The organism is Hydrogenophaga sp. T2 (genome assembly GCF_049843535.1).
Taxonomy (GTDB): Bacteria; Pseudomonadota; Gammaproteobacteria; order Burkholderiales; family Burkholderiaceae_C; genus Hydrogenophaga; species Hydrogenophaga crocea.
In genome coordinates this window covers 501,087-558,757 of the sequence record NZ_JBBHZJ010000003.1, presented here as the reverse complement: position 1 = coordinate 558,757, position 57,671 = coordinate 501,087, and the positions used below count along the sequence as shown (strand labels likewise).

Genomic DNA, 57,671 nt, shown 5'->3' with positions numbered 1-57,671 from the left:
GAAGTCGATGACCGTGCTGGACGCCTTGATCTTGGGGTCCGCGTGGAAGCCACCGTGGCCCGCGTGCGCCACGCCCACATCGATCAGCACGTGGCTGGGCGGATAGAAGCGGCAGATCTGCCAACGGTCCACGGGCACGTCGTCAGCCAGGTGGTTGCCCCGCAGGCCGGCCTGCCAGAACGGCGGGGGCATGATGCCTTCCATGTAGCGTTCGGTGATGGCGCAGTTGCCGTCCAGCCGCGTCTTGGGCGGTGTCTCGTCAATTTCCTTCTGGCCGATGCTGGTCGGGTGCAGATAGGTCTCGTGCGTCAGGTCCATGAGGTTGTCGATCATGAGCCGGTAGTCGCATTTGACGTGGTACAGACCGCCGCAGTAGGACCAGGCCGGGTCATCGGCCCAGGCCAGGTGGTGGATCTTGGCCGGGTCGGCCTCCTTGGCATCGCCGGGCCAGACCCAGATGAAGCCGTAGCGCTCCACCACGGGGTAGGTCCGCACGGCAGGAAAGCCGCCGACCCGCTGGCAGGGCATCGCGACGGTCTTGCCGTCGCAGCCCATCTCTAGGCCGTGGTAGCCACAAACCAGTTTGCCGTTGTCGACCTTGCCCAGTGAGAGCGGCGCGCCGCGGTGCGGGCAGAAATCCTCAACGGCTGCCACCGTGTTGTCGGGTCCCCGGAAGAACACGATGGACTCGCCGCAGATTTTGCGGCCGAGAGGCTTGCCATCGATCTCGTTGGGCGTCGCGCCCACATACCAAGTGTTTTTCGGAAACATAAGTCGGTCTCTCCTATTGGTTTTCCAAGGTGGGGCGGTTTCGTGGGTTCAACCCTTGAGGGACTCAAGCACGCCCACGCTTTGGTAGATGTGCTTGATTTCTGTGAAGTCGATCAGCGCGTCGGCGCCGTGAAGTCGTCCCAGGCCGCTGCGGCGGTAGCCCCCGGTTTCGGCTTCGGCGAACAGCTTGTTGTGGTCGTTGATCCAGACCGTGCCGTTGCGCAGCGCGCGCGCGATCCGCCAGGCACGCGCGCCTTGTTCGGTCCAGACACTGGCAGACAGGCCGAAATCGCTGTGGTTGGCCCGGGCCACCGCTTCGGGCTCGGTCTCGAACTTTTCCAGCACGACCAGAGGGCCGAAGACCTCGTCCTGCACAAACGAAGCGCTGGTGTCGCGATGCGCCACTAGGGTCGGCGACACAAACCCTCCCTGCAGCAGCGGGCCGCCCAAGCGCTGGCCACGCAGGATCACTTCATCGGCGTCGTCCATGGCCTGCTCGATGCGGCGCTGTACCCGCTCGGCGGTGCCCGGGTCGATCAGAGGCCCCATCTGTGACCCCGGGGCGCTGCCCGGCCCCACCTGGATGCTGGCCAGGGCTGCTGCGAGCGCTTGCTTCATGGCCTCGTAGCGCGAGGCATGTACCAACACCCGGCGAGCGGCCGTGCATTGCTGGCCGGAGATGACCGTCGCCGCCGTGGCCAATTGCGGCGCGATGCGTTCGACATCGGCGTCTTCGAACACCAGGCAGCAGGACTTGCCGCCCAGTTCGAGCGACAGTTTCTTCATCGTGGGTGCGGCGGCGGCCATGATGCGCTGCCCCGTCAGGTTGGAGCCGGTGAAGCTGATCACGTCCACTTCCGGCGAGGTGGTGAGCCACTGCGCCACCTCATGGCCCGTCTCGCTCAACAGGTTCACGACACCGGGTGGCAAGCCGGCCACCTCGCTCAGCTCCCGGATCACCGCCGCCGTGATGAGCGCGGCCTGCGGCGCCGGCTTGACCACGCAGGTACAGCCCGCGGCCAGCGCGGGGGTGATGGAGCGGATCAGCAGGATCACCGGCGCGTTCCACGGGACGATGATGCCGGCGACGCCGGCGGGCTCCTTGAGCATCGTGGAGAACACCCCCGGCTCCACCTCGAGCACATGGCCCGGAAGGTGCCGGGAGAGGCCCGCGTAGTAGCGAATCTCGGAGATGGCGCCCATCACTTCGCCGCGCGACTGGGCCACGACCTTGCCGTTCTCCCGCGTCAGCAGCTGGGCCAGTTCCTCGGCCTTGCGCGTGAGCCGATCTGCCCATTCGTTCATGACGTTCTGTCGCAGCCGCGGCGACTGGGCCCACGAGGGCTTCTCAAAGGCGGCGCGTGCGGCCGCGATGGCCGCCTCGGCGTCCGCTCGCGTCGCCGCGCTGAAGCGGCCGATGTCGCGGCCGTCGGCCGGGTCCAGGCTGGGCGCGCTGGCGCCTTGGCTGGCCGCCGTCCACCGGCCGTTGATCAAGAGTTCCGCGCTGAGGTTCATGGGCGCTCTCAGTGCGTGACCGATCCGCCATCGACGACGATCACCTGCCCGGTGACAAAGTCGCTGTCGGCGCTGGCGAGGTAGATCAAGGTGCCGGTGAGGTCGTCCGGCACCTGCTCGCGCTGGATGGAGCGCGAGGCGACGATGCCGGCGGCGATCGCGCCTTGCCAGTCGGGGTTGGCGCTGACATTGGCGCTCAGGGTAAGCCCCGGGGCGAGCGTGTTGACGCAGACGTTGTCCTTGCCCAACTCACGCGCCAGGCAGCGCGACATGGCGACCACGGCACCTTTGGATGTGACGTAGTGCAGGAAGAGCGGCGTGCCTTTGAAAACGGTGCCCGAGGCGATGTTGATGATCTTCCCGTAGCGTTGCCGCCGCATCACGTGGCTGACCGCCCGGGCGCATTCGAACGAGCCGCGCACGTTGACGGACATCACCTTGTCCCACTCGGCCGACTCGATCTGCTCGAAGGGTTTGAGGACCAGGTTGCCGAAGATTGCGGCGTTGTTGACCAGCACGTCGATGCGGCCGAAGGACTGCTGCGTGGCCTCAACCATCTTCTCGACCGACTCGCGGGACGACACGTCCGTGTGGACAAACATCGCCCGACCGCCCTGAGCCGTGATCTGGCCGACCACCCCGGAGGCGTCCAGGACGTCGGCGCAGACCACCGTGGCCCCCGCCTGCGCCAGGGCGCGCGCATAGGTCTCGCCAATGCCTTGCGCCGCGCCCGTCACGATCGCCACGCGGTTCGCCAGTCGGGGGGGGCTTGTTGTGGGGGCTTGGGTCATCGCGGATCTTTCATTGCTGGGGATCTGAAACTTCTAGTTGTCCATGACATGGACAGATGTGTCATTGTACGGCCATGATTTGGTTCGAGAACTAGGGTAAATACCGATGACCGTGCCGATGCGCATGCCGGCCCGGGCCGCGGATGGGCAGACGCGCAGCCAAGGCGCTCCACGATGAAATGGGGGTGGGGGCGAAGCTCCGTTGTGGGGGTTATGGGTTCTCGCGCCACGGGGTCCAGCCCCGCGCCGGCGCCGGGCCCCGCTAGAGCCACCGGCATCAGAACCGGTAAACGTCCAGCGCGCGCTCGCCCTGGCGTAGGCGCTGCAGCACGCGATGGACCGGGCCGAGACATTGCCAGCGCTGCTCGGCTCGGACATCACATGGGGCAACTCTCGCTACGGGCTGATCTTCGATCTGCTGGGCCTGGGCGAGTGCGCCAACCCGCTCGTGATCCTGGATGAGCTGGACAAGGCGCAGGTCATCAACAAGACCTCGGGCGGGATCTCTTCGCCTACCGGCGCATTGCCAAATGCGTTTGGTACTGTCGAGCGCGAAGGCAGATGATCTGCTCGCAGCGTGCCGGGTCAACTCAGATGGCTGGCGAGCGACGCCTGGGCGGTGATTTCCATTTCTTCCGTGTGCCCTTGAAGGCCACGTGCCGCTTGACGCGCTAGGCTGCTTCCAGCGGGTTGAAATCCCGGCCGTCGCTATTCGCACTCTCGAGAGATCGTTCCCATTCGGAGACTTCGAAATCGACACTTTGATCGAGATCGGGCAAAGGAAGCTGGTGATGGAACTGTTTGACGCCTTGCTTCTCAAGGTACCGCGGAACCTCATGGAGAGTCAGTTTTCCCAGAGACCCATCCGTCCAACTGTATGCCAGATGAACGCTTGCCTCGAGCAAAACGCCCGTTTCAAGGGACTCGCAAAGAATGCTTCCCGCTTCGAATCCACGTGCTTGATGATCGCGAACCAAGGTAACTGTCGACGATCTCTCCAGCCCTACCCATTTCGCTGAATGCGACTGATCGTGAGTCAAATTGACAACGGCTTTGCACGATCCCCGCTTGAGAAGGTCTTCAACCTTGAATTCGATCTTCACCTTTCTACTGTGAGGCATCCAGCGGGGGACTTCATCCAAAGGCATGGCCTCGCCATGTCGACTTGTGTACAGCATAAGGGTGCCTGATTGACGTGCCTTCAAGATATTGAGTCTGCGTCTCTTGAGTCGTGAATCAAGTGCAGGGTCCCTACTGCCCTTGAGCGCATCTTCGAAGTCCTCCCTCAAGGTCAAAGCAGCCTGCTTGATCCGCCGAACATCCTCGGAGAAGGCGTCTTTGTCAGTCCATCCGAACAGGGATGAAGACTGGAGGAATGCCCGGATCCATATCCTTCCCTCAGGGGAGTTTTCATAGTCGAACCGCAACTCGCTGGCCTGCAGGGCCTCAAGCGGGAACTGCGCTCGAAGGTCCTCCAGGAAATCCGATTTTCTGTCTTCCCAATCGGTTTCACTGACGGTGAGACCGTTGCCTGCCATCAATCGTTGAGCGAACAAGTAGTGTTCTGTCATATCAAGCGTCTTCAAGTTCGTCGAGAAGGAGGCGAGCCTTGATGGCAAGAAGCCACGCACGCAGAGTTGCAGTTGCGTCAGCGGATGAAGCGGCGCGATCCTTGGCTGGATGCGGATTGATCCGCAGGTACATCTTCGGTCTATCGCCGCGATGGGCGACTGTCTCGATCCACGGATTGAAGTTCGCTTCTTGACGAAAGACGTCGATCACGCTGCCTATGGTCTTGTCCTTCCTCAACCCTTCAGGAAGCGATCCGTCGGTTGAAGTGGTTGATGGAAAAGGCGCAGAGTGGTCATGCTTTGGCACTTGAGCCACGACGCGGAGATGGCCCCTTGCGAGACCACCGGAGACAAGAAGAGCAATGAGGGGGCGCGGGTTCGCAGGCGGAGATAGAGCAAGGTACACGCCGCGAGCCGCGTTCTCCCAGTACGTGATGATGGCCTGCATGCTTGCACGATTCACTGACCCCTCCAAATGTCGTGAGAGCGGCGACCACAAGTCAGCGGACGCGCCTGCAGCTTTGATGTGCATGGACTCAAGGCATTGCAAGAGATCGATGGGCGTTCGAGCGTGCGCCGTCTTGCGTGGGAACTGGCGGCAGTAGAGTGTGTACGCCCAGGAATGTAGGCGATCGGTCAGTACAGACATGCGATCGATTGGCAATCCGATCACCCGAGCAATGGCCTCGAGGTTCTCCCCTCGCTGCATGCGCGCCAGCGCATCGGCCAGCAGGTGGACCGGTGTCTGAGGCTTGGCGCGTTGCGACGCGCTCAATGCAGCCGGCGGCGCCCACTCAAAAGGATCTTGTGCCGTCTCGATCGGCAAGGCGTGCGTTGCTGCCTCCATGTGCATTCGCCATAGGGAGGGCAAGCCGATATCCCGCCGTTTCGCGGCCTGAACGAGTGAGTTCCCTTTAAGTGATCGGCCCTGCATGGTGATCGTGGCGAGCGCATTCGCCATTTCCTGACTGCTGGCGTTGACAACCGACTCAAGCGCGATATCAAGGTTCATGCGAAGCGCCTGTTCGTAGAGGTGCGAGTAGCTTCTTATCGTCGTAAGGGGGGATGCATGGCCGGCCTCGCTTGCGATGATTTCCAACGGGTTTGCGTCAACCCATGCGCTGGACATCAGGGCTTGCGAAACTTGCGTGCTAACGACTGTGTGGCGCAGGTCGTACATGCGAGAACGGCGGTACCCCGTCGCCAGTTTGACTACGCGATTGAGGAAGGCTTGTGTGGCAGCAGAGCGGTATCGACTCTTGTCATTGTTGGACTCGCCGAATAGGTAGGCCTTGCTGTTCTGTGTTTCAAGGCGGCGAAAATCGACCCACTCCCGTATGGTTTTGAGAGATCGTGAGTCACGAACGGTCAGGCGGCGCTGGGACAACTCTGTCTTGAGTCGACCCCGTGCGGCATGTCGCACGACTTCAATGCTGCAGTACGCGCCCCGTGAGTCGGCCAGGAAACTCACGTTGGCCAATACCAAGCGTGAGAGGTCCTGGTTTCGAACTGCGCATTCGCGGGCAATGGCGATCATGACGGCGGCGATGCGCCCGAGTCGCGGGTCGGAAGCCTGCTTGCAACGCTCGACGCAGCAGTCGACTTCGTGATCCCAGATCACGTTTGCCATCACCCGCGCCGGTATTCGCCCATCGGCAGAATCGACCTTCGAGACTGGATTGATACTGGGCTTTTCCGCTAGCGAAGCGTCTGAGCCACCCACGAGATCCGAGCGAACCGAGTCGATCAAGCCAGGTAGTGGTTCGATGTCGAACGCCTCCATCAGGTACTCGTGCATGCTGTGAAGCGCAGCGAGGGCTTGTGGGCGCCTGCCCTTTGTTGTCTCGCGGTAGACGCAGCGATAGACCTCCAGCAACTGATCGGCTTGCCAGTCCTCCGGAGCTTCGTCTCGCCCCGCCATTGCTTTGCCCAGCGCAAGCAATACTGCAGAAACATACTGGCGCAGCGTGCTGACGGCAGGATTGGCTTTGGTCACTGTGCCCAATTCACACATGTGGCAAATCCAGCCAGCCAGTGCCACTGTGACAGGGTTCACCCCCATCCGGGCGAGCGGCATTCGCTGAAGGCCCTCAATCCAGACCCGCTTCGTGAGCCCATCAATGCCCGAAGGGTGGTCCTCTTTGAGAATTTCCAGCATCGACCTTAGTTCGGCAAGGTCGTACCCGATTCCTTGCGTCGCATCGATTTGCTCGAGCAACTGGAAGGTGCGCTCACCAGGCTCATTGGTCGTGGTATCAAGGATCCCATCGTCGACCGCTTCAAACTCCTCGGGACGATGGACCAGCGCGTGCTTCGCCAGTAGGCGCCCCCAGGCACTTCTCTCGAGGGCGGTGAATGAGAGGGTGAGCGTGCAATGAGCAAAGAGTGGTCCCGGCAGGTGCACACTCCACCAGGCAATCTGGTCGGCTGACAACTGCTCCAGGATTGATTGAGATCTGCTGGTTTTGTACAGCCCTACCTTGGACAGCCAAGATGCCAGAGCGAGAAGCAGATCGCCGAGTGGAAGTAGACGTATGACATCGTGACGCTTGGAGTCATCCTGCGGGTCTTGGGATGGGGGTGTCGAGGACGATGTGGTTCGATTCCCGACCACCACCGATAGACGCGGCCATAGTGCCAGCGTCATCGGGTGAAGGAAGCGGCGCTCCAGGCGCTTCACTGGGCCCTCGGGCCACTCCAGCGCGGTGGCATCGCCGCAGCGATAGGGAGTGCATCTGAACTCCTGTAGTAGTGGCAACGTTTCAGGTCGCAGGCCATCAAGGCAGACCAACCGCGCGGCCAGCAGCCCGAGATCGGATCCCGTGGATGTGGCTTCGTTGCGCCGAAAAAGCACTTCATTGATAAGTCCCGAGAAGCGTGCGATGGCTTGCTCGGCATGCGGCAGGAATTCCCAAGTCACAGTGCCAGGCAGCTGCCTGAGGCGAACGGGCGCCCCGGGGGGCCAGTGCGCGCTAAACGCAGACATGCTCATCGGCAGCCCAATTCAAGTGCTTCGACTCTCAAGAAACCCTTGCTCAGACCTACAACCGGGGACCTAAATATCGAGACGGCAACCTTTTGCTGAACGATGCTTATGCGTCGAACGATGGTGCTCATCACGGAGGGATCGAATGGACTTGCTGGCTGCTGACCTTGCGTAAAGTGGCGAAGATGTGCGTCGACGTCACTCGATCGAGCCCCGTGATTCCTGAGTTCGTGCTCCATGATTTTTCTCCCGCAATCCGGGGCGAGCACGTAGCCCGGCCACTGCGGACCCGTAAAGTCACTTGAGCGAAGTACATGCACTTGTTGGTCATCGAGAACCAGTGACAAAAGGCGAACGTTCTGTCCTCCTGCTACTGAGCGGCACCACCTTGTGAAAGGCGTTCCTGTGGGGATCGTTTTTTCGATGCGCTTTGCTATCGCATCACAATGCAACTTGTAGAGGCGAACGCACATCGCCGCGAAGCCGGATAGCGCGACAGGCTGATGTCCGCGGTCGCTCCTCACGGATTTATCGTGTATTGCTACCCAGCTAGAAGTGACATCGCCGATGCTTGCGTCCAGGTCGATCGATCGCTGTTCGCGCAGTGCAAGCAGGACGGCAAGACGCCATCCGGTGAGCTTGGTAAAAGCGTTGTGAAACGCTAGCAAAGCCGTCACTGTGGTGTTTTTGGCCGGACGAGCTCGGGTGACGGCTTCAACCAGCAGTGCGTCATGTAGGCGGACGTTCTCGATTCGAGGTACCACCGCACAACCGATGCCTAGTTCCGTTGCTAGCTGATGAGCTACCGGCTCGTCAAAGCCCAGTTTTTCATGTAGCCACTGCTGCAAAACATGCCACTCCTGTGCCGAAACGGCTGCGTAGTGCAGCTTGGACCTCGGGATGATCGCGAAGTCGCCGCTCAGAAACGCAGCATGCAGCTTGTTGATTCCCTGGTTGCGAAGCATCCACCCCAAGGAGTAGCGCAAACGCGCCCACGACGGCTCCAGTTCGTCTCTGCTGGGATAGATGCGTGCGCGGCTCTCGGGAACCCGTGACTCGGGGTAAAGCTCGGCCAGGTTCTGTGCGTTGGAATGAACCTGCAGTCGGGCTTTCAGATGGCTCTGCAAGGTGATGGGTAAATGAACCCTCAAGCGGTGGCCGGCGGGAATCGATCCGACCAACGGCTTGCTCGCCTCGTTGGCGATGACGTTGAGGTCTACTACTGCAACACCTTGATCGACGTCGATGAAGGAGCGACCATCGGCAACTGGCTCTCGACGAAGTGGCAGCGCGCCTGCCACGTCGATCGATAAGCCGGTCCGCATCACCAGAAATCCCAGGGCACCTTCCAAATTGTCGACAGCAAGTTCGGCAACGATCCTCGATAGAGCCTTGTTGAACTGATCGGGACCTAACAGGCGATGGTGTGCTGCCCCGCCCATATGGCGGGAAGTCGCGTTCAAAGCCGCACTCAAGATCTGCCCACGCACGCGCTCGTCGGTGGTCTGCGGAGGTGGCGGCTCAGTGCTCCCGAACACCTTGATGACCTTGGCCCAAATGCGCCGCAGCGCAGCGACGTCTTCATGAAACTCACCGTTCTCTGAATGTCCTGGCCCCGAATTTGTGGAAAGGACTAGCCGTAACTGGCGCCGGTCCAAGTACTCGAGGCGATGAAGACTCGCGGCATATTGGGCAAGGCTTTTTGAAACAGGCTCTCCGGTGGAAATCGCCAGAGCTGACGCGCAGCCGATGTACAAGCGCTTGGCATAGTTTCCGTTGCGAACGAATCCTTCATCGGCGAGGGCACACCAAACGGGGTGCTTGCTTCGCAGTCCCTTAAGGCTGGCCAGCGACGACGTGTATTCCTGTCCCAACTTGTCTTGAATCGAGTCGGCCAATGTTTGAAGTGCCGCAATCAGTTCATCGACGGCGTGAGATCGCACGATTAGGAACTCCTGGATTTCGCGCAGCCCAGAAAGTAGTGCCTCGCAAACTTCAAGCGAACAGGGCTGAGCCTTCGGTGCACGCAAGAGCTTGGTGATCTGGCCAAGGACGTCCTGGCTCTTGCCTTTGGCGTCGCGAATCAATCCGCTGGTGGGGTTGATGAGGACGTGCGACGTGTCGTGCTCGGTGGACGTGTACCGGACCAGGTCTGGCGAATCATTCGTAGGCATCGGTACTAGGTCGGTGTGTGGCGGTCCCCGTTGAAGAACTGCTGCCGTGACCGTACTTGGCAACGCAAGGTCGCTTCGCGTCGGGTCCTGTGAATCGAGTGGTGCGCTGGTTCTCATGTCTTTCTCGCATGAGGGCCACTGCCTGGCGCGACCACGTCAGCTGCCAAGCGCTGACCTATCCACATGTCACACGCGCTGGCGTCTGCACGCGGTTGGTGGCTCCCCGGGGCGCAAGGCGGGATCACGATGTCTGCTGGTGCGGACGTGTGCTTCGCCGGGCGAGCGAGGCACAGGTGGAGGGAGTGGGGCGTGGGCTGCATCGCTGAGGGATTGATGTCACTCCTCAGGCTATCGGCGCCCACGTCGGCAACTTGAGTAAGAAAGAACTGCTATACGCAGAATACGATGAAAGTATGAGAACCTTGTGAATCAGATATCTGATTCACACGAACCCAAGGGAGTTACATGAAGTCAGCCGGTTTCGGGCTGAATTCAGTCCGCACCTGACTTGAAGCAAGGTTGCCCGCTGAGGCGATCCCGAGGGAACCGCAGCCGGCGTTGGCGTCAGAATCGCGTGATGGATGTCACCAGCATCGACGTGGGCGAGTTGCGCAGCCGCCTTCGGCTGGCCAATGACGTGGTCTTGGCGCATCGCATCGCCAAGGGCCTCAGCCTCGAACGCGAGCGTTTGACCTGGGCTCGCGAAATCATCGAGGAGCGGGTGCTTCTGGCCCTAGAGGCCGTGGACATCGAATGCATGCCGCGTGATTGGTCTTGGCAGCAGGCTGCAGAAACAATCTCCGTGCAGATCGCGCTTGCGATCGTGCAGGAGCAAAAGAATGAGCCACGGGAAGGCGACGTTTAGGTAATGCAGCGCTCGCCTTGCAAGACTGTTCCTGATGGTCTCTCTAGAAAAGAGCGCAGTGCGCTCAGCAGCAAGTCAGCCGACTTCAAGGGGCTCAAGGCATCTGGCACCTCCTGAGAGAACCATGCAGGAGCACCACGGTAGGCCTCAGGCGTCAATAGCACGAAAGCGCGCACCACAGGGCCCGCGTCCATCTGTGCCAACAAGACGGCATGCGTCATCGGCCGCCTTCTCTTGAAGACATGCCAACAGGAGGCCCCGCGCAGCGTTCTCGGCCAGATTGGCTGAAGCCGAACCCGAAGATCTTCCCCAACGATGAGTACACGGCTACGAGGGTGGATCCGGCACGCAATGCCAGCGTCGAGCAGCAACGACTTGATGTCGCACTCCAGCCGATCACCGATCTGCCTACCGGTGACCTTGCTCTGCTCATGCTGCGCTCGAACAAGTTTGGCATCTCGCCCTGCAAGCTCCAGTGCGCGCGAGACCGAGCCGAAAGCATTTGTGTAGGCCTTCTTTGAGTGCAGACCAAGGCCCTCGAGATCCAGAGCATTGAGTGTCGGGTTCTCGGCAAGCCGCTCGCGAAGCACCTGCAGCAGTTGCTCCTTGTCGCGCCGCAGTCGTCGACGTTCCCACAGCCTGCCCTGCGCGCGCTCCCACAGGTCCTGAGGCACAACTCGTTCGATCACGTTCGAAGCCCTGGTCTCCGGTCTGCGCTTGGACCTTGTCCCGGCAACGTATCGCTCTCGACCCCAGACAAAATTGCCCGCGTATGCCTCACATCGCAGCATCGTGTCGACCATGGATGCGGTGAATGGGCGCCCGTCTGGCGTCGTCCTGCCCTCAAAACGCAGTTGCCTCGCGGTTCCCTTGATGGTTCCGCCCTCACCGGTGTAGATGTCGAAGACCCGACGCACGAGATCCACCTCCGGAATCGGACCGGGCACCCAGGCGATACGCTCGCTTTGCATGGACTTGCGCTGGCCCCTGCTCAGAGGGCGCTGCACGCCGTCCTTGTCGATGGCCACCCGGGTCAAGCCCATACACGGCAAATGCCCCATCTGAAACCCCAGCTGAATGGCTCTGTCTTGTCCAGCTCGGCTCTTTACACCCAGCTCCCTTGAGTATTCAGCCGCCATCGCACGCTTGAGTGTCTTGAGCAGCGCGGTCATGGGTTCGTGATCGCTGCCGAACGCTTCTTGCACATAGACGACCCGAGCACCATGCAAGCGGCAGGTGTACTCGTAGTAGGCGGCAGCATCGATGTCCTGAAAACGCCCCCAGCGACTGACGTCGTAGACCAGGACAATGTCAAACGGGCGTGGATCGTCCATCACATCCCTGAGCAGGGATTTCATGCCGTCACGCTTGGAGATGCCAAGCCCGCTCTTGGCAGCGTCTTCGTAGGTTTTCACGACGCTGATCGCGTTCGCTTGTGCGTACGCCTGAATGGCGGCGAGCTGTGTCCCGATCGAGAGCTCTTGCTGATCTGTGGACATGCGGACGTATGCAGCAGCGCGCATGGAAACCTCCACGGGTGCGACTTGCCTCAGGTGGCGGCCGTTGCCACAAAAGCTCCCCAGCGCGACACCCGAAACGGCCTCCCACAGGAGCGCCATTTGTTGCCGTTGAAAGGCATTCTCAAGGCGCGGTTATTCAGGCAACGCAATTCACGCGTCAGCGGATAGCCAAGCTGTGGAGGCCATTGATGAAAGAGCGATGGTGTAGCGCTTGCGGTGAGCTTTTTCAAGTGAGACCGCAGAGTCCGAGTCAGGCGTTTTGCGCCAAGCAGGACTGTCAGAGGGAGAGAAAGCTACTTTGGCAGAGGACGAAGCGCAAGAGTGATCCGGACTACGCAGCCAATCAGGCAAAAGCGAGCGCTGCCTGGGCGAAGCGCAACCCGGACTACTGGCGAAGTTATCGCGCGCGTCGCGTGGAAGGCAATCTCAGTGAAAGCGATATCGCTGGCCTGTTCCGGCAAATGGCAGCGATTGCCCGTGAGGACGCGTCCTCACAACGGTCTGCTGAGGCCACCACATCACGAACTCGACACGCCTCCTTCGCGGTTGAAATTCCTCTCGGTGACTTCGCCGCCATCTCGCTGTTCGTTCGGCTGGAACTGGGCGATGGTCAGACGTCTTCATAGAGCGAGCGCAAATAGACGACTTCATAGGCCGTGTTGTGTGCAACTGCTACCGTCCAAGGCGCTTGCCACCTCTGGAGCAAGGTGGATTTGCGGTGTATGGAGCTCCCATATCGACTTTCGGAAGAGCCGCCATGCAGCACGACGATCCGCCACCTCCGCAGAAATGGACACCGGCAGCCGCCTATGTACGGATGTCCACGGAGCATCAGCAGTACTCCACTCATAACCAGCACGACAAGATCCTGGCGTATGCACATCACCGTGGTCTGCGAGTGGTGCGCACGTTTGCAGATGAGGGAAAGAGCGGACTTCGGATCGATGGACGGGATGCGCTCAAAGCCTTGATCAACACGGTCGAGTCGGGAACGGCCGATTTCAAGGTCATCCTGGTCTATGACGTGAGTCGATGGGGGCGCTTCCAGGATGCGGATGAAAGTGCCTACTACGAGTACATCTGCAAGCGCGCCGGGATTCAGGTCGTCTATTGCGCCGAACAGTTCGAAAACGACGGCTCTCCTGTCTCCACCATCGTCAAAGGCGTGAAGCGGGCGATGGCAGGCGAATACAGCCGAGAACTCTCATCAAAAGTCTTTGCGGGCCAGTGCCGATTGATCGAGCTGGGGTATCGCCAGGGCGGCACAGCAGGCTATGGGTTGCGGCGCGTGCTTCTGGATCAATCCGGCAAGGCAAAAGGTGAGCTCTCCCGGGGTGAGCACAAGAGCCTGCAAACCGATCGGGTCGTTCTCAGGCCGGGGCCGCAGACCGAGGTGGATGTGGTCAAGCGCATCTACACCTGGTTCATCGAGCATGGGCTGACCGAGCGGGAGATCGCAAATCGACTGAATAGCGCGGGTGTCGCTGCGGAAGGCGGGGGATCCTGGAGCAGAGGGCAAGTACATGGTGTCCTGACCAACGAAAAGTACATCGGCAACAACTTGTTCAATCGAACCTCGTTCAAGCTCAAGAAGCTGCATGTGGTCAACGCGCCTGAGATGTGGATCCGCAAGGAGGGAGCGTTTGAATCTCTGGTGGACAAGGAGACGTTCTATACGGCCCAGGGAATCATCCGTGGGCGCTATCGGCGCTATTCCGACGAAGAGCTGCTTGAACGGCTTCGCGCGCTGTTTCAGCAGAAGGGCTATCTCTCGGGATTCGTGATCAACGAGACCGATGGAATGCCTCCCGCGTCTGCGTACTCGTCGCGGTTTGGCAGCCTTGTACGCGCGTACAGCTTGGTCGGATTTCAACCGCTCAGGGACTACCGCTACCTTGAGATCAACAAGGTGCTGAGGCGACTGCATCCGCAAGTTGTGGAGCAAACGACTCAGATGATCGAGAGCTTGCATGGCCGTGTCGTTCGAGATTCGTGCACGGACTTGCTCGCGATCAACGGGGAGTTCACCTTGTCCATGGTGCTCTCGCGCTGCGAGAGCACGCAAAACGGCAAGCACTCATGGATGGTCCGTCTGGATACCGGGCTTGATCCAGATATCACGGTCGCAGTCCGCCTGAACTCGACCAATGAGCAACCGCTGGACTACTACTTGCTGCCACGCCTGGACTTCTCCGGGCACAAGCTTCGGTTCGCGGATCAGAACCGCTTCGAACTGGAGGGCTATCGCTTCGACAACCTCGACTATCTGTGGCAAATGGGGGCACAGATACATCTGCGCAAACTCGCATGAGCCGACCAGTCGCCGGCAAGGAAGTTCGGGTGATACCCATCGCCAGAATTGCCGTGCTCAACCCGCGCGAGCGAAATTCCGAGGTGTTCGCGGAGATCGTTCAAAGCATTCGAGACGTTGGCTTGAAGAAGCCCATCACCGTGACGTCTGCGCTGGACTCCGATGGAGTGGAGTGCTTCAAGTTGGTCTGCGGCGAAGGGCGGCTGAAAGCAGTTGCCCATCTCGGAGAGACACAGATCGCGGCAATCGTGATCGAGGTCAGCGAAGAGGATGCCTTCATCATGAGCCTGGCCGAGAACCTTGCTCGGCGCAGGTATCGCCCCATCGAGTTGCTGACGGGCATTCGGGTCCTGCATTCGAAAGGGTACGCGATAGCGGAGATCTCCAGAAAGACGGGGTTGTCTCGCGAGTACGTGAAGGATCTGGTGCTTCTGATCAGCCAGGGGGAAGACCGAATCCTCGCCGCGGTTGAATGCGGGACGCTGCCGATGCGTGCGGCGATAGATATCGTGGACGCCGGCGATGACGACGCCGCGCTGCAGACGACACTGCACGAGGCATACAACTCCGGTGTTTTGCGCGGCAGGCAGTTGCTTGAGGTGCGCAAGGTGATCAAGCAACGCGCATTGTTTGGAAAGACCTACACGAGGCGAGGCTCAAGTGGTCACCCACCGGTGACGACCCATAGCTTGGTCAGAACGTACCAACAGGAAGTTGATCGACAGCGCATCGTTGTGCGCAAAGGCACGCAAGTCCAGGAGCGCCTGCTTATTGTTACCAGCGCCATGAGAAAACTGCTGGCGGATGAGAATTTCGTGACCCTGTTGCGTGCGGAGGGGCTTGAGACGCTTCCCAAGTACCTGGCTGAGAAGATCCATGCCGCCCACGCGGGAGGTCGAAAATGAAGGCGGTGAGCCTCGGGTTTCTGCCCAAGATCGTGGAGGTCAAGCTGGACAACCTGCTCCCGCTGAAGGTATTCGCCGATACCGTTGTCCAATCGCCAAAGTTTCGCAAAGTGGTTGCCTCGATCCGGGAGGTCGGGCTGATCGAGCCTCTGGTGGTGGCAGCACTTGACCGGCAATCCGGCAAGCACCCGTTGCTCGATGGGCACCTTCGCCTTGCCGCATTGAGGGAGTTGGGGCACGAGACGGTTGCCTGTTTGATTTCGACCGACGACGAGTCCTACACCTACAACAAGCGCGTCAACCGGCTCTCCACGATCCAGGAGCACTGGATGATTCGGCGGGCCGTGGATCGAGGCGTCTCACCTGAAAGGCTGGCGCGCGCTCTGTCCGTGGACTTGAGTGCCATAGCAACCAAGCTGCACCTGCTGGAGGGGGTGTGCGCGGAGGCATTGCACGTGCTGCGCGACCGGGAGTTTTCCCCGGGGGTGACAAAGGCGCTGCGGCAAATGAAGCCAACCCGGCAAATCGAGTGTGCGGAGATGATGGTGGCAGCGAACTGCTCGACCGTGCACTACGCCAAGGCATTGTTGGCAGCAACTCAGGACGAAATGCTTGTTTCCCCCCGACGCTCGCCGCGAATGGCAACCGAGGCTCAACTTGGACAGATTGAGCGGGAGACGGCCAACTTGCGGGCCCGGTATCGAATGATCGAGCAGACCTACGCTGACGATGTCCTGAATCTTGTTGTCGCCAAGGGATATGTCAGCAAGCTGATCGGGAATCCCGCTGTCGAGGGTTATCTCCGGAAATGGCACGCCGAGCTTTTTCCGGAGCTGGTTGCCCTGGTTTCACTCTCGTCCTTGGACGACTGAACTCTTGCCTGGCCTCGCCGAGCCTGGGCCGGCATGGTGTCGAAAGCGCTAAGGAGATTGCCGCGGTGGTGTGCCCAACGGTCATGCCTGGAGAGGCATGTCGACGTGCTTTCCTGGGCTACTTTGTTGAAGAAGGATGACAACTGTCGCGGAGCGGCCTGCGTCGGGCGCACATGTTGTCATCGGAGGGTGACAGGGTTGGCCGAAAAGATGTATGATTTTCAAAGAGAAATTTGTGGTGTCACTCCGCTCAGGGCACCACCTACACGAGACACCAGTTAATCTCGATGGGTATACGCATCAAGATCTACTGGCTCATAACCCAGGTCGCAAGTTCAAATCTTGCCTCCGCAACCAAACAAACCCAGTGCCAGCTGGTCATCGAATGTTGATTCCAGCTAGCTTTGTCGCAAAACGACAAGGTATGGTTGACAGAATCGCAAGCTGACACAGCGCTAAGTGCTTGATGCCAAACAGAACGGGGTGGGCCGAAGGGCTCACCCCGTTTCTTTTTGGTGGCATATTTCTCTTGAACTTTTCAGCTGGGCAGCTCGAATCTTGCTGGGTCCGAGAGCACGTCGTGCATTGCTCGATAGCGCGGCCCATGCCTGCCGAGGCTCGCCTTCAGGCCTGAATGAAGCTGCAGGCTTTTCTGATTCACAGCCTTGCCTCTGCTGAGCAAGGCACTACGTGCTTGCATGTACACGCTTAACGCATGGGAATATGCATCTCCACTGCGGATTTCGCGTTGAACCCGGTGCTTGGCTGCAAGTGCCTTCGCTAGCACGGGAGCGGCCGCACGTAAGGCCTCTGTTGAGACGCCCAGTGCAGATGCTGCGCGCTTGAATGACGGTGCCTCATCGCATTCCAGTGCATTGGAGAGGTGTTGCCTCATCTCATCCGCGGTAGCTGAGCTACGCAAGTAGGTCCGTCCAAGTCGGTTCTTGAGTTCAACCGCGGTCGCATGTACGTCAGCCGAAACGAAGCGGCCCACAAGCATTGCAGACAAATCTGCCCCGCCGGCGATGCTGAGCTGTACAAGAGGCGCAAGTCCGACAGATGTGTGCTTCTTGAGCCAAGTACAGATGCTTCCCCTCCCTATTCCTGCAGCTCGCGCCGCCGCAATCGTGTTTCCCTCGAAGCGACAGTCCACCACAGCTTTGATTCCCTCGCGAACAGCCGGACCGGTGACAAGTTCGCACTCCTCTTCGCTGAGTGCAAGAACCTTTGAAATGCTGTGGGCGATGGCCAAGTCGACAGAGCCTGCCTTGATGAGAATGGGTGTCTCGCATCGACGCCCTACGCTACCGCAATCAGGGCACACGCCGATAGCGCGCGGCCTGCTCTGAAGAGCGATGCGCTTACCACCCACGCCACCGCAGCCAGTGGATGAATGCAGCTGAACCCCGTGGAGCGGGCAGCAGCTGACGCCTCGGAGTTCCCAAAGAAGCCGACCGTAGGGAATCTCCTGCTCCAGAAGGTCGTTCTCTAGGCAGATGGGGCAATACCGCACCTTCCCCGACTTCTTGAGGTGGATAACGTTGGAAAGTGAAAGGGGGCCACCGAATCTGGCCAACGTCGTCGTAGCCAAGGCCTGGCCGGTCGCCACTTGCAGTCTGTGAATCAATACACGCCCCAGCTCGCTATCTGTGTGGACGCACCATGTACGGGTAATCTCGGACGGTGCGCTAGCACTCATTCCATCGGAGGACGAGCGGAAGAGGTAACTCAGGAGTTGACGCGTCGTGCGGTGATGCGCCAAAGAAATGCGCTCAACTAGGCTACGCAGACTTTCGACCTGGGCGGTTCCCAAGCCGCCTACGGCCATTGGAAAGAGCAGCGTGCGAGGTGACATGCTCGTCATTGCCTCAACCCTCCATCTTGAGCGTCATCTTGGCGAATGCCGCCTCAGTCCAGGCCCCGCTACCGTAGGCTGATGTTGCCAACTTTGCTTCGCCCGCCTCAATCTCCTCGCGGATGGATTCACGCAGCGCAGCGGCCTTCGCTGCGTTCTGCAACATGTAAGGACTGAAAACACCGCCCGCCTCCAGTTGTTGTGAAAGAACGTTTGTCATCAAGTTCTTGAGCAGCCCGACGGCACCGAAGGTGACTTCTTGGAGTTCGTCACTCACTGCATCAAAGGCGGGGACCGCCTCACAAGGCCAGGCTTGCATCAGCCTCTGGATGACAAACTTGAATGCAGCTCGGTCGTCTGCCGTGTCTTTGTAGCGCTGCAGTGCGAAGATGTTGGTCCTCCGGCAGACTTGTCCGCTCTGGACAATGATGTCAAGAAGGTCGAAGCTTCCAATGAGCACGACCTTGCAGCCGACGGTGTTGGCCAGGCTCTTGAGTGTGTCCATCACCGCAGTTGACCTTGCCATGGAAAGCAAGTGCGACGCCTCGTCGATGACCAGAGCCTTGGTCTGGCGATGGCGCAATGCACTCTCGAGCACATTGCGCATGCCCTCAGTCGTTCGACGGCCATGAACGTTGAGCCAAAGGTGCCCCTCCTTGCGGACAACCGCTACTCCGCTGTCTGGGTCGTGCTCGTGCAGTTTGGTCAACGCCAGCCTATACAGCCCCTTGAAGCCCTGCTTCATGTCGCCGCTTTGCCCAGCCTCGACGGTCACAACCGGAATGATTCCCGGGTTTCCCTCGATGTCAGAACGAAACTCGTTGAGAAGCGCTACCTGGAGCGCCTCACTGGCAGCGGTCTTTCCAGCTCCAGTGACGCCGGTAAGGACAAGAATGCTTTCCCCATCAGGTGAGTGGATGTGGCGTAGGAGGTCATTCAGGAGTGTTTGAAGTGCAGGGTGACGAACGCGCGCCTGCTTGAAGCGCTCAAGCGCCTCTACGGCTTCGTGCGAGTCAGAACTCTTGGTATGCGTGGAGCTCCGTGTGGGCACTACAGGGGTTGGGGCAGCGTCAGGGCTAGGAATGATTGCAAGTGGCATATTGATGTCTCAGAAGTTCATTTCACGTCGAAGGGATTGATGTCTCAGAAGTAGGTGTCTCCATCGAGGTCTCTAATGAAGTCGTCGAGACGTTGCTTTGGAGGTAGATGGGCTTTCGGTACTGCGCTGTCCTTCTTCGTTCTGGAGTTCCCTGCAGGGCGTATCACTCGACCCTTCGCGACCGAACCATCGCTCGCCTCCGAGCGCTTGTCCGCGCTCTGCATGGGGACCGAGGCCGCGTTGCTTTCAGAGGGTGCCGAACTGGTTGAATCGGCACCGCTGAACTCGGCAGTCGGCCCTGGTGCATCTATTGCCTCGCTGGCGTTCTCATGCGCACTGCTAGTCGGTCCATCTGCAATAGAACTGTCTTCAACGTAAGCGTCTTCTGGAACCTCTTCCCACCCCAGCAGCGGGGGAGGGAGATAGTTGACGTCAGCTTCATGATTGATGGCTTCTGAGTGCGCTTCAACCATGCCCAATCGAGCGTAAAGTGCGTGCTCAATCATTAGCGCATCTCTGGTCGCCTCATCCCACAGTTCGTGGTCCCACAACTTGACCCGTTTGCTGGAAGTGGCAGGACTGAACTTGTCTTGCTGAGCCAGCCTTCTTCCCTCAGCGCGTTCCTCTCTCGCTTGAACTGCGAGTTCGGGTCGAAATCGACCTTTGAGTCCTGAGCTTTCGCGAGACCTCGCCACCAGCCACTTGTCCCGGTAGCAGGCGTAAACCACCTCAGCGTTCCAAAGCTCAACGCGAACCTCGACGTGTGCAGCGCGAACCCAGCGAGCATCCTTGAAGGCATCGTGCCAGTAGTAGACGCCCTCGACGAAGATGCCGCGTTGGGGGTCGATTTTTCGCGTTGCCACACGCGGGTGTGGAGAAGTGAGCAACTTGAAGAGTTCGTCATAGCGCACCATCCGATGCGCTCGCCGGCCGAGTTCGAACTCTGTCTGTTCATCGAGCTGTGCGGGTGAAACACCCAGTCTGGGGTGAACCCGGTGACGATGAATATCAAAGAGCAGGTAATCAATCTGGCCGTGCAGTGAAGCCAGTGTTGACCTCGCATGCTTCTCTGGGTAGTGCGACGAAGACACCGCCCTGGGGTCCTTCATATGGATGGAGTTGCCTGCGAGTTGCTGAAGCAGTTCGGTCTCTACCGTGCCGAAGAATCGCTCGACTATTCCAGAGTCGCGAGGCTTTGCGCTGCGGCGCCAACGAACGGTGATTCCAAACAGCTTGCAGAACTGAGTCAGGTCATGGCTGTGAAACTCCTTGCCGTTGTCAAGAACGAGAATGCGTGGCAAAACACCCCATCGGCGTACGTAGTCGCGAAGACACATGAAAACGGAGTGAACGCCGGCAGCGCGAAAGCTGATGAAGAAGGCGCGCGCACCGCTGTTGGAACCGTCGACCATGACGGTGAGGACCGGCCTGCTCTGAATGGGAATCCGTCTCCCGCGTACTCTGATGTTTAGCGGAGTGTGGTCGCAGTACGCAACTTCGTGCGGCAGCACACCGTGCACTGGACTGCCGTAGTTGAAAGTCAATGGAATGGGCGCGGTTGCGTAGTCACGACGCTTGCCTTCACGCTGCCGAGTGTTCGTTCGCGGACGTGCCCACTCGAAGAAGCGAGTCCTGGACATGAACTGCACGTTTGCAGCGTTGCAGTCGTTCACGTAGTGGCTGTAGGCAGAACTCAGTGTCTGTTTTATTGGGGTGTTGAAGCGCTCCTTGAGGGTTCTCTCTGCTATCTCGTACGTCTCGGCCGGCAGACGCGGAGTTGCGTTGCCTGCTGTCTTTGGTACGAGCGCAAGCAGTCGCTCATGAGGCGACTCTTTCCCTCGCAGTGCGCTTTGGATGCGTTGCCATGTCCGCTCTGACATGCCACTGTCCGACTTGCCGCGTTCGAATGCGGCAAGGCGCTTGGCTGCTTGAATGAGCTTTTTGTTGGACAGCACCATCTCAAAGGCCGCCGGAACCTCTTCGACTGTCAAGCCTAGAGGTTTGAGCAACTGGTTTTTGTGCAGATGCCGAACAACGGAGAGTTCAAGTTCGATAATTTCACCGGTGGCCCCGTTGACCAAGCTCACTTTCTCTTTCCCAACCAGCAGCACCTTGAACTTCACACCGTCGTAGTCGACCTCGGTGCCTTGCTCAATTTCAAGAATGCTGTCTGGGGAGGTGGGCCGTGCAGACCTTGCTGCCAATCGCTCAGCCAGTACGACGTATTCATCGCGATAGACAAGGAGTTCGTCGGTGTCGATGAGCCGTTCGGTGTAGAGGTCCACGTAGACAGACCCAGACAACACGCTTTGGAGTACATGCTCTGGCTTGAAGCCGTGCTCTTCCAGGAGTTCGAGGTATGGACAGCGCAGCCTCTCTGAGAGCAGAGTTTGGAGTCGGATTGCTTCGTTCTCGGGGACCGGGGGAGTTGAGGCAAGGCTGAAGTCCGCCAGGATGTCGAGGTTGGCGAGGAAGATTCGTGGGTGTTCATCGGCCGACCGAAGTCGGTACGTGATTCCCATGTTCTTGAGGTGTGGCTCTACATATCGGTCCCGCCACGCTCCCTGCTCATCCTTGAAGTAGCGGTGTGGCCTCTCTGACGCCAGGCGCTCCAAGCGCGCCTCTTCACGCCATTCCTCAACGAGGAAGCCCTCATCCGTAATGAGAAGAAGGTCTGGCAGGTGCGAGACGATGGTCTTGCCCTTACCGGCTTCCACCGGGATTGAGAGCTGAAACGGCTGGGGCCACATTTCCAGTGTGCTCTGGTCGTGTTCCCTGATGTACAGGCCCGGCAACTCGCAGGTGCGGCTCTCAGCCATCAGGCCGCGTCCCATCTTCTTGCTCTGAAAGAGGGTTCGTACAGCACCGTTGAGATGCTGCTGCTGCCGAACAGGCGCCAACGCTGTCCCGCGAGCGCTGCGAATCAACGTTCGCCCTGCTGCGGGAGTACGCCACTGAGCAAACAGCTGTTCGACTTCGTGGTCTGAGAGTGGTGGCATGACGGCGCGGAAAACTGAGGTGATGAGCTGCGTCTAGAAACCGGGAGCAGCGTTTTCCTCCATCCACACCGAGTTTGGTGCAACAAAGTGGCACCAAATATATCCATTTGGATTGATGTTAGTCTAAATCGGATTGTTTAGCGCAGAATAAAAAGACACAACGCGTTTTAGACCGCATGCCGAAGCAGCCAAGAGCGCAAGAGCTCGACCCGAATATCCAAAACCGCGAGAACGCCCGCCGCAAGACCTTCTGGGAGGACGAGGCCAGAGCCATCGTGCGTGCCGAGATGGAGCGCACTGGCAAGTCCTACAAACACCTGGAGGCGCTGCTGGCTGGTGTGGGGGTGCGAAACAGCGCCGCGGCCATCATGAATCGCGTCAACCGTGGCAACTTCACCTTCGCGTTCTTCTTGCAGCTGATGGTGGCGATGAACTGCGAGGAACTCGACCTAGTGCGAGTGGCGAGAAGGTTTCGGGAAGTCGAGCGCGATGCTTGACACCCTCGAGCCGGCCGCATGGTGTGCCGCGCCCTGCGACCGCCTACATATGCAGCGCAGCAGCGCAACGCTTGAGTTTGGCGGAGAACTCTTCTAGAACAGGTGCGCTCGAGAGCCCCGTGCTCCCGTCGCATGCGATGAGATTCTCTTGCGCCCAGGGGGGCCACCCCTCAACGTCATCATCAAGCGCCAGCCACTGGCGAGGCCTTCGCCGCTGTACGTCAGCCCAGACCTGCATGCCACGCGGAATGTTCTGGAACGACGCTTGCAGCCAGGTGTCGGCCCCATGAACTCTCCTGTGAAACGTGCCGCCAATAAAGCGTCGGCGTAAGGTTTCAGGGAGGCGCTTGAGAGTCCTCCCGTAACCCGGTCTGATGCACCAGGAGCTGCTCAGAACAATTCGCACCTCAGGGAACGGTTCAAGCGCGGTGACAAGCAACGGGACCCACTCAAAGAGCGTGTGACCAGGTGCAAGGACTGAACTCACGTGAATGCCGCGGCGTGGATGCCATACCACTGCTTCATGTTGGACGACGCCGTCGAGGTCTAAGTACAGCAGGAAGTCGGCCCTTCGCGGCACGTGGACGGAACTTGGTGTCGACGTAGGACTCATCCTTCCAATTTATCGCGATGGCTGCTCGTTTGGCCAACACTCTAGAAGACCAAATCGAAGGCCGAGTACCGGTCGGGACCGAGGTGGATGCATCGCCGGGAAAAACGCCCATGCTTGGTGGACGTCGCTGCTTCAACTAAATGCAGAGGGTGGCACGGTGCGCCAGAGCGTATGAGGTGCGAGTGTCGAATCACGGACATCGATTGCTTTAGGGCCGCGCGTGAAAACCTCGCCAAGCAATGGCGGACGATGGCGTCTCTCTGGGCTCAAGCGCAAACGATAGACGGTTTGAGAATCGAACCGAAAAACGTCCACGGAACCGGGTCCACTTCAACTCCAACTCCAAGGTGCGTTCTGCTACAGGCCTGGGACTCAGCTTTGCGAGACTTCTGGGTCGGGCTTTGAAGGCCCAAGCACCTTCGCCTCAGTCAAGACGCGCCGGTAGAGCGCAAGGAACTGGCTTACCGCTCCCCATGACTTGGTCAGTGGCTTGTTTGTCAGTAGCGCTGCCAAGCACCAAAGCAGCCGCTTGAGGTCACGCTCTACGATGTGTCGGACGTCTGCAAGCGACTCACCCATCGAGTAAGACCGTCCGTCCTCGGCATAGAGCAGTTTGTTGCGGTAGTCGGCCCGCTCCGTCACAAATCGCTTGACCCGGTTGCCCTCCGTGTCGGGTAGCCGCTCCAAGAATGCTTGATACAGGTCGTTGACCACGGTGTCATCGCTCACGTCGTTCTTGGTAATCGCCACGTCGAGTGGATTCACCTCAATGAGTGGCTTCTCCCCGTCTGCGAATATTTGCAATACGACCCGACCACTCTTGACCGCTGGTACCACACGCCAGGATGTCAAGCCCTCCAGCCCAGCTGGCGTGATTCCGTTGAATAGAAAGTCCTCGAACACCAGGGCCATCTGCCCTAGTACTGGAGTGACGGCGAGTTTCACCAAGTGATTCTTCTGCTTGGCCACGAAGTCTCGGTGCTCAGGGAAATGCTCCGAGTTCAGCTTGAGCCACTCGAAAATGGCAACTACCAACTCCTCCTCGGCCGCAATCAACCGTAGGGCGCCCATTTCGTCGTCTACACCCTCCAGGCGCAAGGCTCTCTGCAGGTGGTAGGCCGCCTTTGCAACGCGGGTCTGAACCTTCAAGGGGGCTGCCTTAAGAATTGCAACGACTACAGGCTCGCCTACAAGCCGCTCCAGGTCGCCTGTGTCGATGGCGATGAAGTCGACGCTTGAGTTGGCTGCGTTGTCAGGGGCGTTGCCGTCCATGGCGGCGTTCTAGTCTATGGCGTTGGACTCGTGGCGGTGCGTGCAGGCTGCGAGCCTCGCTCGCTACGGTTACACGACTATTGTGTTGTGCAGTTGCAAGACTATTGTGCTTTGCCATCACAAGACTATTGCGTTGTATTCGCGAGTGGCTTCAAGGCTCTGCTGCCTCATCGCCCAGGGCATACTTCATTGACAACAAAGGTCGGGTGGCATCAGCTTGTTTTGCGCTTAAGCCAGTCCTCCCAGGCCGCTGCCGCCTCAGGGTTCTTTCGTTTCCAGTCGTCGAGTTCTGGACCCTTTAGCCAAGCCGGCTCGCGGCTCCAGTGCATCGACGGACTACCGTCCATTGGTCTTCGGCCGACTTCTTGGGGTTGTGAGGGTGCCGGGCCGGGACGCCTGCTTGTCGCCTCGCCAGGCAGGGGGCGAGCCAGTAGCTCCCGCATCTCGGGGAAGAGAACGCCCAGGAGCGGGTCGAAACGTCGGCTTCGCCTGTACACCGACTCAACACCTCGCTGACCGCAGTCTTCAAGGTCTTGCCAAACCTTCTCCCGCCACTGGGTGACACGCGCACGGTGCTGGGGCTCCAAGTTCGGCTTGTACGCCTTGAGCGCCGTGAGGTAGAGGGTGTGCCAACAAAGCTTGTCCTGCGCCTTCTCGACAAGGGCTGTGTTCAGTACTTGCCAAAGCGTCTCTACGCGGTACCCCCAGGCCGCGTTATCCTGAATCGAGAGCAGACGGTCGAGGACGCTTCCCTGCCACGCGTAGAGAACTGGGTCATCTCCGTGTGCCAACCCGTACGACGCAAGCTCTTTCCCAAGCTCGGCGATGAGCTCACGGGTCGACTCCTGGAGTTGCCTGGCTTCATGGGTTTGGGCATCCTCTGCACGAAGAGCAGCGAGACTCTTCACAGCCGCCAGGTACTCGCTCCGCAGCCGCGCCAATTCCTGCTCATCAGCCTGAAGTTCTAGCTCCAGCTGCGCTGCTCTGGTCGCCGCCTTTTCGTCGAGCCAAGGATGGGCAAGCCACCGCTTCGCGGCCAGTTCATGCACCACCAAAGCTGTGAACTCGGCTCGGGACAGCGTTCCCCCGAGACTCCCGACATTGATTTCGAGAGCCGCGAAGCCTTCCGCGCGGATTCGGTCAAGCCGCTCGGCCGTGATTGCGTTAGTGACCGTGACCTCTATGAGCAAGGTCCCCCGCGCGCCGTCTACGGGGTCAACAAACTGTGCGATGAGGTCGGGACGAATCTGGCCGACCTTTTCTTCTAGCCGAACGTTCGAGAGCTCAAGCAGGCTCTCGTCGCGCCGAGCAACTTCATGGTGCAGCTTTGAGCCGGCGCCGCCGAGATGCTCTCGGAGAACAAGTTCCGGTATCCGCAGGCGCTCCTCTCGCCTGAGGACGTCCTTCGCTAGCCAATGCAACAACGACTCCCTGCCGGCTGTTGGGCCAAGGTCCTGCAACGCTTCGTCAGGAAGCCAGTCCAGAGCGGCAACCGCCTTTGCGGTGGCGAGCGCATGCGCTTGCTCTGCCAGGGATGCGTCCGACCAGTGCTGCCCATGCCAACTCCCGGCCTCCACCAAGAGGTGCAGTCGCCCCTTGAGCTCGTTGGGGTCTAGCGCGGCCAGGGCGGGGTCGTCCATCACGACCTGGACGACAGGATGTAAGGCGCCGTCAAGTTCTTCAGATAGGGAACCCGTGAGCTGAACGACGACAGTCCTGCCGTCCTCGAGCGTCAACAGGGCGCGTACTTGGTCAAGTGGCTTGAAGCTCCGTATGTTCACCGCTTCCGCCGGCTGAGAAATCCATGCGGAGTAAGCGGCACCGCTCAACCCGACAACCTGGGCAGATACGCGCCGAGCAGGGAGCACTACGCGGTCTTGTTTCTCGAGCAGTTCAAGAGCCGCGGCTCGGGCAGTGAGTACGAGGCAGGAGTGCCGGTCAGTGCCATCGGGGTGCCTGAAGTGCGGCCGCCTTCTCCACTCGGTCTTGGCGGCATTCACGGCCGTCAAGGGCTCGCCGCAGCAGTAGCAAACACAGTTGCATTTCGAGCCGCGATGCTTTTCTTCGAGCTCGAAGATGTACCGTGCCTCTCCGGTGTGAATGTCCTTCCCCCACGCCAGGACGAGGTCGCTCAACTGCTGCCTGGGACTGGGACTTCCCGGCTGAATGCTCCAGAACGCAGCTCGGTCACTGCTCATAGGCTGGTCAAATCAGAGGTAGGTTGTCTCAGGGGCGATTGCTGGGTGCTGAGTCCGCAGGAACTCAAAGAGCAGCATGCTCAGCGGGGCGTAAAGTAAATGGCGTCCAGGAGCGCTGCGCGCCCCAACCAGATTTGGACGTCAGCCGCATTGCTGGGCTGGGGATGCCTCCACCAAGCATCGCCTTGCATCGGCTCGATGATGCGTTGCCAGTAATTTCCTAGGTTTGTTGTGCTCGGGCTGACACCAAAGTTCTCGCACAAGTCCTTTCTGTTGGCTGAGTCGATGCACACGAACGTGTCGGGACGCTTCATCGCCAAGAGCCTGGTTGCGGTCGGTAGCCCGCCCACCCTGCCGTCCTGGTCGAAGGCTGCGACAAACGCCTCGCAGTAGCGGTCGTAGTCACTTTGCGTGACCAGTCCCATCAACGGGATGAAGTCGAGGGCGGCGGAGAGGCCTTGAGGCGCTTCGATGACCAGGTTCGCAAACGTCCCACTCGCGCCCATGCTTCCGAAGAGGCCGTAGTCCACTCCCGGCTGTTGGGATTTCTTGCGTCCCAGAGTACCTGCGACCAGCTTGCGGTCGTCTTCGACCCATTCGGCGTAGGAAACGCCGGTAGCGAATAGGGCGCGTGCGTTCGTCAAGACGCCCAGGCGCTCATTGAGAAGGTGCGCCGACGGGTGCGATGAGCTCCGGACCTGCACAAGGTAGTCCGCCCAGCTCATGTCATGTGGCGCACGCTTGGTGTTCCGGTTGAGGGGTAGTCGAACGTCAGCAAACTTAGTCAGTTCCTCTCGCACAACCTCCTTTGCGTCGTACTGATGACGGTACCGATAGAGGAACTCAGGCGAGAGGTCATCGGCGCCGCTCCAAGCTTCCGCAACAAAGCGACTTAGGTCCGCCAGTGCAGCATCCTCGGACGAGCCGTCCAGCAGCACGCTTGCCTCGACGTTTCGACGCATCGCGGCCTTCGTAAGGTTGGGACTCCCGACCACGCAGCGGATGCGTTGCCCGTTGCGAAACAGGTATACCTTCGGGTGAAACAAGTCACCGGTAGGCGGAACGACGGCTGCGGCCGAAAGGGCTGCAGCTCGCTCAAGAACCTCGGGCTGCGTTTGGAACATGTGAGTGCCCACGACGAAGTGCTCGAACTTCTCGCTGTGCTTCATCGCCGCTTCGAAGACTGCGTTCTCGGTAGCCCAGGCGACCGCCCACTGCATGGAATCGCAGCTCTCCACAAGTGCAACGAGAGTCGTCTGTGTCTTTACGCGCGACAAGAACTTCACTTCCATAGTCGTCACTTCTGTTTCTGTTGAACTCTGCCTACTTCGTCTACGGGACCGTCAAGCCAAGCGAACGGCTCGTGCAGCCACCGGCAGGTAGAGCCACCGCTGGCTCACGGGCTTGCCGGTCGCGGCTAGGAGGGCGTGGCCGTAGGACTCGAGCTGAGGACCATGCTCAGCCACCAAGTCCTCGTCTCGGGCAGCCCCACCGGGGTTCGACTTGTGGTCCAGGAGGACCCACCCGTCGTGCGCTTCGACCAGCAAGTCGATGCGGCCACGGATGCGGGTTCCGTTTGGGCCATCAGCCTCCACGGGAACTTCGACATGGACCGGGCAACCGGGCCAGCGAGCGCTAATCCACGCCTGGAATGCAGCGACCTGGGCGCAAACGGCATCCTTGTCCACGCAGTGAGCAACGGCCCAGGTCTTCAAGACGCGTTCGACTTCCGGGGCTGAAACGCCACCAAGCACTCCGGCGCGCGCGATGCACAGGTGGAGCGCCGTGCCCAGCGACGCCATGTCGGGCTTGCCCGCCAGGCTTAGCCGCACACCGACGGTGTCTGTCTCAGCGACCTTGAAGGCCCCGCCCGAGGCGGCGCTTGGACGATGCCATAGGGGTTCGCCTTGCATCCGTGGCCGCGGGGTGAACCAGTGGCACGTCTCGGGCGCTTTGGCCGGCGGCTCGACAGCGCAGTCGTCCTTGCTCCATGACTTTGTCAGGCGGGAGAGCTGCCGGCCGCAAGGTAGCGCCACGGCGCCCGAGTCGCCGAACAACAGCTCGGTTGCGCCTTGAATCTCGCCAACCCAGGCACGCCCAGGTCCTCGCGAACGAACGAAGGACACGGCCACGTTCATGTCGCGCGCGCGGGTCAGGCCGACGTAGAGCAGGCGCCTGTTCTCCGCCAGGGCTTCGGCCTGCATGGCTTTGCCAATGTCGCTACCTTCCGCATTCAGGGCCGCTTGGGGCTGGGACCGCTTGCCCCAGGTCTTCAGCCAGCAGTGGACGAAGCGGTTGGCCAGCGGCTGCTGTGGGTCGAAGGCGCCGACTGTCCTGGCGCGGACGCCCCAGAGTGAGCTGCGCGCCGTCGCATCGAGGCTTGTCAGCACGACGACGGGCCACTCCAAGCCCTTGGCACCGTGGTAGGTCAGGACCGTGACCGAGTTGTCTGCCGAGGTCGCCCGGTTGTCGTCTTCTGCGCTGGCGAGTTCGTCCAGCCAGCGCAGCATGCCGCTGACGGTTGCCGGCCGCTTCGCGGCAACGCACTCGTCCTCGAAAGTCTTGCCGAACTCGACCAGCGCTTCGACGTTGGCCAGGCGGTTGCGGCTCTCGTGGGGAGAGGCCGACCATTGGCCGACCAGGCGCGCGACCTGGGACTCAGCAGCGGCAAGTCGCAGCGCCTCCTGTGGTGTTAAGGCGTTGAGTGTTGGGCGCAGCTCTTCCAATCGGGCCAGCAGCGGATGGGCGTTGTCGCCAGTTGTCTTCCACTCATGGGATTTGGCTCCATCGTTGGCAAGGTGCTGCAGCCGGTCTTGAAGCCATGTTTCGACCGGCATGCCTTCGGCCAGGGTGAGTACCAGCGCCGTCGCGACCGTGTCGGTCGGGTCGTTCAGGCGCCGCAGGCATGCCATCACGTAGATGGCCTCGGCAGTCCCCAGCAGGCCGGAACGTGGGCTGGCTGAAGGGATGCCCCAGCGGGTGAGCGATGTGACGGCAAACCCGACCTGCTCGTTGTAGCGGCACAGCACCCCGACATCGCCAGCCTGAATTGGTCGCAGCTGCTCGGTGTCCTTGTCCTCGACCTTGACGCCTGAAGCCAGCAGTTCGCGGACGGCTTGTCCAAGACCCAGGTAGTCCGAGTCGTTTCTGCTGCTCTCGAAGCTCCAGTTCAGTAGTGCTGGCTGGTCCGGGATGTCCTTTCGCAGCGGTTGCAGCTGAACCTGCGCTGGAGTCAGGTCGGGCTCGAACGCAGACCCGAACACGCCGTTGGTTAGCGCTACGAGTCCCTCGATGGAACGCCTGGAGGTGTCGAGGGCCTTCCCAATGGTTCCGCCCCAATCCTTGATGGCGCCCAGGACGCCAGCGATGAGGCTCGCGTCCGTGCCGCGGAACCCGTAGATGGCCTGCTTGGAGTCGCCGACCCACACTGACCGCTTGGCTAGCTTGGCCAACTCCACGAAGAGCGCCAACTGAAGGGGGCTGGTGTCCTGGAACTCGTCGACCATGATGAGGTCCAGCTCGGCCGCCAGGGCTTCGCGGACGCTGGGCTTTGTCCTCAACGCCCGCAGCAGCAGAACCTCCTGGTCACTGAAGTCGACGGCGCCCAGTGCTTTCTTGGCCTGCTCGTAGGCGTCGAGAACGTCGGCGGCTAGGTTGAACACCAGCTCCAGGTACTGGCGGACCTCGGCATGAAAGGCGGGGTGAGACTCATGGGCCTGAGCGGCGGCCTTGACTGGCTCCACGAGGTCTTTGACCTTGGCGCCAGCGTTCAACCCGGCAGCCCCTATCCAGTCTGGCCAACTCCAACGGTTGCTCTGGAAGCGGCGGTCCAGCTTTTGGATGTCCTCGAGCCCATCAGTGAGGTTCTTTGCGACCTTTGCGCCGGCAGCCAGCTGCTGTTCGACGTAGGCGGCCACCTCCTGGTGCGCCTTGGCCAGAGCAGCCACCAGCGCGTCGGTCGGGTCTGGTCCTGCCGTCGGAGCAGGCCAGTTCGCGAGCATCGCGTCTGCGTTCTGGGTACCCATCGCGCGGAGCGCCGCTGGCGCGATGTCGTTGTTGAGCGCGGCCTTGACGACGTCCTCGACGGTCTTGGACCAGTCTGCTTGCTCGATTCCAAGCCGCTCGGTAAGCCACACCAATTGCGCTTGCGCGGCAGCGTCCATGGACTCGGCCAGGGTGGCTTTGAGCAGTCGCTTGGATTGGCCTTCACCCAGGACGGTCTGGTCGGGCGACAGGCCCAGCTCAAAGCTGAATCGCTTGAGCATCTGGCCGCAAACGCTGTTGACCGTGCCCAGGCGGGCTTGACCGATGGCGGTGGCCAGGTCGATGCTTCCCGTCTCAAGAAGCCAGGAACGGGCGCGTTCGCGCAGCTCGGTGGCGGCCTTCACCGTAAAGGTTGTGGCCAAGATGGCGTGAGGGCGTGCCGCACCAGACTCGAGCGCCTGGGCGAGGGTCTCGGTCAGCTTGTAGGTCTTGCCGCTGCCAGCGCCTGCGCTGATGAACTCGATGTTGTTCATTGTTCCCAGCCTCCGAGCAAGACGAGGTGGTCTCCGTCGAAGCGGCTGTTGGGGCCTTTTACTGGAAGTGTTCCGTCGGGCCCCTTGAAGTCTTCTGGCGGGTCTACCGGAACTACATCGATGACCCCGTCGTCCAGCTGTTGCTTGCGCCAGTTCCAAGTCGCGCGTGCCTGGTCCAGCAGGGTGGCGACGGTTACCCCTTCTGGCGGCCGCCGGACCTGCGCCTTCGGGAAGAGGTCTGCTGCTGTGATGTAGAGCGCACCGCTCTCCAAGATGAAATAGCCGAGCGCGGCGGGTGCGGCCCCGTTCTTTTGCTCGACGAGACTGGAGTAGAGCGCGAGTTGCAGGTGCTCGCCCGAGCGAAGCAGCCCAGCGTAGTAGTTGTCGCTCCGCCACTTCATGTCGAGGGCGACGGTTCGCTTGTCATCGAGCGTGACCAGCAGGTCAATCTTGCCGACCAGCGGTACTGCACCCAGGGTTCCAGAGAACGCGACCTCGGTCTGAACTTGAGTAGCCCCGGCCGACCGCAGATGGTCGAGCAGGCTGCATATGGCGCCTTCGCAGACCTTTCGGAAGTGCTGCTGGCTGACGCCCGCGCCCTGCATCAGCAGGACGGCGCCTTCTGTCTGCAGGAGCGTGTCGGCCTCGGCGCGGAACCAGGCGACAGCATCGGGGTTCGACCAAGTCAGTGCGGCGGCGTGCTCGAAGAGTTTCTCGAACACACGGTGCGCAAGGATGCCGAGCAGGCGGTTGTCCTCCTCCACGGTCAGGACCGAGGTGGGCTCCAGGCCCGCCACTCGCTTGAGCACGAAAAGGGCAGGGTCGTTGAAGAGTTCGTTGAGCGTGGTGAACGACTGCGCGGAGTCACTGAGCTGTACGGGCTGCGGGAGTTGAACGAGTCGAGGTGGCGTCGGCAAAGGCTGCGGCGCCAGCGCTGCGGCGGTGGAGGCGATGAACGTGGAACCTATCGCTGAATCAAGGTCGATGGCGGTGCTCTCGATTGCGGGCAGCAGCTTCTTGAGCAGCAGACGAATCGGATGCACCTCGGCGCCAGGGGGCGGGCAGACGAGGACAAAGCGCTTGCGCGCTGCAAGCAGCGGGCGAAGCCACTGCGCGGCCAGCGATACCAGCTCGCGTGCCGGGTCTCGCAGCTGGACACCAAGCTGGGTCAGAGATTCCACTTCGGATTGCGACCAAGGAAGCGGCGACGGCAGGGCGGGGGTGGACGGCATCCACCAGACCACTTCGTCGGCAGCCTCGATACAGGCGGCCGGGGTGCTGGCAGAGCGCATGCAGCCGACATGCGAAACCGCGGCAGGGTTGGTTGCCCCGGCAGGCGTGGCGTGGGCGACTAGCTGCTCGATTTGCCGAGGCAGCACCGTCGCCAGGCCCTGGCTGGCGAGCTCGGTCAGCGCGTCGTGGACGGCTGCGCACTGGCGATGCGCAGCCAGGAAATTCGCCACATCAGCGGACTCACCCGTGAGGCGCCGCCGCATCGCTTCTTTCAGTCGGTCAACCCGGGCGATGAGTGCGTCGACGGGCACTCCGTTGTTGCGCGTCCAGCGCTCGGATTCCAGCCAGAAGGCAATTTCGTCGGCGACTTCCTGGGCGTCCTCTCCCGTCGCGAGCTTGGCCTTGGCCGAGGTCCAGGCCTCCCCGCCAATCCCGGGCTGTTGAGACACAGCGCGGGCGAGGGTGCTCCTCGCGCGGCGGCTGAACGGGCCGACCGGGTGGGTGAGGAAGTCCAGCAGCCGGTTGATGTCGAGGGGCGTCCAGCACAGCTCGAGGGCAAGAGGCAGTGCCTGAAGGGCAGGACGGAGCTGGCTCGGGTGTTCGAACCCACAGTTGACCCCGCCAGTTGCGGACAGGGATACGTCGAGCCCATCGCCGGCGTCCTCGGCGAGGACCAGCCGGTCGCCCGGCTCGTACGAGTTATGGGCGCTCAGCCAGTGCGCGGCAGTTGTTGCCGCGAGGGCGTGCACCAACAGGACGCTACCGTCGGGCAGCGCGCCCAACTTGCCAGCCGGGTGGCCGGCCAGAACGGCCAGCGCCTGCTCCTGCACCGCGCGGAGATGCCCTGTGCCCTGTGGTTCGGGGAGACGGACCTCAACGGCAGGCAGGAGGTCGAGTACTTGCCGCCAAAGGAGGGGGAAGTCTTCGGGTGGGTCAACGAGGTGAACCGACTTGATGGGGCCGGGCCCCGAATCGCGCAGGGCTTGCACTACCAGCTGCAAACGCTCGGCCTCCCCGGGCGGGAGCTTGCCGGCGGCGGCCGTCTCGATGGCGGAAAGTTCCTTAACTCGCGCTGGGTGCGTTGACTTCGCACTTCCGTCCCAGCCGCCGAGGCGCCACTCGTCTCGCCAGGCCAGGAGGCTTGCGGCGGTACCGATGCTGTCTGCCTGCAGGGACTCGCTGTAGAAGTAGGCGCCGTTGTCGTGAGCTCTAAGGAGGCCGGAGTAGACCGCTACTCGCTTCGTAAACGAGGCCTCAGGTGCCGACAAGCCAAGGTAGGTCTCTAGCAGGGAGAGGAAGCCCACACGGCCGACAAGAGGGCTGTTGAAAAAATCCGTCGGTGACGGGCCCTGGCGGGCGTCCAGGAACAAACCAAAGGTGACGTGCATGCTGTAGTTGACTCCCTGAAGACAATCGCGTGCAGGCGTTCTATTGCGTCTTGTTGAGCGGCATCGAGCTGATAACAAAACTCCTTTAAAATTAAAGTTTTGTGTCGAACGAGAGCGGTCGCGGCAGAGAAAGTGGGCGCGACTTCGGCAAGCGCATCAAACCCTGGTGCCACTACCGCCCTATCAGCTTGAGAAGCGCGCGCCCGTTCTGAGCGAGCACACTAGCAGCCTCTTCGGTCGATAGACGCCACAGAGGCGCCAACCCCTCGGCCGTCTGACTTTCGCTCCAAGGCATCACCGGCTTGCCTTCAATCTTCGCAAAGGGGCCGTCGCTCTCAGGCACGACTCGGTCGCGGGGCATCGCGGCGGCCAGAGCTTTGCCGCTTGCAGAATCGAACATCGCCGGCCCGATGCTGAACCAACAACCGAGAGCCGCAGCCGCCCTTAGCTCAGCAGGGGTCCCCGAGAACCAGTGCAACACCGCTGTCCCGAAGTTCGGGTTCCGCCCCAACTCTGCCAGCACATCCCTGACAGCGCGGCGGGAGTGAATACTGAGCGCGCGACCGCCCACCTCGGCGCAGCGCGCGATGACCGCGCTGAAGATGCGGCGCTGAACCTCGTAGTGAGCCCGAAACCGAGGGGACCCGTCCAGGCCCACTTCACCAACTGCCTTCGCCCCGGCAATCTGCTCCAACAGCAAGTCCAGCTCTGCTGCGCGCTCATGTGCAATCTCCGGATGCAGCCCCGGTGTCATGAGCACTGTCGGCGAAGGCTCTAGCGCACGCGACGTGGCTGCGAACGCTTTTGGGCTTGTGGTCACCAACCAAGTGAACTCATTGCGCTTGGCCGCTTCGCGGTAGACCTCCCGTGCCCCAGGGTAGAGGTCCAAGTGGCAGTGGAAGTCCATCACAGCAGCCCATCTGCCTGTAGCAGCGCCTCAAGCTCGTTGAACCCCGATTGAAGCACCTGCCGATACCCGGCTCGCTCGGCGGGCGACGCAAAGGCAAGGGTGGCGCCCAAGAAGCGGTCCAGCCCCTTTTCCCGGACCGAGAGCACGGCCAGCGCCGCGGCCATAGGGTCGTCCGGGCCGCTGGACTTGTCGGAGCCAACCACGGATGGGTACTCGTACCTTGTCGTGTCGCGCCCGGGTCCCCATGCCAAGAACGCTGCCCTGCGAATCAGGCAAGGCACGCAACGGCCGCAGTGGGTGCGGTTGTAGGTCCGGAACCGACCACAGCTCGTTGAGTCGGAGGCAACCGACGCGAGCAGGGTCTGGTCCGCGCACTCGCGAAGCATCTCGCCCTTCGTCTTGAATCGATAGGGCAACTCAAGCCGTACTGCGATGCCCAGGCCTTCGAGGAGCTCTTGCAACTCAGCAATGAACAACGGGTGTGTCGTCCGTGTGCTGAGGCTGGCTACCCGGCCGGGAACCAGTGGAGGGTTGATGCAGATGAATCCGTTCTCGGGGATGAAGACCTGCACTGGGGCGCTAGCAATCCTTGAGGCGGCCATAACCGCAAACCCATAGAACGCCAACGACCGGCCCCGCGTCGAGGGCTCACGGCTGCCCGAGAAGCTGATGCCGTGGCTCCACTGCATGTGGGTAGCGCCGCCCCCGAGCAGAGCCGCGTATCGCCGCTGGCGGTCTGAGTCCTCGTGCGCCAGCTGCGACACGAAGACCGGCCGACGCCCCTCTGTCACCAGATTAATGCCGCCGATGAGGCTGTCCAGGCCGCCCGATAGCAGGCATACGCAGTCCTGCGCCAGAGGTTGAGGCTTGCCATTGGGCGGGGTGACTCCCCCGTCAATGAAATTCAGTGTCCAGTAGTCACCGGTCAGAACCTTTAGCAGTCGCTCGGCATGCGCCTTCCAAGGTGCCCAACGCAACGGCTCATTCAGCGCGACCGTGAGCTCAATCGTTCGCGTCCAACCGTCCGCGCTCGTGTTCCGCGGGCAGCAGAGGTCGGCCGCGCAAACCGCCAGGCAGAACTGCACGAAGTCCCAGGCCTGCACGGTCGGTGCGAACCCCTTTCGCTTTAAGGACCCGCGCCAACCTTGGGCAACGGTGCCGATGCCAGCGCGCTTGGCGCTCTTAAAAAGCGTGAAGGCCCGTTCTCCCTCTGCGAGCGTGGCTGGCAAATGGTCAACGGACGTACATAGCACCTTCATCATGATGCAAAAACCTCCATCGCCAACTGCAGCACGTCTCGAGCGAGACGCTTGGGGTCGAGCCCCGTTGTGCCGAGTCGTTCCATCACGACCCGAACTTCCGATTGAACGTACTCCTTCACGTCCTTCCGATACACCTGAATCTGTTGCGCGTCGTACTTCAGCTTCTCGTATGCCTGACCGAGCTGCAGGTCCATGCGATTGCAAACATCATTGGCAATCGTAATGGCCATGACGTCGTGAATCTGCGCATCGCTGAGATTGAAGATGTCGATATTAGGGTTGAGCTCATATAGCAGGCCCAGCGCTTCAGCAGCGGCATTGCGCAACGACTCGTCGTCCACGCTGCCGATTTCGGGCATGACCTCCTTGACCAGTTCCAGGATGAGGTCGTCGGCAGCGAGGTTCGCCTGGCGAGTTCGGTCAACCCAGTCGGCAACGCGAGGGTCGGAACGGTCACGGGCAGACGCCAAGAACTTGCCGAGGGCGCCTGCGCCTTGGGCAGTGCCTCGCATGGTCGAGGCGGCGCGGCGAGAACCGCCCATACCCTTTGTGACCATGCTTCTGGTCGCAGAGCGGAGCGACTCGCTCCCGCCACCACCTAGGAAGGTCGACATCTTGGTGCGGGCATCAGCAAACCGGCGGCTGGGCGCGAATGCCCCGTCGACGGCCACGGTCTCACCCTGCGAGGTGTCGGCGTAGCCGGCATCGGTCGCCTGGCCGGATTCGTCGTCCCCATCTTGGCCAGGCCATGTAGGACCTTCGCCACCTGCTGCTCCCCCGCCTGAAGTGTCAGGTGGCAGCCACTCTGGGTCGAATGGCGAGCCCGCTTTGCCGCCCGAGCTTGAAGTAGACGTGCCCACTATCGGGCTCCCTTCTTTGCCTGCGCGATGGCAGCCTTCGTGGGCCGCTCAGCCGACGAGTCCGCTTCCCACTTGTCAACGATGGGCCGCGCCCATGCCTGTGCATATAGCAGAGGGATGATTCCAGGGCCAACCTTGGCGGCCGGCGCTTCGGCGAGAAGCGCTGAAGCTTGGGCGGCCAGCTCCGGGTACACCTTGCAGGGCTCTATAAGCGGGACGACGTCCTCCCCCATGCGCCAGGTGCGCTTGGCCGCCTTGAGCTGCCATGCCTTGGCCATCGCCATGCCAGTCTGGATTGCACCAGCAGCGCGGATGGCTTCGGTCAGCGGCGCGTTCGACGCCGTCGCACTGACCAGCGCATCGCGCAAGGCGCGCCCTTCAGCGGTCATGTTGTCCGCACCAAAGTCCCGAGTCGCCGTGTCCCTGCTCAAGTGCAGGAGAGGGCGAAGGTCCGCTTCGCCTAGCGGTGGGTGCAACTGCAGCCATTCGCGGGTGAAGCGGTCGTCCTTGAATGGCTCAGGAAGCACAGCGCCGCTCGCCGCAGCCGCTTCTGCCTCATGCAAGACCGGAACTCGCCCATCGGCGGCGGAGGTTACCCTTGCCGCCAACGCGTTGGCCAGCGTTTCGTCACACCGCTCCACGAGGTGCCACTTTGCAAGGGACGGGATGTCTAGGTCGATGCCCTGAGGGGCAGCCAAGGCGGACCGAAGGTAGACCGTGTTCAGGAACCGCTTCATGAGCCGAGGGTTCGCGTTGACAGCGCTTGACTGGGTGAGCAGCGGCGCCAAGCCTTCGGCCAACTGCATTAACGTGAGCATTCGGGTGTTGCTCACGCCGACGAGGCTCTGCAGGAACTCCGAGGTGACCGCATCGCCCTTCCAACTCGTCTGCAAGCGCTTCGGAATGGCGCCCCTTGCGGTCTCGAAGCCGGTCTTGTCGAAGTCGCCGTCTGCATGGGCCCGCTCCATGAGAAGCAAGGCTAGGTACGCCTTGGCCTCGTTGATACCCAGTCGCGGAACGTGCAACGGTACCTGGATGAGCTTGTCGAAGTAGTTCGTCGCAACTTCAGCCGAAATGCCCGTGCCCTCGAAGTGCACGCGCACCGCTCCACGAATGAATTCGTTATCGGCCGCGACAACGAAGGCGCTCCGCTTCAGAAAGAGGAGGAGGCGAATCGACTCGAGCGTGGAAATGGCAGTCTTGGGGAGGCAGCGGTCCAGGTCGTCTACGAACACGACCAGCGTAACCTTGAGCTCCTCGAGCAGCTCTTCGAGCGCGTTGCGGAACGCTTGAATCTCGCTGGGCAGCGAGACGGGCTCGGCCGGCTTGAGCAGACCGTCAGCAGCCCTCTTATCGTCCTTGCCCTTCTCGTCCTCGCCGTCGCCGGGCTCACCGTCGCCTTCGCCGAGGCCGAAGAACCCTCCAACCTTCATGACGGCGGCGCCGATGCTGCCTACGGGGACGCCCGTATACAGCGTCGCTGCCGCTTCTCCACCCAGCTGGGCCAGCCGAAGGAGGTTGATTCTCTTAAGAAGCCTCTTGGCCTTCTTCAGCACAGCCTCATTCTTCGCGGCGAGCCGCAAGACCTCATCGCCGATGAGCTGCAGCAGCGCGCTGCGGGCGCCCTCGAAGTCCTGATAGAGCCACGGGTTGAAGGTTACGACGACGTAGGTGTTCTTCCCTGGGGCATCGGCCTGTTTGAGTCGGTCTTCAATCATCCGAACCAGTGAGGTCTTGCCGACCCCCCAGCCGCCGGACACGCCTACAGAGAGAGGAACCCCCTGGGCCTGCTGCAGGAGCTTGGCGCACGCGTCTGCAACGACTCCGAAGTTCAGGTAGTCAATAGTCGTTTCGTTGTCGGCCCACATCGCCAGCTAGCCTCCCTCTATGTTGTGCTTGACCCGACTGTAGGGCACTCACATCAGTCCAACAGAGGTCCGCTCCCGGCCTGCGGTGGTGAGCAACACAAGCGGAGCGCTCAAACGAAATCACGGCGCTATCCTCTTAAGTCGGCGCTGAGCCCACTGGGCACCATCACCTCTTCGATAAGTAAGCCATGGCGAAAGTCGACACGGAACTGAAGTCTTCGCTCCAAGGCCTCCGATTCGACGAGTCCGAGCATCCGCCCAAATACGCAACCCGAACTGCGGCCGTCGCGAAGCGACTCGGCGTAAGCAAGCTCGGTTAGCGCTGACGACGGCGAAGATATAGAAGAATCAGCATCCTGCAGTTCATCATCAATTTTGTGGATGGAATGCCCGAGGTCGTCGTTTGAACACTATCGACCAACCAGCGGAAGCGACTTTACAGTCAGTGAATCGAGAAAGAGATGAATCAGGTAGGCGGGAATTGCCACCTGGCCAAGCGCCTTCAGGAAGTCGCCGCCTGCGGATTCGGGCTGCCACTTGCCGAGCTCCTTGAATGCAAGGCAGAGGAGGCCGGCGAACGCGACGCTGTGGAAGAACTGGCGGTGGTTTGGCGATGTTGCCGGCTCCAGGATGTCCGGCAACTTGGTCAGGAAGGCGGCAGCTGTGCCTGCCAGTAGTGGCTGGGCCGTTTGGAGGCCAGCCTGGCGCTCTTGCTCGGCAATGAACACGCCGGTGGCGAAGCCGGCAACAAGCTGGTGGGCCGGCCCGTTCACTTTTTGTGCTCCTTGCGCACGCCTTTGAACGGCTCACCGTCCTTCTTCTGGTCCATGAACTGGCCGTTGCCGGCGTCGCGCTTGGTCCAGGTCTGGGTGGTCGGGTTGAAGGCTTGGGAGCGGTCGCGGACGGCACCGCGGCGGGCGTTGTCACCGATGGGGGCGTTCTTGGCCATGTTCAGTTTCCTTTCGCTTCAGGCGTCGATGGTGTGAGTCCAGCCGGGGAGGCCGTTTCGGGAGAGGTAGTCCACCAGCGGAGGACTGCCGAAGAACTGCATGCGTCCGCCGGAGGAGAACGCCAGGGCGGACTGCTCGACCCGCAGATTCGAGGCACGTGCCTGGGCGGTCAGCTGGGCAAGCAGGCGGGCGTTGTCGCTTTGCGAGCCGGACGACGAGCGGGCGTCGAAGACCGCAAAGTTGACCCAGCCGCCGCTCGCGGCGCGCTCGCGCAGGTGGGCAAGATTGATTCGCATCGTGCACTCCTTACTTGGACCTATCCCAAGCATGGAAGGCATTCTTGCGAGGGCACTAGCTCAAAGAGTGACCTACTGAATTGCGGCCGGGCGGTTTTTTGTTGCTGCGGTGCACAAGGCGGTGTGCAGCCGCTCCCGAAGCTCGGGCGGGCTGAGAACTTCGACCTCGGGGCTGTGGCGCAGCAGGTCCATGACCAACTCTTGGTCGTTGGAGTAGGGCACTTCCAAGATGTAGCTGCCGTCGTCGAGTCGCTCGCTGGACTGGTCGTGGTGCCAGGTCTCCTTGTCGACCCACTGCGCACGTTCTGGCGTGAACTTCAGGCGTGCACGATGCTTAGCGGCGCCGGCGAAGATGCCGTAGCCGCTGCGGAAGTGCTCGTGCATCTCCTGCTGACTGACTTCGAGCGCTGGCTCCACCAGAACCCGTACAGACTGGATTGATTCCAGCGCGAAGGAGCGCAACGCATTCTTCTCATGGCACCAGGCATCGAGAATCCAGTTCTCGCGGTAGTGGACGAGCTGCTGGGGAGAAATTTCCCGGTCCGACGACTCTTTGCGGTCGCGGTTCCAGTACTGCAGGCGAAGGCGCTTTCCTGACAAAAGCGCTCCAGCAATCGTCTGAAAGTGCTTGGGCTCGACTTTTCGCGGCGCGAAGTGAATCAGTCGGAGCTTGCGCTCGATGGGTCTTGCGGACTTGGTACCTTCCGCGAGCATGCTGCGAAGACGCGTCTTCAGGGGGCCAACGTGCTCTTCGAGGAGGCCGGGCTGGACGCCCTCAACCAAGTGGAGCATGGTGAGTAGTGCGAACACTTCTGATGAGTCGAACCAAACGCCAGGCAGCTCGAACCGGCCGCCCTCGGCAAGGTCGTCCCGGATGACCCAGCCGCGCTTCTTGCGGTCCCATTCCAGGGGGCATCCCAAGCGGTCACGGAGGAAATCCAGGTCGCGCTTTACCGATGCCTGAGAGACCTCCAGTTCATTCATCAGGAAGGCCATCGGCGCAGCCCGACGCTTTCGGATGATGCGCACGATTTTGGTGATGCGCTCGATGCTGACCTTGGACATTTGTGGCTCCTTGAACACAAAGAATGATGTGTCCACGGAACCGGGTCAACTCCAGGTAGTTCATTACGCGCAGGCCGGAGCCTGCAAGGACCCTGCTGGAGGGATGGCGGGGCCGTGGCCGGGAGTTGAACAGCCGGTTGCTATACGAATCGAGGACAAGAAAATGGCCGAGCTGTAACTCGGCCATCAAGGTCGCACTTGGCTACGCGCCGTGCGGGTTTGGGATTGTTGTCACGGGTGTCAGTACTTCCCTGCTGTCACTTGGGCAGTTTGCTCTTTCACAGTCGCCTCTGGACACCGGGGTGTCGCTCGTGAGGCTGGTGGTAGCAACCGGAATCACGAGGAGGCGAGTGAGATTGAGCAGACTGCGAGAAACGTTGGAGATGGTGCTTGCCATCGATGCCTTTCCGTCACTAGACGATTCTTTGGAGACCAGCCGTAGCGCTGGTCTCTTTTTTCGTCGGCGCATACGCCGTTCGCTACGAACCTACAGAGCGAACGATTTCGATTGGCGTTGCCGGGACGGAGGCCCTCGGTTTCATTCAGGTTATCGGTTGATAGACGTGTTGACTTTAGAGACGTCGTAGCGCGGGAGCTTGAGCTCGAAGCGGGCTCTTTTCGTGCGACGCGAACTCGCAGAAGTCACGCCGCGCCGTTCGCCCGTGCGTGTCGAGTGCAGAGAGGGTTGGCATTGCCAAGGGCGTGTCGACTATTTCACGCCGGGATGCGTGGGTCTCGCTCCCGCGACAAGGGCAGAGGAAATGCATGCCAAGTCCAGCCGCTACTTGCTATCCTGTTGCGAGCACACAGGGGCTTCGATGAACAGACTGATTGCAATGAGCGGTATGGCGGTTTTGGCACTTGGAGCACTGCCAGTCGTCGGCTTCGCGTCCAACGTTAGCCCGCCTCAGGTGTCGGCAACCACCGGAGAGCCGGTGTCTTTGAGGCCAAAGTCGGGGTACGAGGCCCGGTGCTTCAGGGAAACCACGACCCGCGAACGCGGCAACTGGTCCAAACCGACGAAGACCCGCAGTGAGCACCGTGCGCGCCTTGAGGTTCGAAACGGAGTCGAGTACCTCAGCGTTGCCACCAACGTCGACAGGGACGAACTGAAGATTCTGCTGGAGATGACTCCCGAGGGGCAGCCGAGAAAGGTGCCGCCCTTGATTGAAACCACCATTCCTGGCTTTGAGAAGGAGTACGGTCCCGCGCTTTCGCAAGTCGTCAACCAAATGATGGCGGGCCTGACGGGAAAGCCTATGGGGCAGCCGCTAGAAATCGGAAAGGACTACGGTCCTACGATGGACGTCTGCGCGATGCTCGGCACCCAATCCAGCGGAGCTTCCAAGGGGACAACAGTTGTCGAGGGGACGCTGACCTACTCCGGGCGCGCTGCTTTTCTCCTCACCCAGACTTACGAGCAGACCTGTGCAGGGGAAGGCGTCCGCTTTTCCGTCGAAGGCTCAGCGTGGGCTGTGCACGACCGGGCGTCCGGTCTGGCCATGAGCAATGCAGGCCAGTTCAGCCTGTTCTCGCAAGGCACGCGATTCAGTCAAGTTGATGAGTCAATGGAGTGCGGCGTTGCCGAGAGGAAGTGACGGAGGATTGCACAGCATGATGCCGTTCAATACCGTTCGCCGACGTCTGTGCCTTTGCGCCATAACGGTGCTTCTTCTTGGCGCCGCCCCGGCTTTTGCGGCACCCCCTGCCAAGGGGCCTGTCACTCTGGCAGGGGTGAAGGCTACCGTGTGGGGCGACTATGCGATTCGGCCGATGCTCTTCCCCGCAGAGGAGTGGCGCTTCTACTTGGTCGTGGTGCCGAAGGAAGTGCGCCAGGGCACTCTTATCAAGATGGCGCAGGACTTCTACGCGAAGCACCCGAACACACGGGCCCGATTCTTCAGCGACACCACGCACTTGAAGCAGTACGTCGACCGCGACCGCTACATGAACGACAAGACGGGCAAGGTGAAGGAGGTCGACTTCCCCAAGTCCGAATGGGTGCAGGACCACCTGTTGGGCAACATCAACAACCGGTCCAAGGAGAATGGCCGGCGGTGGATGCTCGAGGACCGGTACGGGAACCGCATCGCGCCTCTGCCTTGAGGGACCCCTTTGCAAGGGGCTCTGCATCCGAGATGCTGTTGCGCCTCGAGGGATAGTCGAAAAATAGAACAACCACAACATGCCTGAGTTCCCCAACGAGCAAGCCGGCAGGTCTGAACAGGACGCAAACAGCATCACCTTCGCAGCGGTTCCCGGCCAGCACGGTAGCGTTCCACCGGCGCACGAGGAAAGCGCGCTAGCTGATGCCACACTTGCAGCCGCTTCAGCGAGGTTTTCTCCAGCCTGCCAAGCAGGGCCAGGCATGTTCAACTCCTCTTTGCTTGGGCTCCTTCAAGGCTGGGTTGATGGCTCTTACCCGTCGCTTGGCCACCAAGAGGAGGTTTCTTGGTTTCTCAGCAAGCGCGCGCACGCGCTCATCTCCGAGTGGTTGATGAATAAGAAGCTTGCGGCTCTTGAACTCGTTTCCCCCGCGGGCACTGGCTGCGTTGTGATTTCTCGCAGCCGCGTGGAGCACGTTCGAGATAGCCGAACAAGCAAGGACAGCGTCGCCGATGCCGGCGTTGTGGAATTGCTGGGTCAGCTGTTCGTGTATGGCCACCCCAAGTACGCGCCCAATCCCGGCTACCCGAACCAGTTGCTGATGTTTGATGCAACCTACAAAGCGGGGGACCCTGCGGCTAAGGGTGAATCACCAGTGGCGGCTCTGCGATTCGAGGGGGCACCGATGGCCCACTTTCGACTTGAGACGGCGTACTGGATGAAGCCAGCAAAAGCACAATTGCTCGTGAACCGAGCGCTGGCCAAGAAAAAGTGAAAGGACCTCGTACCCGAGGAGGAGCGGCTGAGTGCCCAGCTTCCGACACCTTGGTCGGTTACCTTGTCCAGGTTTCCCTGCAAGGGCGCACATTTTCCTCATCAGTATTGAACCCTGTGCACGAGTTCAATCACCGGGACGCCTTTCCGGGTTTCTCCGATACGAGGCAAACCAAGTATAGCACTGGGCCTTCGCGAGCGCTGAGAGGCTGTCAAGCGTGTAAACGGGCACTCTGACGGTCGAAACTGGCTTCCACTACCAACCTCGCAAGCTAGCCCTGGCAACGGCTGCAAGCTAACGCCGCCGACGGACTCTCAGGCCGCCCAGACGCTGGGCCCCTTGGCCTCAGACTAGGAAGCAGTCCTTCAGCTCTGCCCGGTCTTCCCCTGAGAGTCCCAGCAGCTGCGCCTTGTTTTGCCAGGTGCCAATGACCTGGCTCAGCCGGGCCAGGTCCTCTTGCGCCTGCTTCGGCGTGACGCGATAGAGCGCCGCCGTGGCCATGACTGTGTCCAGGTCGGGCTCGGTGCTGGCATCGTCCAGCGCCAGCACGTGACCGTCTTTCTTGGTCGACGGGTTCATGTCGTAGGCGGGCGCCAGGCGCCAACCGGTGGCCTCGCGCATGAAGCCGTGGTTGCGCAGGTGGTCATCCCGGTTCGAGACGGCCACGTTGAACAACACCCGCCGAAACAGCTCGCGCAGGTCCGCTTCGATGCGGCCCTCCACGCCTTGCTTGGACGCGATGAACTCCGCCAGGTCCAGGTACGACGTTTCTTCGCTGTCGCTGCGGCCCAGCACCGCCATCGCGGAGGTGAAGAACCGTCGCCGGCCACCGTGGCGGTCGAAGCGTCGGGTGACGAAGGTGTGGAAGCCGTGCCCGATGCGCTCCAGCCGTGCCGGTGCAACGCTGAGCCCGTACTCTGCGGCCAGCTGGTGCACCAACATCTCGCGCAGAGCCCAATCGTGTTCATCGTCGGCACCGGGAAACTTGGCAATCCACAGCTGCCCGAGGCCGTCTTGCAGATTCGCCTTGGGTCGTGCGCCGCCTAGGGACGCGCCGGGCGCCACCAACACTTTCAGCCACTGCTGCAGCAAGTCGAGGTCGTCGACCTTTTTGCGCGTGAGCTCGAGCGCCACCGCTTGTAGCTCGCCCATGTGAGTCAGCGCTGGCGCTGCGAGCGCCTGACTGGCCAGGGCCTGGCCTTCGAGCAATTCCGGAGCAGGGCCTTGCTTGAGCTGCTTGTCGCTTTGCAGTGCGGAGAAACGCAGGGCGCCCATGCGGGTCACGTCCTGCACGCCCAGGAAGAAGTCCCACGGGCGCATCTCGCGGCGGGTGCGCGCTTGCTGCTTGGCCTCAACCAGTTCTCGACGCTTCATCAGCGTCTGGCCCCAGCGGTCGGGGCAGCTGTCCATGAAGATGCCGAAGTTCGAGTCCTTCGGATAGAAGTTGCCACTGGCCAGCGACAGCTCCGGGTCGAGCGCGAAAGCGGCCCCGTTCTTCAGCCACAGGGGCGAATACTCGAAGCGGACCGATTCCAGGCCCGAGCGGTGCAGCCGGCCCAGGTGAGTTAGCGGGCCGAACGTCGGGTCATCGAGCCAGACTTCGAGGCCCTCAGGGGTTGCGGGGGCAGCCTCGGGCGCAGGCCTCGCGCGAGCGCCGGACTTCTTGACGGCGGGGCTCATTGCGCTTCGTCTTCGGAAGGGGAGTCCGACGGGCTGTCGAGTTTCTTGCGCTTGGGCGCGCGCCGAGGCACGTTCAGCTCAGCGTCTTGCAGCCGACGACCCACTGGGTCGTGCGCCGCTACCTGGTCCAGGTCATGTTCCAGCCCGAGCACAGCCAGCACGCGCAAGTAGGTGCCCAGCGTCACGGCGGGGTCGCCTTGCTCGACTTTGTTGAGTGTGGGCCGAGACACCGAGGCGCGCTCGGCCACCTGCGTGACCGTGAACCGCCTACGCAGGCGAGCTTCGCGCAGGCGCTGCCCCAGCGCGACCGTCATTCGCGACTGCGAGGGGTAAAGGGTTGGCGCTTTGGCGGGCATAACAGTAATCATTATAGCAATAGTCGTCCGCATTGTCAATAATGATTTCGGTTATGGGGGCAAACAGTGTCAGTGTCCTGTGCAATTTAAGAGCAACCATTGTTCGCAATATGTTGCAAGAGTGTCAAATACGCTTGCTCTTGAAAGGAGAAGCCCACTAGGCGCGCGACCACGCTCTGCGGCCCCACGCGTCGGGTCAGTTCTGCGCATCTGTGACAGAGGGGGTCAGCCCGGATGGTCGCCGGCCTGCTGCAGCGCGTAGGCTGCGAAGCGGGCTCGTCTCAAAAAAATCCTTTTTGAAACCAAGAACGTGCGCGCTTGAAACGACGTTGCACTTTTTGGCTTGCAGACTGATATCTGGTTGCGTTGCAGGCCCGTAGGCGACGTCGAGGGTGCGGCTACGTTATTGATTTACCTACTGAGACGTTGGCGAGGGGAGCTGGTCCCGACACTGAAGCAGGGGCCTCAGCGCGCGGTAGCCTCTCGAACCCACGCAAGGCCTTCATCCAGGTCGAGGTTCAGACTCGCGTACGCCTTTCGAAGCAGACCATCCGGCAGCGCCCAGTCCCATTTCTCCCGCTGAAGGTTGCTGACGTCTTGGAGCAGCATGTCCAGCGACGGGGGTTCGTCGACAGCCGCGTCGCTCAGCGCATCCAAGACATCCTGCGCGGAGCGGCCATCTAGGCGTACTTCAACTCCTGGGCCAGCCGGGCTGGCCACAAACCCCCGTCGAATCAGCAGTGCGGCAATCGCTTCATTGGCTGAGTCCCCCAGCCAGGTCAGAAGCATGAGTTCTCGCCCCTGATTCAGCACGAACTCCGTGGAAAGCGCTCGGTCAGCGTACTGCTGGCGACCCTCAGAGAGAAAGCGCTGAGCCACCTCATCGAGGAAAGGCAGCGACTCGTTGGACTCCAACAGCCGGCGCATCTCCTGCCTTACGCGCGTGTGAACCCGGCCAGCCCCGCCGTTGAACAGCGGGGGAACGCCGCCGCCAGCACGGACCACAAAAATCGTCTTCTGGGGCTCATCAACGCTCTCCACGAGCCAGGTCTTTCCGGCAAATAGGATGCGCTGCCCGGTGGTGAGCATCTGAGAGACCGGCAGCGTGCCCAACATGCGCCCCGCGCTGACGATGCGGAACTCCTCGTCCGCAGCGAACGCGGCATAGAAGGAGTAGTGGTTCACGAACTTCTCGCCCAGCCTGCCATGCAGAAGCAGTCCAGACGAGTCCTGGGTCAGCAGCTCCTTGGCACCTAGCTGCCGCACCAGCTGCGCGAATTCCTCCTTGGAGAGCCCCTGAAAGGGTGTGCCGGGTGCGCACAGGAGCGCGTAAAGCTGACCGATGGTCGCGCCTCCTCGCTGGGCAACCACCGAAAGGACCTGTTGCACCAGCGTTGACAAGTGGGCACCGTGAGCGCGCGGCGGCTCGAACCACTTCTGCAGGAGAAGCGACACCATGGCCGCCATCTGGACGGTGCCCAGGCGAAGCAGACTGTCAAGAGATGACCTGGGGTCCAAGGCGTCCTCGATGCAGTAGCCGCGCAAGATGGCGGGCTCACCCTTTCGGCGCCCAGAGCGCCCAAGCCGTTGGCGCAAGCTGGCCACCTGCGGAGGCGGTCCAATTTGCACGACGCTTTTGACTGCGCCGATGTCGATGCCGAGCTCCAGCGTGTTGGTGCAAATGGCCGACGCCGGCTGCTCCTTCTGCTTTAGCGCCGCTTCGGTCTCGGTGCGAATCTCCTTGGACAGGCTGCCGTGGTGCGGCCAGAACTCGTTGGGCACCTGCTCCTTCAGGCACATCTCGTTGAGCAGGTGCGTGTAGCGCTCTACCTCGCGCCGAGAGTTCGGGAACACGAGATTGTTTGAGCCGCGCAGCACCTTGAACAGGTGGGCTGCGATGAGGCCAGGTGTTGTGGGCTCAGAGTCTTCGCTCTCTACCTCGTCATCACCTTCTCTCAGGACCACCGCGGGCTCCTCATAGCCCTTCACCAGGACCTTGAGCTCGGCAACTGAAGCCTTGGACTCAACTATCTGAACCCGCTCCCCCGCACTGGGCCGCAGAAAGTCGGCCGCGAGGCGCATGTCCCCAAGTGTGGCTGACAGCCCGACGCGTGGCACCGTGCGCTCTATGGCTACCTGGACTCTGTGCATGAGCGACTGCAGCTGCTTGCCTCTCTCGCTGCCGATGAACGCGTGCAGCTCATCGACGACAAAGAATGCCGCCTCGCCGAAGACGGCGCTCAAAGCGGTACCGCGGTTGCAGAGTAGCGCTTCCAGCGACTCTGGCGTGATGAGCAGGACGCCCTGGCGCTTGGTCAAGAACCGCGTCTTGCTGGAAGACGAGATGTCTCCGTGCCACGGCCAAACCGGAACCTCGAGCTGCTCACAGAGGCGGTCCAATCGCCCGAACTGGTCGTTGATGAGCGCCTTCAAGGGGCTGATGTAGACGATGAGCCCAGGCTTCTCCCGCTGCAACAGGTGGGTCAGTGCCGGTAGGAAGGCGGCCTCGGTCTTTCCTGCGGCGGTGGCCGCAGCCACGATGACGTCCTTGTCGCCGGGCACGATGAGGGGAATGGCAGCCTCTTGCGCGTCTCGCAGGGACTCCCAGCCCTCGGCCCAGATGAAGCGCTGGATGCGCTCATCGAGGAGGTGGAATGCAGATGACTGGGTCTCAGCCATCTACATCACATCTTGAACGAGGCGAACTCATCGTCTCCTTCGGCCTCGACGACCTGGTCCCCGGTGGCGCCGTTGTCAGGAAGCACCTCCAGCCCCCCGAGCAGCTCCTGCCAGGTAGTCCCGGCGTTTTGCTCCAGCACAGCCAACAGGTTGATGAAGGCCGTAATGGTCGTCCTGGGTGTACGGAAGTAGGTGTCACCGATGCGTTTGGAGCAGTGCTCCATGAAACTGTAGATGCCTTGGTCGGGCAGCAGGTACTTGACCGGGTCGCCACTGGCGTTCACATGGCGAATCTTCTGCAGGAGCACGTAGAAGTCCTCTGGGGTCAGGCTGGACAAGCGAACGACTGGCCCGCTGAAGTCGACCAGTCCCCCGGAGGCGAAGGTGTTCTGTGCCAGGCGGCTTTGCAGAGCGGGGTAGCTGTAGAGCCCCCTTCGCGTGTCCAGCAGGAACTCGGGCGTGCCACCCAGCACGAAGCCAAGGCCCACAGCGGTGCCCTGGAGGGAGTCGTTGAGGATGCGCAGAATCTGCTCGTAGTTCGCGTTGCGTGCCTGGGTGTTGGCCAGCTTGTAGAGGTTCACCAACTCATCCAGGCTCACCAGCAGCCCGGAGAACCCGGCCAGCCGGACAAAGCGCGCCATCAGCTTCAGCTGGTCGTAGACAGCGGCATCGTCAACGATGGTCCGCACACCGAGCGCCTGCTTCGCGTCGGTCTTGGTCGAGAACTCACCACGCAGCCAGCGGACCGCATCCGACTTGAGCTGCTCATTGCCTTCTTCGAAGCCACGGCAGTACGCGGCGATGACGTCGGCAAAGTCGTAGCCGTTCACCAATTCGGTCAGGTGGTCGAGCTTCTGACGCAAGACGGCCTCGGTGGTCTGACCAGATGCCTTGGCTTCGGTCTTCGCCGTTGCGATGAACTTCTCGACGATGCCGCTCAGGGCGCCGCCCTCCGGCTTGGTGCGGGTCGAGAGGTTACGCATCAGCTCGGCGTAGAGCGAGCGCGCCTGGCCGCCACTGGCGTGCAGGCGCCGGTCCGGGTTCAGGTCCGCGCTGGCCACGACCAGCTTCTTCTCCATGCCCACCGCGCGCACCAGGTTCAGGAAGAAGGTCTTGCCGGCGCCGTACTCGCCCACGACCACCCGAAAGGCCGAGCCACCGTCCGCAATGCGCTCGATGTCGGTGAGCAGGGTCTCGATTTCCCGTGTTCGACCGACCTGCACCAGGTGCTGGCCCGTGCGAGGCACCACCCCGGCGCGCAGCGACTGAATGACCGCGTCGCGGTCCCTGGGGCGAATCGTTGTCGTCATGCTTTCACCTTGTCCAGAATCTCAGTGTTCACCGTCACAGGGTCTTCGCCCTCGAACAGCGCCATGTCATGCGCCTCAAACGCCGCCTCGTTGATGTGCTCCAGAGCGCCGTCCAGCATGAGGTCAAGGTCGGCGGCCACGTCCAGCAGCTCGGCACGGCTCCACTCGGGGCGCGAGAGCATCATCCGGGCAAGTGAGGTGTGGGCTTCGTCCAGGCCCAGCAGACCCGCAGAGGCTTCGCTTGGCTCGGCCTCGGTTTCCGCCTCGACGGGCTCGGCCACTGCCACAGCAGGTTCGTCGGTGTCGGTGAAGATGTTCGCGAGGAGCGCAGAGACCTTCTCGGTGTCCTTCTGGAGCGCGGCGATACGGGCCGGGTCGAGCTTGAAGCTGGACTCCTCGACCTTGGCGACGGCCGCCGCGGTCGGCTTCGTGCCCGCAGCGACAGCGTGGACGTCGGAGAACACCTTCTTTGAGTCGACGCCCAGGGCCTTGTAGACCTTCTCGAGCATCTTTACTTCTCCAGGAGACACCTCACCGTCTGACTGGGCAACCGTTGCCATGAACGCGGCAATGGTCTCCTTGACGTTGAGTTCGAGCGGTTCGAACTTTTTCTTCAAGGCCGTCAGGGACGCCGGCGCCTGCATCAGCAAGCGCAGGTGCGCCAGCAGACGACGCTTCTGGCCTGGAGTGAGGTGCGTCCAGGAGAGCACGGTCTCACGAAGGTGACCCATCTCCTTGATGCCGAACTCCCCGTCGGAGGTCGCAACCGCCGAGGCGAGCTGCAGCGTCAGCGCCGCCGCCAGGTACGGCCCGTTAGTGCGTGACAGCTGCTCGGACGGCGGCAGCGCGAAGAGAACCACCTTCTCCTCGGGCTTGGGCGTCTTCGCCCCGGCCAGGACGTCCGGCTCGAAGCCCACGTTGGCAGACTCCAACGTGCGAGCCAGCGAGAGCGTCTTGTCCTTGGTGAACGCCGTCGTGGCACCCAGGGCGTTCAGCAGGTCCTGGAACGGCATTGCGACCATGCCTTCACCTATCCGGGCTTTGAGCTGCTGCAATGCCTTCTGCGCCTGTTCTGGCCACAACGTGGGCGGTAGCTGCAGCAGCCCTTCGAGCGAGTTCTTTCCGGTGACACTCTTGCCAACGAAGCGGCTGTAGGACTCGAGCTCCTTCGAAGTGGCATCGACCAGGTCCTGCAGCTTCTTCACCGGTCCCGTGAGTACCGACACGTCGGGCACCTCCCCGAAGGTGAGCCTTAGGTCGTTGTAACCACGGAAGCCCGCTGATGCCGGGCGATATACCAGCTTGAGCTTGGTGCGATTACGTGGCAATACCATGCCCGCGCCGAACTGCTGCTCGTACTTCTGCACGAACAGGGCATCGAACTGTTCGGGACACCGAATGGCTGGGGTGCGCAGCACGACACTTGGCTCAAGACGCGCCCAGGCAAGCGCAAGTCCTGCTGGAACCGGCACACCGTCCACGGCTGCAATACCTAGTGCATGACGGACGTACAGCGGTAGCTCGAGGGAGCGGGGAAAGCTCGGAACCGCCTTCTCGTACAAGCGCTCAGGGTGCTCGACGGTAGAGACCCAGTTGAGCAGTTCAACTGCGTAGCGCCGGAACGAACCTGACTTTTGCCCGTAGATGTCAAGTAGGCGTCGCAGTTCTTCCGCGATGACCGGCCATTCGGCCCGAGCCGCAGCATCTGAAGAGGCATCAAGAATGGCGCGTCGCTCCAGCCCGTAGAAGAACAGGAACACATAGCCGATGTCGGCGGAGGGGTCCTGTCGGCCGCCCGCGAGCCACTTCAGGTAAGCGCCGCGCGCGCTGCTCGAGATGGCGCCGTAGCTGGGCCAGTAGCCCATTTGCCGCTCGGTATAGTCACCGCTCTTGGACACACTCAGTGAGGGGTCGATGAGGCACGGGTCGTTGTCGCCAGAAGGCGTCTTCAGGCGTGTGCCCACGTAAATCAGGCCGCCCGGTATGGAGAAGCCTGCAACATTCACCGGCTGGCCAGCACCAAGCCACGTCGCGTTGCCGAACCCCTTCGGGGCTGCAGGAAGGCGGTACTCGCTGGTGGCAGTGCTTGGCGATGCAGCAGCTGTGCTGGTGACCGATACCGGCTCGTCCATGTCAGAAGACTTCAGCGCGCGGGCACGGGGTCGTGGCGTGGCTTTCGATTGAGGCATTGGCTGCGTCTCGGGTGGCTCGCTACTGGGCTTTGCCTTGAAGTAGCGGTAGGCAAAGAAGGCAAGGACCACCCCACCGACAAAGAGCCACACCTCGACGGGTACCGACGCCACCAGTGCTACCAGGCCAACCAAGACCACCCCGAGGACGCTTACCGAGTCCCCCTTGCGCTTGCGTGCCATCCGCAACACCCCCGGGCCTGCTGGCCAAATTGGAAGAACCTAGCCAAGCCGGCGAACCGTTCGGCCTCCCTTACAAAACCATACAGCACTTCGGTCGAATCTCTAGCACTTGCCTCCTGACCTCGCGCAAGGTGACGAGGTCAGTGCGCAGTTCATCACCAAGCGAGTTGGCCAAGCCGCCATCGACAGAGTCAATCCTGACAGTAGCCAAGGGCCCAAACGGGCACAAGCGGTGGTGCCTTTTCAAGTTTTGTCATCGGTTTTGATAATTTTCATTTCCGATGACAAAACATGAGAAGACGAGCCCCGAGCTGCTGTCTGCAGGCTCCCACGGCGGTAGCAGCCCCACGCAAGCACGCCCTCCGACATCGCGATTTCTAGCCCCGTGGCGCGCGTAAGCCTTTGAAATTCTTGGATTCACCTATCGAAATGCGTTTTTTGCTTTTTGTAGGTGAATTGCTCGCAGCCACCGGCTATGTCCGCGAGGTCATCGTGAGTTGCGACTCGCCGTGCTCCGGGTGTGGCCAGCCTTCGAGCGCTTCGTCCCGGGACCCCGCCGATACTCAGACACCACCAGTGCTGCATAGATGCACTAGTTAATAAAACTAAATATCTCACATGAGGAGGGGTATTTGGCGATGCTTGCTCGCTAATACTGGATGTCCATGCAGTTCTTTCATCGAATGAACATTCGGAGAGCGAAATGCAGGACGAGCAGTACTTGGCGAGGCTTCGGACCCACTGGAAAACGCCTCGTCGCTTCTAAAGCGACGTTTGTGGTCCCCTCGATTTCCTGAGCCAGTCAGAAGTAGAGGTTGGGGAACAGTTTGACACGGTACTAGACCGGAGGGATTCGGCCGAGAGCTTCATGGGGTCGGTGGTGGTTGTAGCGGTGCAGCCAGTCGGCCGTCATGTCGCGCACTTCCTGCAAGCTGTTGAACACGTAGCAGTCGAGCACCTCGGTGCGGTAGGTCTTGTTGAATCGTTCGACATAGGCGTTTTGCGTGGGCTTTCCGGGTTGGATGTGCTGCAAGGCGATGCCCTTGTTCTGAGCCCACTGGGCCAGGGCGTGCGCGATGAACTCGGGGCCGTTGTCCAGGCGAATCGACAGCGGCGCACCGTGCACCTCCACCAGTTCATTCAAGGCCCGGATGACGCGCGCAGCCGGCAGGCTGGTGTCGACCTCGATGCGCAGGCCTTCACGGTTGAACTCGTCGATGACGTTGAAGGTCCTGAAGCGCCGCCCCGACCACAGCGCGTCTGCCATGAAGTCGCAGCTCCAGCCCTGGTTGGGCTGGCCGGCGGCGTGCAGGGGCTGTTTGATGCGCGCAGGCAGCCGCTTCTTGCCGCGCCGGGGCAGGTTCAGCCGCAGTTCGCAGTACACGCGCCAGAGCACCGTCTTGCCCCAGGGCTTGCCCTGATGGCGGGCGCTGTCGTACAGCAGCCCGAAGCCGTGGCGCGGGTTCAATGTCATGTAGGCCTGGATGAAGGTGATGACCCCGGAGTCGTCGCGTGCGACGGGCCGGTAACGCAGCGTGGAGCGGGCAATGCCGCTGGCCTGGCAGGCCCGTCGCTCGCTCATGCCATGCTCGGCCACGAGGGCCTGCACGACCATCTCGCGACGCTCCGGGGTCAGAGCTTTCGGTCAACGACATCCTTGAGTGCGTGGTGCATGAGCGCCAGGTCTGCGTACATGCGTTTGAGCTTGGCGTTCTCGTCCTGCAGCTGGCGCAGCTGCGACAGGTGCGAAACCGTCATGCCCGAGAACTGGCTCTTCCACTTGTAGTACGTCGGCTCGCTCACGCCGTGCTTCCTGCACGTCTCGCCGACCTTCGCACCCATCTCGACCTCCTTGAGGATGCCGACTATCTGCGCTTCACTGAATCTGGACTTCGTCATGTAGAGACTCCGCTTGGGGGGATTCTCTACCTCCGGGTGGTTCAGGTTTTCGAGGGGACCACATGGTCATTTCCGAACTAGCGTTATCGCTGCCTCAGTAACTCTAAACAGTGCGCATGGACAGCACTTAGAGAAGCACAGTCCTTCATCCAGCAGAAATGAGGCAGCGGACCCGGAAGCCCGCCGCCTATGGTCAACTTAGTTGCGGTTCGGAGAAGGAGCCCAAAGAGCTTTTTGGGTTGGCCAAACGCTCCTCCTCCTCTTCGCGCCGATATGCCAACCGATAGAGGATTGGCAGCACTAGGAGTGTTAATGCTGTCGACGACAGGATGCCACCAATCACCACAGTCGCAAGCGGTCGCTGCACCTCGGCACCCGTCCCGGTCGCAATCGCCATAGGAACAAAGCCGAGAGAGGCCACGAGCGCGGTCATGAGTACTGGGCGGAGCCGCGTGAGAGCGCCTTCGAAGATGGCTTGGTCCAGTGTCGCGCCCCCTTCGCGAAGATTGCGTATGAAAGAAATCATCACCAAGCCGTTGAGGACGGCGACACCCGACAACGCAATAAAGCCAACAGCCGCAGAGATGGACAAGGGTATGCCGCGCATCCAAAGCGCCAGAATGCCTCCAGTCAAGGCAAAGGGGATTCCGGTGAACACAATGAGCCCGTCGCGCACGTTGCCAAACATGGCGAACAACAACGTGAACACCAGAAGAAGCGCCACAGGCACGACGATTTGGAGTCGCTGCGTCGCGGACTGCAAATTCTCAAACTGACCACCCCAGGTCGTCCAATAGCCCGGGGGGATGCGCACCTTCTCCTGCAAGGCAGTTCCGGCCTCTTCCACAAAAGAGCCCATGTCGCGACCGCGCACGTTTGCGCTGACAACGATGCGACGCTTGCCGTCTTCACGACTGACCTGGTTGGGCCCGGGTGCGACTTCGAGAGAGGCTAGCTCCGACAACGGGATAAATGACACGCGCGAGCTTCCGTCTGCCTGAGTTGCCGCGGGCAACGTCACCGGCAGGCGGCGGATAGAGTCCAAATCGGAGCGCATTCGCTCTGGCAACCGAACCATGATATCGAAGCGTCGGTCACCCTCGAAGAGGGTCCCGGCGCTGCGCCCGCCAATGGCCGTTGCGATGGTGTCCTGGATGTCGCCCACGTTAACGCCGTAGCGAGCCGCTTTGTCGCGGTCGATATTGATAGACAACACGGGCAGGCCCGTCGTCTGCTCAACGTTGACCTCACTTGCTCCCGAGATAGAGCCCAGTACGGCCGCAATCTCCTGAGCGGTCTTGTTGAGAACATCCATGTCGTCGCCGAAGACCTTCACGGCAACGTCAGCACGGACCCCCGAAATCAGCTCGTTGAAGCGCAGTTGAATCGGTTGCGAGAACTCGTAGTTGTTGCCAGGCAGCTCTGCCACCCGTTGCTGCACTGCCTCCACCAACTGCTGACGTGTGCGCTTCGGGCTCGGCCATTGGCTCTCAGGCTTGAGCATGACATACGCGTCAGAGATGTTCGGGGGCATCGGGTCAGATGCAATCTCTGCCGTTCCTGTGCGAGCGAACACTCGCTCAATTTCCGGAAACTCCGCCTTCAGGGTTCGCTCCAGTTGTTGCTGCATCTGCACAGACTGGGAGAGGCTGGTCCCGGGAATGCGAAGCGCCTGAATGGCAAAGTCACCTTCGTTCAAGTTCGGGATGAACTCGCTCCCCAGGCGCGTTGCCAGCAAACCAGACAGAACGACCGCGACCCCGGCCACAGTAAGCACGACGGCCTTGGCGTTCATGGCGCGTGTGAGCAACGGGTGATAGGCCCGTCGCGCCCAACCCATGACCCGGTTTTCCTTCTCGCCCACTTTGTTGCCGATGAACAAGGCGACGGCGGCAGGGATAAAGGTGATGGACAGAATCATGGCACCGAGCAACGCAATCACCACGGTGAGCGCCATCGGATGGAACATCTTGCCTTCAACGCCCGTAAGCGCAAAGATGGGCAGGTAGACCACCATGATGATGAGCTGCCCGTAGAGCAACGGTCGACGCGCCTCTTGGGAGGCGGAAAACACTTCGTGAAAGCGTTCTGTACGGGTAAGTGGTCGGCCGAGTCGTTCCTGTGCGTGGGAGAGGCGGCGAACGCAGTTCTCTACGATGACCACCGCCCCATCAACAATGATGCCGAAGTCAAGCGCCCCCAAACTCATCAGGTTCGCGCTGACCTTCTGACTCACCATGCCGGTGAAGGTGAATAGCATGGACAGGGGAATGACCATCGCTGTCAGCAAGGCGGCTCGAATGTTGCCTAAGAAGAGGAACAACACCACGATGACCAGCACCGCGCCTTCAAAGAGGTTCTTCTTGACGGTTGCAATCGCCTTATCAACGAGCACTGTGCGGTCGTAGACAGTGATGGCGTGCACACCGTCCGGAAGATTTCCGTTGATTTCCTCCATCTTCTTGGCGACAGCCTGAGCAACAGTCCGACTGTTTTCGCCAATCAACATGAACACAGTGCCCAGCACGACCTCACGACCGTTGTCCGTGGCCGCGCCTGTTCTCAGGTCTTGACCAATCTCGACTTCGGCCACATCGCGAATGCGAACGGGGGTACCCCCGCTGTTGGCAAGCACCACGTTGCGAAGGTCGTCGAGGCTTCCTGCTTGGCCAGGTGCGCGAATGAGGTACTGCTCGCCTCTGCGCTCGATGTACCCGGCGCCGACGTTGGCATTGTTGCGCTCGAGGGCCTGCACCACATCGTTGAGCGTTAGGCCGTAGGCCAACAGTCGCTCGGGAAGCGGCGCAACTTGAAACTGACGTTCATGGCCACCGATTGAGTTGATTTCCGTGACGCCAGGAACGTTGCGCAGCTGCGGTTTGATAATCCAGTCTTGGATGACCCTTAGGTCAGTCGCCGTGTATGGGGTACCGTCGGGCTTCTTGGCACCATCTTCAGCCTCGACAGTCCACAGGAAGATTTCACCCAGTCCTGTCGATATGGGGCCCACATTGGGCCGGATACCGTCCGGCAGTGCACCCACCGCTCCCTGCAGGCGCTCGTTGACCAACTGGCGGGCAAAATAGATATCCGTTCCGTCCTTGAAGATGACCGTGACCTGGGATAGACCGTAGCGCGAAAGGGAGCGGGTTTGCTGCAGGCCAGGCAGCCCGGCCATGACCGTTTCAATCGGGAAAGTCACGCGCTGCTCGGTCTCCAGGGGGGAGTAGCCCGGAGCGGCCGTGTTGATTTGTACTTGGACGTTCGTGATGTCCGGTACTGCGTCAATGGAGAGACGCTGAAAGTTGTAGACACCCAGGCCGACCATGCC

The 57,671-nt window shown here is 61.1% G+C and carries 41 protein-coding genes and 1 pseudogene (2 of these 42 cut by a window edge); 10 read left to right on the top strand and 32 right to left on the bottom strand.

The window, feature by feature from the left end; genetic code table 11:
• The 3 genes in view from WDZ95_RS09590 to WDZ95_RS09580 are tightly spaced (at most 48 nt apart) and all read right to left on the bottom strand, a layout consistent with a single transcriptional unit that may run on beyond the window.
• Positions 1-771: the 5' portion of an aromatic ring-hydroxylating oxygenase subunit alpha gene (locus WDZ95_RS09590; protein ID WP_166227985.1), read on the bottom strand. It extends 264 nt beyond the left edge of the window; only the first 771 of its 1,035 coding nucleotides appear in the window; it begins with the start codon at positions 769-771; its stop codon lies off the left edge, out of view.
• Between the two features lie 48 nt (positions 772-819).
• Positions 820-2,286 (bottom strand): aldehyde dehydrogenase family protein, encoded by a 1,467-nt coding sequence (locus tag WDZ95_RS09585; RefSeq protein ID WP_166227984.1) that lies wholly within the window; start codon positions 2,284-2,286, stop codon positions 820-822.
• Between the two features lie 8 nt (positions 2,287-2,294).
• Positions 2,295-3,032 carry an SDR family NAD(P)-dependent oxidoreductase gene (locus WDZ95_RS09580; protein ID WP_240936393.1) on the bottom strand — a complete coding sequence of 246 codons (738 nt, stop codon included), beginning with the start codon at positions 3,030-3,032 and terminating at the stop codon, positions 2,295-2,297.
• A 379-nt stretch (positions 3,033-3,411) separates the two neighbouring features.
• Between WDZ95_RS09580 and WDZ95_RS09575 the strand changes: the two genes are divergently transcribed.
• The gene (locus WDZ95_RS09575; protein ID WP_166227981.1) at positions 3,412-3,642 is read left to right on the top strand and encodes a hypothetical protein; all 231 of its coding nucleotides are present in this window, start codon (positions 3,412-3,414) and stop codon (positions 3,640-3,642) included.
• A gap of 106 nt (positions 3,643-3,748) precedes the next feature.
• Here WDZ95_RS09575 and WDZ95_RS09570 read toward each other — a convergent pair whose 3' ends face one another.
• The 3 genes from WDZ95_RS09570 to WDZ95_RS09560 all read right to left on the bottom strand — a co-directional run bounded on the left by WDZ95_RS09570 (position 3,749) and on the right by WDZ95_RS09560 (position 9,808).
• On the bottom strand, positions 3,749-4,648 hold the full coding sequence (locus WDZ95_RS09570) for a hypothetical protein (protein ID WP_166227979.1): 900 nt from the start codon (positions 4,646-4,648) through the stop codon (positions 3,749-3,751).
• A gap of 1 nt (position 4,649) precedes the next feature.
• On the bottom strand, positions 4,650-7,568 hold the full coding sequence (locus WDZ95_RS09565) for a hypothetical protein (protein WP_166227977.1): 2,919 nt from the start codon (positions 7,566-7,568) through the stop codon (positions 4,650-4,652).
• A 68-nt stretch (positions 7,569-7,636) separates the two neighbouring features.
• Positions 7,637-9,808 (bottom strand): hypothetical protein, encoded by a 2,172-nt coding sequence (locus WDZ95_RS09560; protein ID WP_425777975.1) that lies wholly within the window; start codon positions 9,806-9,808, stop codon positions 7,637-7,639.
• A 577-nt stretch (positions 9,809-10,385) separates the two neighbouring features.
• Between WDZ95_RS09560 and WDZ95_RS09555 the strand changes: the two genes are divergently transcribed.
• Positions 10,386-10,673, top strand: a complete 288-nt coding sequence (locus WDZ95_RS09555) for a hypothetical protein (RefSeq protein WP_166227973.1) — start codon at positions 10,386-10,388, stop codon at positions 10,671-10,673.
• On the opposite strand, the gene WDZ95_RS09550 is transcribed toward WDZ95_RS09555, so the two are convergent.
• Complete coding sequence (locus tag WDZ95_RS09550; RefSeq protein WP_277345045.1) at positions 10,670-12,196, bottom strand: recombinase family protein; 1,527 nt, start codon at positions 12,194-12,196, stop codon at positions 10,670-10,672. The genes WDZ95_RS09555 and WDZ95_RS09550 overlap by 4 nt on opposite strands.
• 185 nt (positions 12,197-12,381) lie before the next feature.
• On the opposite strand from WDZ95_RS09550, the gene WDZ95_RS09545 reads away from it, so the two are divergent.
• From WDZ95_RS09545 to WDZ95_RS09530, 4 genes are all read left to right on the top strand, one after another.
• Entirely contained in the window at positions 12,382-12,819 is a 438-nt protein-coding gene (locus tag WDZ95_RS09545; RefSeq protein WP_166227969.1) for a hypothetical protein, read from the top strand.
• A 131-nt stretch (positions 12,820-12,950) separates the two neighbouring features.
• Positions 12,951-14,504, top strand: coding sequence for a recombinase family protein (locus WDZ95_RS09540; RefSeq protein ID WP_166227967.1), 1,554 nt, complete (start codon positions 12,951-12,953; stop codon positions 14,502-14,504).
• Entirely contained in the window at positions 14,501-15,409 is a 909-nt protein-coding gene (locus WDZ95_RS09535) for a ParB/RepB/Spo0J family partition protein (RefSeq protein ID WP_166227965.1), read from the top strand. Before WDZ95_RS09540 ends, WDZ95_RS09535 begins: the two co-directional genes overlap by 4 nt.
• On the top strand, positions 15,406-16,281 hold the full coding sequence (locus tag WDZ95_RS09530) for a plasmid partitioning protein RepB C-terminal domain-containing protein (protein WP_166227963.1): 876 nt from the start codon (positions 15,406-15,408) through the stop codon (positions 16,279-16,281). The genes WDZ95_RS09535 and WDZ95_RS09530 overlap by 4 nt, the downstream gene beginning before the upstream one ends.
• Before the next feature lie 538 nt (positions 16,282-16,819).
• Here WDZ95_RS09530 and WDZ95_RS09525 read toward each other — a convergent pair.
• The 4 genes and pseudogenes from WDZ95_RS09525 to WDZ95_RS09510 all read right to left on the bottom strand — a co-directional run bounded on the left by WDZ95_RS09525 (position 16,820) and on the right by WDZ95_RS09510 (position 22,069).
• Positions 16,820-17,533: a hypothetical protein gene (locus WDZ95_RS09525; RefSeq protein WP_240936392.1), complete on the bottom strand. Its 714-nt coding sequence runs from the start codon at positions 17,531-17,533 to the stop codon at positions 16,820-16,822.
• Positions 17,534-17,689: 156 nt separating this feature from the next.
• Positions 17,690-18,109, bottom strand: a pseudogene (locus WDZ95_RS09520) (TniQ family protein); the annotation flags it as partial.
• A 40-nt stretch (positions 18,110-18,149) separates the two neighbouring features.
• Entirely contained in the window at positions 18,150-19,235 is a 1,086-nt protein-coding gene (locus tag WDZ95_RS09515; protein WP_166227959.1) for an AAA family ATPase, read from the bottom strand.
• Positions 19,236-19,279: 44 nt separating this feature from the next.
• Positions 19,280-22,069 (bottom strand): DDE-type integrase/transposase/recombinase, encoded by a 2,790-nt coding sequence (locus tag WDZ95_RS09510; RefSeq protein WP_166227958.1) that lies wholly within the window; start codon positions 22,067-22,069, stop codon positions 19,280-19,282.
• A gap of 341 nt (positions 22,070-22,410) precedes the next feature.
• On the opposite strand from WDZ95_RS09510, the gene WDZ95_RS09505 reads away from it, so the two are divergent.
• The gene (locus WDZ95_RS09505; RefSeq protein ID WP_166227956.1) at positions 22,411-22,731 is read left to right on the top strand and encodes a DUF6471 domain-containing protein; all 321 of its coding nucleotides are present in this window, start codon (positions 22,411-22,413) and stop codon (positions 22,729-22,731) included.
• Positions 22,732-22,774: 43 nt separating this feature from the next.
• Here the strand turns inward: WDZ95_RS09505 and WDZ95_RS09500 are convergent, their stop codons facing one another.
• The 14 genes from WDZ95_RS09500 to WDZ95_RS09435 all read right to left on the bottom strand — a co-directional run bounded on the left by WDZ95_RS09500 (position 22,775) and on the right by WDZ95_RS09435 (position 41,163).
• A complete protein-coding gene (locus tag WDZ95_RS09500) occupies positions 22,775-23,344 on the bottom strand; it encodes an HAD domain-containing protein (protein WP_166227954.1) in 570 nt (189 codons plus the stop codon).
• Between the two features lie 372 nt (positions 23,345-23,716).
• Positions 23,717-24,616, bottom strand: a complete 900-nt coding sequence (locus WDZ95_RS09495; RefSeq protein ID WP_166227952.1) for a hypothetical protein — start codon at positions 24,614-24,616, stop codon at positions 23,717-23,719.
• 212 nt (positions 24,617-24,828) lie between these two features.
• Entirely contained in the window at positions 24,829-26,751 is a 1,923-nt protein-coding gene (locus WDZ95_RS09490; protein ID WP_166227950.1) for a hypothetical protein, read from the bottom strand.
• A 143-nt stretch (positions 26,752-26,894) separates the two neighbouring features.
• On the bottom strand, positions 26,895-28,106 hold the full coding sequence (locus WDZ95_RS09485; RefSeq protein WP_166227948.1) for a phospholipase D family protein: 1,212 nt from the start codon (positions 28,104-28,106) through the stop codon (positions 26,895-26,897).
• A gap of 51 nt (positions 28,107-28,157) precedes the next feature.
• On the bottom strand, positions 28,158-31,331 hold the full coding sequence (locus WDZ95_RS09480) for a UvrD-helicase domain-containing protein (protein WP_166227946.1): 3,174 nt from the start codon (positions 31,329-31,331) through the stop codon (positions 28,158-28,160).
• Entirely contained in the window at positions 31,328-33,952 is a 2,625-nt protein-coding gene (locus tag WDZ95_RS09475) for a PD-(D/E)XK nuclease family protein (protein ID WP_166227944.1), read from the bottom strand. The genes WDZ95_RS09480 and WDZ95_RS09475 overlap by 4 nt, the downstream gene beginning before the upstream one ends.
• Before the next feature lie 172 nt (positions 33,953-34,124).
• Positions 34,125-34,859 (bottom strand): Qat anti-phage system TatD family nuclease QatD, encoded by a 735-nt coding sequence (gene qatD / locus WDZ95_RS09470; protein ID WP_166227942.1) that lies wholly within the window; start codon positions 34,857-34,859, stop codon positions 34,125-34,127.
• Positions 34,859-36,124, bottom strand: coding sequence for a Qat anti-phage system QueC-like protein QatC (gene qatC / locus WDZ95_RS09465; protein WP_166227940.1), 1,266 nt, complete (start codon positions 36,122-36,124; stop codon positions 34,859-34,861). The genes qatD and qatC overlap by 1 nt, the downstream gene beginning before the upstream one ends.
• On the bottom strand, positions 36,121-36,795 hold the full coding sequence (gene qatB, locus WDZ95_RS09460; RefSeq protein WP_205710650.1) for a Qat anti-phage system associated protein QatB: 675 nt from the start codon (positions 36,793-36,795) through the stop codon (positions 36,121-36,123). The genes qatC and qatB overlap by 4 nt, the downstream gene beginning before the upstream one ends.
• Before the next feature lie 188 nt (positions 36,796-36,983).
• Positions 36,984-38,852 carry a KAP family P-loop NTPase fold protein gene (locus tag WDZ95_RS09455; protein ID WP_166227936.1) on the bottom strand — a complete coding sequence of 623 codons (1,869 nt, stop codon included), beginning with the start codon at positions 38,850-38,852 and terminating at the stop codon, positions 36,984-36,986.
• A gap of 410 nt (positions 38,853-39,262) precedes the next feature.
• Entirely contained in the window at positions 39,263-39,625 is a 363-nt protein-coding gene (locus WDZ95_RS09450; RefSeq protein WP_166227934.1) for a metal-dependent hydrolase, read from the bottom strand.
• A complete protein-coding gene (locus WDZ95_RS09445; RefSeq protein WP_035620241.1) occupies positions 39,622-39,801 on the bottom strand; it encodes a hypothetical protein in 180 nt (59 codons plus the stop codon). The genes WDZ95_RS09450 and WDZ95_RS09445 overlap by 4 nt, the downstream gene beginning before the upstream one ends.
• 18 nt (positions 39,802-39,819) lie before the next feature.
• Positions 39,820-40,098, bottom strand: a complete 279-nt coding sequence (locus tag WDZ95_RS09440; RefSeq protein ID WP_166227932.1) for a hypothetical protein — start codon at positions 40,096-40,098, stop codon at positions 39,820-39,822.
• 72 nt (positions 40,099-40,170) lie between these two features.
• Complete coding sequence (locus tag WDZ95_RS09435; protein ID WP_166227930.1) at positions 40,171-41,163, bottom strand: helix-turn-helix transcriptional regulator; 993 nt, start codon at positions 41,161-41,163, stop codon at positions 40,171-40,173.
• 818 nt (positions 41,164-41,981) lie between these two features.
• On the opposite strand from WDZ95_RS09435, the gene WDZ95_RS09430 reads away from it, so the two are divergent.
• The 3 genes from WDZ95_RS09430 to WDZ95_RS09420 all read left to right on the top strand — a co-directional run bounded on the left by WDZ95_RS09430 (position 41,982) and on the right by WDZ95_RS09420 (position 44,044).
• Positions 41,982-42,761: a hypothetical protein gene (locus tag WDZ95_RS09430; RefSeq protein WP_166227928.1), complete on the top strand. Its 780-nt coding sequence runs from the start codon at positions 41,982-41,984 to the stop codon at positions 42,759-42,761.
• 16 nt (positions 42,762-42,777) lie between these two features.
• On the top strand, positions 42,778-43,269 hold the full coding sequence (locus WDZ95_RS09425; RefSeq protein WP_166227926.1) for a hypothetical protein: 492 nt from the start codon (positions 42,778-42,780) through the stop codon (positions 43,267-43,269).
• 79 nt (positions 43,270-43,348) lie between these two features.
• Complete coding sequence (locus WDZ95_RS09420) at positions 43,349-44,044, top strand: hypothetical protein (RefSeq protein WP_166227924.1); 696 nt, start codon at positions 43,349-43,351, stop codon at positions 44,042-44,044.
• Positions 44,045-44,389: 345 nt separating this feature from the next.
• On the opposite strand, the gene WDZ95_RS09415 is transcribed toward WDZ95_RS09420, so the two are convergent.
• The 7 genes from WDZ95_RS09415 to WDZ95_RS09385 all read right to left on the bottom strand — a co-directional run.
• Entirely contained in the window at positions 44,390-45,724 is a 1,335-nt protein-coding gene (locus WDZ95_RS09415; RefSeq protein ID WP_166227922.1) for a type II toxin-antitoxin system HipA family toxin, read from the bottom strand.
• Complete coding sequence (locus tag WDZ95_RS09410; protein ID WP_240936391.1) at positions 45,721-46,038, bottom strand: helix-turn-helix domain-containing protein; 318 nt, start codon at positions 46,036-46,038, stop codon at positions 45,721-45,723. The genes WDZ95_RS09415 and WDZ95_RS09410 overlap by 4 nt, the downstream gene beginning before the upstream one ends.
• 507 nt (positions 46,039-46,545) lie before the next feature.
• Entirely contained in the window at positions 46,546-48,759 is a 2,214-nt protein-coding gene (locus tag WDZ95_RS09405) for a DEAD/DEAH box helicase (RefSeq protein ID WP_166227919.1), read from the bottom strand.
• A 5-nt stretch (positions 48,760-48,764) separates the two neighbouring features.
• Positions 48,765-50,069 carry an ATP-binding protein gene (locus tag WDZ95_RS09400; protein ID WP_166227917.1) on the bottom strand — a complete coding sequence of 435 codons (1,305 nt, stop codon included), beginning with the start codon at positions 50,067-50,069 and terminating at the stop codon, positions 48,765-48,767.
• A complete protein-coding gene (locus WDZ95_RS09395; RefSeq protein WP_166227915.1) occupies positions 50,066-52,441 on the bottom strand; it encodes a TerB N-terminal domain-containing protein in 2,376 nt (791 codons plus the stop codon). The genes WDZ95_RS09400 and WDZ95_RS09395 overlap by 4 nt, the downstream gene beginning before the upstream one ends.
• Positions 52,442-53,279: 838 nt before the next feature.
• A protein-coding gene (locus WDZ95_RS09390; protein WP_420810288.1) for an IS3 family transposase occupies positions 53,280-54,340 on the bottom strand; the annotation gives its coding sequence in 2 pieces (ribosomal slippage) (positions 53,280-54,076 and positions 54,076-54,340; 1,062 coding nt in all).
• 193 nt (positions 54,341-54,533) lie between these two features.
• A protein-coding gene (locus WDZ95_RS09385) for an efflux RND transporter permease subunit (RefSeq protein WP_166227912.1) crosses the window boundary here: on the bottom strand, positions 54,534-57,671 show its 3' portion. Its footprint extends 63 nt past the window's final position; 3,138 of the gene's 3,201 nt are visible here — the last part of the coding sequence; the start codon falls outside the window, past its right edge; the stop codon is at positions 54,534-54,536.

Coding starts and splice junctions, on each gene's coding strand:
- WDZ95_RS09425 (WP_166227926.1), top strand. CDS start 42,778: ATGATGCCGTTCAATACCGTTCGCCGACGTCTGTGCCTTTGCGCCATA.
- WDZ95_RS09545 (WP_166227969.1), top strand. CDS start 12,382: ATGAAAGAGCGATGGTGTAGCGCTTGCGGTGAGCTTTTTCAAGTGAGA.
- WDZ95_RS09480 (WP_166227946.1), bottom strand. CDS start 31,331: ATGAACAACATCGAGTTCATCAGCGCAGGCGCTGGCAGCGGCAAGACC.
- WDZ95_RS09410 (WP_240936391.1), bottom strand. CDS start 46,038: ATGACGGTCGCGCTGGGGCAGCGCCTGCGCGAAGCTCGCCTGCGTAGG.
- WDZ95_RS09435 (WP_166227930.1), bottom strand. CDS start 41,163: ATGTCCAAGGTCAGCATCGAGCGCATCACCAAAATCGTGCGCATCATC.
- WDZ95_RS09575 (WP_166227981.1), top strand. CDS start 3,412: ATGGACCGGGCCGAGACATTGCCAGCGCTGCTCGGCTCGGACATCACA.
- WDZ95_RS09555 (WP_166227973.1), top strand. CDS start 10,386: ATGGATGTCACCAGCATCGACGTGGGCGAGTTGCGCAGCCGCCTTCGG.
- WDZ95_RS09400 (WP_166227917.1), bottom strand. CDS start 50,069: ATGACGACAACGATTCGCCCCAGGGACCGCGACGCGGTCATTCAGTCG.
- WDZ95_RS09420 (WP_166227924.1), top strand. CDS start 43,349: ATGCCTGAGTTCCCCAACGAGCAAGCCGGCAGGTCTGAACAGGACGCA.
- WDZ95_RS09510 (WP_166227958.1), bottom strand. CDS start 22,069: ATGGGACGCGGCCTGATGGCTGAGAGCCGCACCTGCGAGTTGCCGGGC.
- WDZ95_RS09530 (WP_166227963.1), top strand. CDS start 15,406: ATGAAGGCGGTGAGCCTCGGGTTTCTGCCCAAGATCGTGGAGGTCAAG.
- WDZ95_RS09570 (WP_166227979.1), bottom strand. CDS start 4,648: ATGACAGAACACTACTTGTTCGCTCAACGATTGATGGCAGGCAACGGT.
- WDZ95_RS09395 (WP_166227915.1), bottom strand. CDS start 52,441: ATGGCACGCAAGCGCAAGGGGGACTCGGTAAGCGTCCTCGGGGTGGTC.
- WDZ95_RS09485 (WP_166227948.1), bottom strand. CDS start 28,106: ATGGAAGTGAAGTTCTTGTCGCGCGTAAAGACACAGACGACTCTCGTT.
- WDZ95_RS09540 (WP_166227967.1), top strand. CDS start 12,951: ATGCAGCACGACGATCCGCCACCTCCGCAGAAATGGACACCGGCAGCC.
- WDZ95_RS09430 (WP_166227928.1), top strand. CDS start 41,982: ATGAACAGACTGATTGCAATGAGCGGTATGGCGGTTTTGGCACTTGGA.
- WDZ95_RS09475 (WP_166227944.1), bottom strand. CDS start 33,952: ATGCACGTCACCTTTGGTTTGTTCCTGGACGCCCGCCAGGGCCCGTCA.
- WDZ95_RS09405 (WP_166227919.1), bottom strand. CDS start 48,759: ATGGCTGAGACCCAGTCATCTGCATTCCACCTCCTCGATGAGCGCATC.
- WDZ95_RS09445 (WP_035620241.1), bottom strand. CDS start 39,801: ATGGCCAAGAACGCCCCCATCGGTGACAACGCCCGCCGCGGTGCCGTC.
- WDZ95_RS09560 (WP_425777975.1), bottom strand. CDS start 9,808: ATGCCTACGAATGATTCGCCAGACCTGGTCCGGTACACGTCCACCGAG.
- WDZ95_RS09535 (WP_166227965.1), top strand. CDS start 14,501: ATGAGCCGACCAGTCGCCGGCAAGGAAGTTCGGGTGATACCCATCGCC.
- qatD (WP_166227942.1), bottom strand. CDS start 34,859: ATGGACTTCCACTGCCACTTGGACCTCTACCCTGGGGCACGGGAGGTC.
- WDZ95_RS09515 (WP_166227959.1), bottom strand. CDS start 19,235: ATGCCACTTGCAATCATTCCTAGCCCTGACGCTGCCCCAACCCCTGTA.
- WDZ95_RS09415 (WP_166227922.1), bottom strand. CDS start 45,724: ATGAGCCCCGCCGTCAAGAAGTCCGGCGCTCGCGCGAGGCCTGCGCCC.
- WDZ95_RS09500 (WP_166227954.1), bottom strand. CDS start 23,344: ATGAGTCCTACGTCGACACCAAGTTCCGTCCACGTGCCGCGAAGGGCC.
- WDZ95_RS09440 (WP_166227932.1), bottom strand. CDS start 40,098: ATGCGAATCAATCTTGCCCACCTGCGCGAGCGCGCCGCGAGCGGCGGC.
- WDZ95_RS09550 (WP_277345045.1), bottom strand. CDS start 12,196: ATGCGCGCTGCTGCATACGTCCGCATGTCCACAGATCAGCAAGAGCTC.
- WDZ95_RS09505 (WP_166227956.1), top strand. CDS start 22,411: ATGCCGAAGCAGCCAAGAGCGCAAGAGCTCGACCCGAATATCCAAAAC.
- WDZ95_RS09585 (WP_166227984.1), bottom strand. CDS start 2,286: ATGAACCTCAGCGCGGAACTCTTGATCAACGGCCGGTGGACGGCGGCC.
- qatC (WP_166227940.1), bottom strand. CDS start 36,124: ATGATGAAGGTGCTATGTACGTCCGTTGACCATTTGCCAGCCACGCTC.
- WDZ95_RS09495 (WP_166227952.1), bottom strand. CDS start 24,616: ATGGACGGCAACGCCCCTGACAACGCAGCCAACTCAAGCGTCGACTTC.
- WDZ95_RS09455 (WP_166227936.1), bottom strand. CDS start 38,852: ATGTGGGCCGACAACGAAACGACTATTGACTACCTGAACTTCGGAGTC.